At 34.6% G+C, this 44,865-nt stretch carries 59 protein-coding genes and 1 pseudogene; 7 read left to right on the top strand and 53 right to left on the bottom strand.

Annotated features, from left to right (window positions below; genetic code table 11):
- Positions 1–102: 102 nt before the first annotated feature.
- The 25 genes and pseudogenes from RT269_RS18555 to RT269_RS18435 all read right to left on the bottom strand — a co-directional run bounded on the left by RT269_RS18555 (position 103) and on the right by RT269_RS18435 (position 17,288).
- Entirely contained in the window at positions 103–525 is a 423-nt protein-coding gene (locus tag RT269_RS18555) for a protein-export chaperone SecB (protein ID WP_313184804.1), read from the bottom strand.
- A gap of 10 nt (positions 526–535) precedes the next feature.
- Positions 536–754: a hypothetical protein gene (locus RT269_RS18550; protein ID WP_313184802.1), complete on the bottom strand. Its 219-nt coding sequence runs from the start codon at positions 752–754 to the stop codon at positions 536–538.
- Complete coding sequence (locus RT269_RS18545; RefSeq protein WP_313184801.1) at positions 751–1,371, bottom strand: hypothetical protein; 621 nt, start codon at positions 1,369–1,371, stop codon at positions 751–753. Before RT269_RS18545 ends, RT269_RS18550 begins: the two co-directional genes overlap by 4 nt.
- Positions 1,372–1,589: 218 nt before the next feature.
- Positions 1,590–1,736, bottom strand: coding sequence for a hypothetical protein (locus tag RT269_RS18540; RefSeq protein WP_313184799.1), 147 nt, complete (start codon positions 1,734–1,736; stop codon positions 1,590–1,592).
- Positions 1,737–2,107: 371 nt separating this feature from the next.
- A complete protein-coding gene (locus RT269_RS18535) occupies positions 2,108–4,978 on the bottom strand; it encodes a hypothetical protein (RefSeq protein WP_313184797.1) in 2,871 nt (956 codons plus the stop codon).
- Positions 4,979–4,999: 21 nt separating this feature from the next.
- On the bottom strand, positions 5,000–5,290 hold the full coding sequence (locus RT269_RS18530) for a hypothetical protein (RefSeq protein WP_313184795.1): 291 nt from the start codon (positions 5,288–5,290) through the stop codon (positions 5,000–5,002).
- Positions 5,291–5,472: 182 nt separating this feature from the next.
- Positions 5,473–5,661, bottom strand: a complete 189-nt coding sequence (locus tag RT269_RS18525) for a hypothetical protein (RefSeq protein WP_313184794.1) — start codon at positions 5,659–5,661, stop codon at positions 5,473–5,475.
- A 64-nt stretch (positions 5,662–5,725) separates the two neighbouring features.
- On the bottom strand, positions 5,726–6,049 hold the full coding sequence (locus tag RT269_RS18520; RefSeq protein WP_313184792.1) for a hypothetical protein: 324 nt from the start codon (positions 6,047–6,049) through the stop codon (positions 5,726–5,728).
- Positions 6,050–6,162: 113 nt separating this feature from the next.
- Positions 6,163–6,336, bottom strand: a complete 174-nt coding sequence (locus RT269_RS18515; protein WP_313184790.1) for a hypothetical protein — start codon at positions 6,334–6,336, stop codon at positions 6,163–6,165.
- A 122-nt stretch (positions 6,337–6,458) separates the two neighbouring features.
- Complete coding sequence (locus RT269_RS18510) at positions 6,459–6,806, bottom strand: hypothetical protein (protein ID WP_313184788.1); 348 nt, start codon at positions 6,804–6,806, stop codon at positions 6,459–6,461.
- Positions 6,807–7,009: 203 nt separating this feature from the next.
- The gene (locus tag RT269_RS18505) at positions 7,010–8,974 is read right to left on the bottom strand and encodes a hypothetical protein (RefSeq protein WP_313184786.1); all 1,965 of its coding nucleotides are present in this window, start codon (positions 8,972–8,974) and stop codon (positions 7,010–7,012) included.
- A gap of 14 nt (positions 8,975–8,988) precedes the next feature.
- Positions 8,989–9,162 (bottom strand): DUF5659 domain-containing protein, encoded by a 174-nt coding sequence (locus RT269_RS30250; protein ID WP_313184784.1) that lies wholly within the window; start codon positions 9,160–9,162, stop codon positions 8,989–8,991.
- A 32-nt stretch (positions 9,163–9,194) separates the two neighbouring features.
- Positions 9,195–9,521: a hypothetical protein gene (locus RT269_RS18495; protein ID WP_313184783.1), complete on the bottom strand. Its 327-nt coding sequence runs from the start codon at positions 9,519–9,521 to the stop codon at positions 9,195–9,197.
- A 63-nt stretch (positions 9,522–9,584) separates the two neighbouring features.
- Positions 9,585–10,052, bottom strand: a complete 468-nt coding sequence (locus RT269_RS18490) for a hypothetical protein (RefSeq protein ID WP_313184781.1) — start codon at positions 10,050–10,052, stop codon at positions 9,585–9,587.
- Positions 10,053–10,067: 15 nt separating this feature from the next.
- Positions 10,068–10,301 carry a hypothetical protein gene (locus tag RT269_RS18485; RefSeq protein WP_158416396.1) on the bottom strand — a complete coding sequence of 78 codons (234 nt, stop codon included), beginning with the start codon at positions 10,299–10,301 and terminating at the stop codon, positions 10,068–10,070.
- A gap of 50 nt (positions 10,302–10,351) precedes the next feature.
- Positions 10,352–11,029: a hypothetical protein gene (locus RT269_RS18480; RefSeq protein ID WP_313184777.1), complete on the bottom strand. Its 678-nt coding sequence runs from the start codon at positions 11,027–11,029 to the stop codon at positions 10,352–10,354.
- A gap of 102 nt (positions 11,030–11,131) precedes the next feature.
- Complete coding sequence (locus RT269_RS18475) at positions 11,132–11,815, bottom strand: hypothetical protein (RefSeq protein WP_313184776.1); 684 nt, start codon at positions 11,813–11,815, stop codon at positions 11,132–11,134.
- 137 nt (positions 11,816–11,952) lie between these two features.
- Positions 11,953–12,618 (bottom strand): hypothetical protein, encoded by a 666-nt coding sequence (locus tag RT269_RS18470; protein ID WP_313184774.1) that lies wholly within the window; start codon positions 12,616–12,618, stop codon positions 11,953–11,955.
- Between the two features lie 266 nt (positions 12,619–12,884).
- Positions 12,885–13,076: pseudogene (locus RT269_RS18465) on the bottom strand (cold shock domain-containing protein); the annotation flags it as partial.
- Positions 13,077–13,088: 12 nt separating this feature from the next.
- Positions 13,089–13,721, bottom strand: coding sequence for a hypothetical protein (locus tag RT269_RS18460; RefSeq protein WP_313184772.1), 633 nt, complete (start codon positions 13,719–13,721; stop codon positions 13,089–13,091).
- A gap of 90 nt (positions 13,722–13,811) precedes the next feature.
- Positions 13,812–14,480, bottom strand: coding sequence for a hypothetical protein (locus tag RT269_RS18455; protein ID WP_313184770.1), 669 nt, complete (start codon positions 14,478–14,480; stop codon positions 13,812–13,814).
- A 104-nt stretch (positions 14,481–14,584) separates the two neighbouring features.
- Positions 14,585–15,634, bottom strand: a complete 1,050-nt coding sequence (locus RT269_RS18450) for a hypothetical protein (RefSeq protein ID WP_313184768.1) — start codon at positions 15,632–15,634, stop codon at positions 14,585–14,587.
- Positions 15,627–15,893 carry a hypothetical protein gene (locus RT269_RS18445; protein WP_313184767.1) on the bottom strand — a complete coding sequence of 89 codons (267 nt, stop codon included), beginning with the start codon at positions 15,891–15,893 and terminating at the stop codon, positions 15,627–15,629. Before RT269_RS18445 ends, RT269_RS18450 begins: the two co-directional genes overlap by 8 nt.
- Positions 15,894–16,576: 683 nt before the next feature.
- Positions 16,577–16,888, bottom strand: a complete 312-nt coding sequence (locus tag RT269_RS18440; protein WP_313184765.1) for a hypothetical protein — start codon at positions 16,886–16,888, stop codon at positions 16,577–16,579.
- A 13-nt stretch (positions 16,889–16,901) separates the two neighbouring features.
- Positions 16,902–17,288 (bottom strand): type II toxin-antitoxin system PemK/MazF family toxin, encoded by a 387-nt coding sequence (locus tag RT269_RS18435; protein WP_313184763.1) that lies wholly within the window; start codon positions 17,286–17,288, stop codon positions 16,902–16,904.
- Positions 17,289–17,463: 175 nt separating this feature from the next.
- Here RT269_RS18435 and RT269_RS18430 point away from each other — a divergent pair, with 175 nt between their 5' ends.
- Positions 17,464–17,688: a helix-turn-helix domain-containing protein gene (locus tag RT269_RS18430; RefSeq protein WP_313184761.1), complete on the top strand. Its 225-nt coding sequence runs from the start codon at positions 17,464–17,466 to the stop codon at positions 17,686–17,688.
- Positions 17,689–17,727: 39 nt separating this feature from the next.
- Here the strand turns inward: RT269_RS18430 and RT269_RS18425 are convergent, their stop codons facing one another.
- Entirely contained in the window at positions 17,728–19,806 is a 2,079-nt protein-coding gene (locus RT269_RS18425; RefSeq protein ID WP_313184759.1) for an ATP-dependent DNA helicase, read from the bottom strand.
- Positions 19,807–20,209: 403 nt separating this feature from the next.
- Here RT269_RS18425 and RT269_RS18420 point away from each other — a divergent pair, with 403 nt between their 5' ends.
- Positions 20,210–20,683, top strand: coding sequence for a prolyl-tRNA synthetase associated domain-containing protein (locus RT269_RS18420; protein WP_313184757.1), 474 nt, complete (start codon positions 20,210–20,212; stop codon positions 20,681–20,683).
- A 984-nt stretch (positions 20,684–21,667) separates the two neighbouring features.
- Here RT269_RS18420 and RT269_RS18415 read toward each other — a convergent pair.
- From RT269_RS18415 to RT269_RS18355, 13 genes are all read right to left on the bottom strand, one after another.
- Positions 21,668–23,083 (bottom strand): hypothetical protein, encoded by a 1,416-nt coding sequence (locus RT269_RS18415; RefSeq protein WP_313184755.1) that lies wholly within the window; start codon positions 23,081–23,083, stop codon positions 21,668–21,670.
- 454 nt (positions 23,084–23,537) lie between these two features.
- Positions 23,538–24,680 carry a GGDEF domain-containing protein gene (locus RT269_RS18410; RefSeq protein WP_313184753.1) on the bottom strand — a complete coding sequence of 381 codons (1,143 nt, stop codon included), beginning with the start codon at positions 24,678–24,680 and terminating at the stop codon, positions 23,538–23,540.
- Between the two features lie 111 nt (positions 24,681–24,791).
- Positions 24,792–24,968: a hypothetical protein gene (locus RT269_RS18405; protein ID WP_313184751.1), complete on the bottom strand. Its 177-nt coding sequence runs from the start codon at positions 24,966–24,968 to the stop codon at positions 24,792–24,794.
- A gap of 13 nt (positions 24,969–24,981) precedes the next feature.
- Positions 24,982–25,188, bottom strand: coding sequence for a hypothetical protein (locus RT269_RS18400; RefSeq protein WP_313184749.1), 207 nt, complete (start codon positions 25,186–25,188; stop codon positions 24,982–24,984).
- Positions 25,189–25,264: 76 nt separating this feature from the next.
- Positions 25,265–25,906 carry a recombinase family protein gene (locus tag RT269_RS18395; RefSeq protein WP_313184747.1) on the bottom strand — a complete coding sequence of 214 codons (642 nt, stop codon included), beginning with the start codon at positions 25,904–25,906 and terminating at the stop codon, positions 25,265–25,267.
- Positions 25,907–26,458: 552 nt separating this feature from the next.
- Complete coding sequence (locus RT269_RS18390) at positions 26,459–26,779, bottom strand: helix-turn-helix domain-containing protein (RefSeq protein ID WP_313184745.1); 321 nt, start codon at positions 26,777–26,779, stop codon at positions 26,459–26,461.
- A 109-nt stretch (positions 26,780–26,888) separates the two neighbouring features.
- The gene (locus tag RT269_RS18385; protein WP_313184743.1) at positions 26,889–27,386 is read right to left on the bottom strand and encodes an HNH endonuclease; all 498 of its coding nucleotides are present in this window, start codon (positions 27,384–27,386) and stop codon (positions 26,889–26,891) included.
- A 31-nt stretch (positions 27,387–27,417) separates the two neighbouring features.
- Positions 27,418–27,966, bottom strand: a complete 549-nt coding sequence (locus tag RT269_RS18380) for a hypothetical protein (RefSeq protein WP_313184741.1) — start codon at positions 27,964–27,966, stop codon at positions 27,418–27,420.
- Between the two features lie 76 nt (positions 27,967–28,042).
- Positions 28,043–28,480 (bottom strand): hypothetical protein, encoded by a 438-nt coding sequence (locus tag RT269_RS18375; protein WP_313184740.1) that lies wholly within the window; start codon positions 28,478–28,480, stop codon positions 28,043–28,045.
- An 82-nt stretch (positions 28,481–28,562) separates the two neighbouring features.
- Entirely contained in the window at positions 28,563–28,976 is a 414-nt protein-coding gene (locus RT269_RS18370; RefSeq protein WP_313184738.1) for a hypothetical protein, read from the bottom strand.
- Between the two features lie 114 nt (positions 28,977–29,090).
- Positions 29,091–29,219, bottom strand: a complete 129-nt coding sequence (locus RT269_RS18365; RefSeq protein ID WP_313184736.1) for a hypothetical protein — start codon at positions 29,217–29,219, stop codon at positions 29,091–29,093.
- Positions 29,220–29,223: 4 nt separating this feature from the next.
- Positions 29,224–29,379 carry a hypothetical protein gene (locus tag RT269_RS18360; protein ID WP_313184734.1) on the bottom strand — a complete coding sequence of 52 codons (156 nt, stop codon included), beginning with the start codon at positions 29,377–29,379 and terminating at the stop codon, positions 29,224–29,226.
- A gap of 132 nt (positions 29,380–29,511) precedes the next feature.
- Positions 29,512–29,787, bottom strand: coding sequence for a hypothetical protein (locus RT269_RS18355; protein ID WP_313184732.1), 276 nt, complete (start codon positions 29,785–29,787; stop codon positions 29,512–29,514).
- A 345-nt stretch (positions 29,788–30,132) separates the two neighbouring features.
- On the opposite strand from RT269_RS18355, the gene RT269_RS18350 reads away from it, so the two are divergent.
- The 4 genes from RT269_RS18350 (at position 30,133) to RT269_RS18335 (ending at position 32,809) form a co-directional block, all read left to right on the top strand.
- The gene (locus RT269_RS18350; protein ID WP_313184730.1) at positions 30,133–30,636 is read left to right on the top strand and encodes a J domain-containing protein; all 504 of its coding nucleotides are present in this window, start codon (positions 30,133–30,135) and stop codon (positions 30,634–30,636) included.
- Positions 30,637–30,700: 64 nt separating this feature from the next.
- The gene (locus RT269_RS18345) at positions 30,701–30,868 is read left to right on the top strand and encodes a hypothetical protein (protein ID WP_313184729.1); all 168 of its coding nucleotides are present in this window, start codon (positions 30,701–30,703) and stop codon (positions 30,866–30,868) included.
- Between the two features lie 62 nt (positions 30,869–30,930).
- Complete coding sequence (locus tag RT269_RS18340) at positions 30,931–31,104, top strand: hypothetical protein (RefSeq protein ID WP_313184728.1); 174 nt, start codon at positions 30,931–30,933, stop codon at positions 31,102–31,104.
- 448 nt (positions 31,105–31,552) lie between these two features.
- Positions 31,553–32,809 carry an AbiH family protein gene (locus RT269_RS18335; RefSeq protein WP_313184726.1) on the top strand — a complete coding sequence of 419 codons (1,257 nt, stop codon included), beginning with the start codon at positions 31,553–31,555 and terminating at the stop codon, positions 32,807–32,809.
- Between the two features lie 369 nt (positions 32,810–33,178).
- Here RT269_RS18335 and RT269_RS18330 read toward each other — a convergent pair whose 3' ends face one another.
- From RT269_RS18330 to RT269_RS18265, 14 genes are all read right to left on the bottom strand, one after another.
- The gene (locus RT269_RS18330; RefSeq protein ID WP_313184725.1) at positions 33,179–33,577 is read right to left on the bottom strand and encodes a cupin; all 399 of its coding nucleotides are present in this window, start codon (positions 33,575–33,577) and stop codon (positions 33,179–33,181) included.
- 37 nt (positions 33,578–33,614) lie between these two features.
- On the bottom strand, positions 33,615–34,499 hold the full coding sequence (locus tag RT269_RS18325) for a class II fructose-bisphosphate aldolase (RefSeq protein WP_313184724.1): 885 nt from the start codon (positions 34,497–34,499) through the stop codon (positions 33,615–33,617).
- Positions 34,500–34,605: 106 nt separating this feature from the next.
- The gene (locus RT269_RS18320) at positions 34,606–35,472 is read right to left on the bottom strand and encodes a class II fructose-bisphosphate aldolase (protein ID WP_313184722.1); all 867 of its coding nucleotides are present in this window, start codon (positions 35,470–35,472) and stop codon (positions 34,606–34,608) included.
- A 26-nt stretch (positions 35,473–35,498) separates the two neighbouring features.
- The gene (locus RT269_RS18315; protein ID WP_313184720.1) at positions 35,499–36,587 is read right to left on the bottom strand and encodes a PTS fructose transporter subunit IIC; all 1,089 of its coding nucleotides are present in this window, start codon (positions 36,585–36,587) and stop codon (positions 35,499–35,501) included.
- Between the two features lie 3 nt (positions 36,588–36,590).
- Positions 36,591–36,917 (bottom strand): PTS fructose transporter subunit IIB, encoded by a 327-nt coding sequence (locus RT269_RS18310; protein WP_313184719.1) that lies wholly within the window; start codon positions 36,915–36,917, stop codon positions 36,591–36,593.
- Positions 36,918–36,941: 24 nt separating this feature from the next.
- Positions 36,942–37,388 (bottom strand): PTS sugar transporter subunit IIA, encoded by a 447-nt coding sequence (locus RT269_RS18305; RefSeq protein ID WP_313184717.1) that lies wholly within the window; start codon positions 37,386–37,388, stop codon positions 36,942–36,944.
- Positions 37,388–39,373: a BglG family transcription antiterminator gene (locus tag RT269_RS18300; protein WP_313184716.1), complete on the bottom strand. Its 1,986-nt coding sequence runs from the start codon at positions 39,371–39,373 to the stop codon at positions 37,388–37,390. The genes RT269_RS18305 and RT269_RS18300 overlap by 1 nt, the downstream gene beginning before the upstream one ends.
- Positions 39,374–39,608: 235 nt before the next feature.
- Positions 39,609–40,454: a hypothetical protein gene (locus RT269_RS18295; protein ID WP_313184714.1), complete on the bottom strand. Its 846-nt coding sequence runs from the start codon at positions 40,452–40,454 to the stop codon at positions 39,609–39,611.
- A gap of 617 nt (positions 40,455–41,071) precedes the next feature.
- The gene (locus RT269_RS18290; RefSeq protein WP_313184713.1) at positions 41,072–41,251 is read right to left on the bottom strand and encodes a hypothetical protein; all 180 of its coding nucleotides are present in this window, start codon (positions 41,249–41,251) and stop codon (positions 41,072–41,074) included.
- Entirely contained in the window at positions 41,226–41,399 is a 174-nt protein-coding gene (locus RT269_RS18285; protein ID WP_313184712.1) for a hypothetical protein, read from the bottom strand. Before RT269_RS18285 ends, RT269_RS18290 begins: the two co-directional genes overlap by 26 nt.
- Before the next feature lie 15 nt (positions 41,400–41,414).
- Positions 41,415–41,636 (bottom strand): hypothetical protein, encoded by a 222-nt coding sequence (locus RT269_RS18280; RefSeq protein ID WP_313184710.1) that lies wholly within the window; start codon positions 41,634–41,636, stop codon positions 41,415–41,417.
- Entirely contained in the window at positions 41,633–42,010 is a 378-nt protein-coding gene (locus RT269_RS18275) for a hypothetical protein (protein ID WP_313184709.1), read from the bottom strand. Before RT269_RS18275 ends, RT269_RS18280 begins: the two co-directional genes overlap by 4 nt.
- Before the next feature lie 128 nt (positions 42,011–42,138).
- Positions 42,139–42,579, bottom strand: a complete 441-nt coding sequence (locus RT269_RS18270) for a hypothetical protein (RefSeq protein ID WP_313184708.1) — start codon at positions 42,577–42,579, stop codon at positions 42,139–42,141.
- An 831-nt stretch (positions 42,580–43,410) separates the two neighbouring features.
- Positions 43,411–43,659: a hypothetical protein gene (locus tag RT269_RS18265; RefSeq protein ID WP_313184706.1), complete on the bottom strand. Its 249-nt coding sequence runs from the start codon at positions 43,657–43,659 to the stop codon at positions 43,411–43,413.
- A gap of 159 nt (positions 43,660–43,818) precedes the next feature.
- On the opposite strand from RT269_RS18265, the gene RT269_RS18260 reads away from it, so the two are divergent.
- Positions 43,819–44,784 carry a DUF5688 family protein gene (locus tag RT269_RS18260; RefSeq protein ID WP_313184704.1) on the top strand — a complete coding sequence of 322 codons (966 nt, stop codon included), beginning with the start codon at positions 43,819–43,821 and terminating at the stop codon, positions 44,782–44,784.
- Positions 44,785–44,865 lie beyond the last annotated feature (81 nt).

Genomic DNA, 44,865 nt, shown 5'->3' with positions numbered 1-44,865 from the left:
ATATGGATTTGCTTGAGTTATTAACTCGTTTCTTCTCCTATCTTATTTTTATACACAAAAAGAGCCAGTCTATTGACTGACTCTAAATTTTGTTAGATACCGTTATTCATCTTCTAAATTTTCCAATAAAGCATTAATGTTAATTGGTGGTAAAATAACTGCCTCCACATCTGGTTGTGCGGTTAATAATGTGACTTGACTACGTAAATATGGAAATAGTATAGCCATGGTATTCTTTGCTATTATTACATTCCTAGTTTCTTCATCAAAATCGCCTCTTAATTCAAAAATGCCTGAAACTTTTATTTCTAAAGTTGCGTCCTCATCATTATCCGACATATTTAAATTAATTGAGCACTTGTATTCATTTTCATTGACTGCTATTATTTCTTTTCCTATACCAGTGTCACTAAACTTAATTATATTACCATTATGTTTACTTCTTTGAAAAAATATCTTTTCAAAATATATTTTTTTCGCCGATAATATACTTTCTGATTTTTCAATAATTGACTTATTTCTCATTATTTTTCACCTAAGCCGCCAATAAAGAGATTTTATTCGAAATTGAATATTCATCTTTATTTTTCAACTCACAACTCTCGATTTTAAATGACATCAAAAGATCTTTTTTCATACTAGAATATACTTTATTAGTGGAATCTACTATAAAACCACCATTTCCAGGGGTAGTATACGATATACCTACACCATATCGTTTTGCCAACATTTCAACTTGCTCTCTAGTCGTCATACTATTATCACCTCTCTAACAGAATTTTCATCTATAGAACTTCTTTCAACAATAAACTCAACCTTAGATACACATATTTGTTTCTCATTATAATTAAACCCCAACTCTTTTATTGCACTTACATGGTATTTACTTATTGCATAGGATGGATCATTTTTTGTAAAAGTATAAATAAAAACATCTATATTTTTATCTTGTTTTATTTTATCCAGCCAAAAACATCTTTTTCGTTGTTTTGCTAAAATCAATCCTTTTTTAGAATTATCACCCATAACAAAATTCAAGATAATACCTTGTGCAACAATTTCTTCTTCTAATTCTTGACAATATTGCTCCAACCTATTCATTACAAAAGGGTTATCTAAATCCATAATGTTCTCAACTTTAATTTTAGCTCTCACTACACTCGCAATGGATTTTCTTGCATATTTTTTAATGTGCGATGTTACTTTTGTGTCTGCCCACCACTTCGCCAATTCATAATCATTAAAAAAATATATTCCATGTCCTAACCAATGATTGTCTGTTTTTTTTATTTCGGCAATCTTAAAATTGTCTAAAATAATTGAATTAACATTCTCCAACTTCGTGCCATGAAAGCCTATTATCTCTTTCACATATGTAACCTCCACAATATATGCTTAAAGTGCATACAGATATAACTATAATACCTCTTTCTTCAAACATAATCAACTCTTTTCTTCAAATACATAATATGTATTATATGCAAGGCTTCTTTAAATTGTGAGTATATAATTTTCCAAATTTCTACAAGAACATATATTCTTATTGGAGGAGGAGGTGTGATGGGAGTTCTTTTATAACTCCATAAATATTATTGCTTATCCAAGAGATATGCTTCCAACTTTTCAAATAAATGAGGGTATAAGTCAATTTTCTTATTACGAAACTTCGATAAAACTCCTGCATCAATTCCTATCGTTTTCGCAATATAGCTTTGCTTTTCCCTTTCTAATCTCATAATATAAATATTCCTTAAATCTTCTTGCGACATAATAATCCTTTCTTTTTCATTGTTATGTTCATTTTTCTTGATAATATTTAGATTAAGTAAGGCATATCCTCCGAGTAGATATGCCCCACTGTATTGCCATATTTGAAAGATATGGCATCTATATAAACCATCACTCTTGCAACGCAATGGAATATAAGCATGTGATTGCAGCAAAATTAATGTTTGTGCATTATTACCATATACAACAACTAAACAATATAGTATTATAATAATGGATATTTTTGCACATTTTTATAAAAATAAAATAATAAAGAAAGAACACTACTCGACTTACGGTTCTTTCATGCCCTCTCTTCACAGGCAAATATTGGAAAGCCTTATAATACAAGGGTTTCCCAATTTTTTTGTGGACTTTTTTCTAATTTTTTGAAACATTCCAGGAAAGTTTCTTTGTCCTTATCGTATAAAACAGTCAACATACTATCTCTAATATCTTCATTCCCTGACTCAAATGCATATGCAATCAATGAATACATTGCATCTTCTTTTATCTTTAGTATACTTAACTTCCCCATACAGATTTCAAATTCATTGAGGCGATCTTTAGAATAAGAGTCGTTTTCCTTATCAAAATCAAGTATCCTCACATTTTTATCATACTCCTGCACAATACTGATGATTTTTTTATACTGCTTTCGATCAGCTTTCACCCTATTAGCTTTATATTCAAATATCGAATTTACACCTACCTTTTTTTCCAAAAAAGTTATGGTATTCAAATCTTTATGCTTTCTAAGGTCTATTACGCCCTCATCAATAATTCTGTACAGAATATCCATTGGACAATTAAAGAATGCAACGTCACTTTCCTTAATTTCCAACTTCTTACCTTTCTTTCTTTTATTATTGTTCTTTTGAATATCTGCATAGAACACAGGATATCTCGGCTCACGTTTCATGCATGGCATTTTTGATATTCTTCCCAATTCTGATTTAACATTTATTCCAAAACTTCTTTTTGCAGAATCAATAGCCACTTGTGCAAGTACAGAGCATATAATAAATATATCTTCTAATTCCTCATTTTTGCAACCTTCACCGAAATAATAACTCAAACCCAATTGGGCAATGTTGCTCGCAAAACCAATATCATATTGAGCAGACGAAATAGTTGAATCCATTTCAGAATAGGATTTCATACTTTTATCATACTTGCTTACCCCAGTTGGTTTAATCCCATTAATAATAGTAGGATAATTCATATAAGCCAACCTAGCCAGGTCAACAACATGCTTCTGATTTGTGGCATATATTGCATCGGTGTCTAAGTCCTGGCCGTTTAATCTGCTTTGAACATCTGTTTCAATCCCATTAATGATAATAACATTCCTACCTAAATCAGGAAAGTACGTTCTAATAGGTTCAGGATACACATTTTCAAGGTGGACAATATTATTTGGTGAATTATGAGGACTTCTAAATCCAGCAATCCTTTCTCCATCTGCAAATCTGGTTGTATGACACTGTATTCCATCCGGAATTTGTTTAAAACACTGCTCATTTTGAAAGTCTTTTCCCATAACCTTCATTAACATTGCAATAGGATTTCCGCAAATTGTTAAGTTGTCACCGTTCTGTAGCAGCTTTCCAAGTCTTAACCTTTGATTCTTAAATTCATTAATAATACTTGTTCTTTTACGCTTAAAATACTCCATATATCTAAAATTATCATTTAGCCTATATAGGTCAATCAGAACATTGTTGATACTGTATTTGGCGCTTCCTGTTGCCTTTAAATGCTGAAGAAATGCTTCGTCATTCAATTTTAGATTATTAAAGTATTCAACGCTATCTTTTGCTATCTCACGTAAGATATTCCAGTCTGTAGTTGGTAATGTATTGTTTGCTTGAAATGAGCTTCGCTGTAAGTCCCCCCACTTGCTACGATGGGCAGTCTTCACGATTGCAAATCTTTCACCATATTTCTTCATAAACTTATCGTAATATTTAAAAGCTGAAGCCATCGTTCCGTCTTTACTCATTAATTTTAAAAACTTCATCCACTTTAATGAATTCTCTGTAACAATCACCTTTATGTCCGTTACTTTAATTTTGCGACCAATCATATCAATTTCATAAGCGGTATCGTATTTATCACCATAATGATCTTTAAAATAGTCCTGTATTTTCCCTCTAAATAAACAGGATTTAAAGAAATGACTTCGACAGTAGATAAACCCTTCCATGCCCTCCGGGAATATAGAATTATCAATTAACCCCATACCGTCCCACAAAACATTAGTAATTTGAGATTCCTTGCTCTCTCTGTCGACGTAACACTCTCTATTAACATATGCAACTTCTTTCATTGGACATAAATCCACGTTTATACCATGCGCTTCAAGCGCCTTCTTCTTTTGGTCTACCCATGTAAGTTCAGGGTTTCTTTTTACCTTTTTCTTATAAAACGTAAGATTAAATTGGTTGATATATTCTTCAAAAGCAGGATAATCTCTTTGTTCTCTATACCTATCAACATCATGTTCTTTTACGGTAAATGCTTTTTTAAATACAGATACCTCTTTGTCCTCTAGCACAAATATGTTTTCCATAGGAATATTTATGTAATCAATGGCTGTAGCTGTGATTAATGGTGCATAAGCGGACATTTCTACTATTTGTGCACCCTTTTCATTTAGCATTTTATTCCAAAGTCCCATTGTTAGAAAATCCCTAGTCTTATTGAGCAAATCATCTTTTATAAAAAGGCAATGGCCTTCTTTTGCTTTCCCAGGGCTTCGCATAAGCATTTTATATAACACGGTCTTTTCAGAACCAATGATTTCTTTCCCTGTTTTGGAATTATAATTTTTCCAAGTAATACTTGCTCCTGTTTCATAATAATAGTCTCTTAAATCTTTTGACGTTTTAGCTGGCTTGATATTATCTTTATCGGAATCATCTTCGTCAACTCCCCAATCAAATTTCATCATTATAAAATCTAAACTGGTATTTCTCTTATTTACAGTCACACCATGTTTACGAACATATTCTGCAAACAGTCCATTGTTTATAACAGCATTTCCAAAATCCAAATATGATTCCTTATATGAAAACACTCCATTTCCCTTAGATAATCGAAAACGATATCCGTTGTTATACCTGTAAAGGCTTGCTGCCTGTATGCTTTTAATTTTAATAGCACTGCTCTTTTCTGTCTGTTCTATACTTATGACTTTTTCCTCCAATTACACTTAATATTTTTCATCTTAGAAATTAGGAGGTTGCAAGTTGCAACTTCCTAAAAAATATTCCCATCTTGAAACTAGGATTTCATTGCAACTGACTTTATGGCTACCATCATTACTTGTTCTCTTTTTATCCAATAATTCTTTCATTGAATCTGTAAGATTACGTTCAATGGAGAGTGCCCGCTTTAAATTAGTTTTGGACATATTTAACTCTTTTGCAATTTCATCCAAATTCATGAGTCCAGTTTGGACTTTTGATTTCCTATCTCCTCCTTGCTTATACCCTCTCAGTTCTACATATATTGCCAATGCCTTCCTGTCTTTCTCAGGATTGTTCTTTCTACGCCCAAATGAGGACTTCTTAATTTTAAGCAGTCATTCAAGGAGTGTCTGAAACGGACATGCCTCGATTTCTCAAAAATACGAACTCGCCACATCTTGACTTCTACATCAGCGATCTTCAAAAACCACTGTGTAAAACATCAATTCCATCAAATTTGATTACGCTTCCACTCATCAAGACAAATAATTTCAGCCTGTCCTTTTTTGTTTTCAAAACTAATGCTAAATTCGTCCAACTCCAAAAGGTCAAATAACTCACTGGCCGGAATATCTAATGTATCTAAATCCGTCTCTACCGCTTGTATATGCATATCTGAGAATGAAATAGCCGACACCATATAAATCTTATCTACGACTTTTATATATTTAATTTTTGTTGTGTTTATTGTAATATCCCTCCCGTTACATCATGAATCTATTAACAGGTACTTCCTTGAAATATTCATCTGGATTTTCACCGGAAGCAATCAATTCTTCTCTTCCCTCTTCAATCATTTCATAAATCATTTTCACCGGAACATTATAGACTCTTGCCATATCTTCAGGCATACAGACAAATTCTTCTCCTGTTATCTCACTAATTTGCTTCATCAGATCCAGATAAATAAGATCATAGTTGGCACCACTCTCCAATCCACTATCTATAATCTCATTTACCATTTCTTCTGTAATTCCATATTTATCATAGTTAATCATAATATTCTGTATAATCATTTCTCTATTCATATGTAGTAATTCTCCTTTTCTCTTAAAAAATTTATATCTGCGAGCAATCTTCAGATTGCGAACAAGGTATGAGATTGCCGCTTTTAGCAAGCTCGTACATATACTGTCAGAGACTAATATTCCATAAATTCGTCATAATGTATTTCTCTAATTTTTTCATCAATCATAAACTTTAATTCTTCAAGTATTGGCTCCTTTTCATTACCAGTAATATCTGAATCCATAAACTTATCTAATATTGTGGAAAACTGGTTATATAATTTCTCAGTATATTGTTCCTTTGTCATACTTTTCTCCAATCTTATATTTTTCATTCTTTATATGTATTATCTAATTCTCCTTCTATAATCCCACATACAGGATTTCTGTAGGCGTAGCCGGAAGAAATACTATTGTGCAAAGCACTCACCTACTCAATTAAGTAAGTACCAGATACAATTATGTCTCTTATCTGGTCACATACATTTTTAGTGGGAATATTTTTCTCCTTTACCTTAGATATAGAATCTTTTATATCATCAAGTGTCATATGATAATCCTTCATAAGAAAATCAATAAAAGGTTGTCGATATGATATCATTTTATCTAAATCCAATTTATAATTATTACAATAAGAACAATTTCTATATTGCTTTTCCTTATAAGCCAGTTCATTGATTTTGCTCTCATATTTAGCAATGCAGCTTATTACATATTCAACGGTCAACGTATTGCTGTTTAACCTATTCTCCATCTTTATTCTGTAGCTTTTATCCATTCTACCCTTTCTCATCATAGTGGATCGCTCTGCGATATAGGTTTATGTTCCGCCCACAAGGGGCTACACATAAATCCAATCGAGGTTTTAACTTGTTACCCCATTATTATTTTATATAGAAATCAGATAACATATTAGCACTGTCCTTATAATGGGGGTGATTCTCTAATATAATATATTAGGTAAACCCCCCTAAAATTTAATTAGCTAATCCTGTAATATCCTTTTTTATCGGTCTGCATTTGTTCAAATAATAATCTTACAGTTTGATTACTCTTCTTTGTGTCCTTAAATGAATCATTGTTCAATCCAGTATCAGATAGTAATTCATTCAATTTAAAGAGTTTTCCAGTAGTTTGTGAATCACACCAATTAACAATTTTTTGAGCATTTGTCATCTTTTTACCGTCAGGTGGTTTTCTGTCTTTTACCTTGTCTATCTTCAAACTCAAAGGCGTATCTTCATACTCAAAATTTGTTCCAACAGCCTTATATCTGTCTTCTATCATTGATGATAATTCACCATACAAATCATCATCTACATTATAGAAAGTCCATATTTGCACTTTTTCTGTATTCTTATAATTTCTTATTGCTAACCTAAATATATTCTGCTCAAAATCTGCAAGAATGCACCTAAGCATAGTTTGTGTAATTATGTACTGGTATTCTTTGTTATGATTTTTGCTTATTCCATCAAAAAAATCCATAGACTCTTGTTCGGTCATTTCAGATAATCGCTGATAAATTTCCATATGGGAACCGCAATACATATAAAAATATGCCATATTGGGAAAACGATTCATGCCTATGTATGCCATATTATATAAGTCTTTAAAATCATTAAATCCCCTTAAATTACCAAAATACCCTATATATTTAAAGTCTTTAAATCTTTTAATTAAATCACTATACAGCACTATCAGAATATCCTTTGGTCTGCCTATATAATGTTTTAATTTATTTCTTATGTATTCAATAATGGCGTTTGTGGTATTAAAAGAGGACTTTTTTCCATTACAAAGAGCATTTTTACTTGTGGACATTTTTACATTTGTAATTGTCATATTAAGAGGTATGTTATACTTTTTACCATCAACTATCTCCACATAATCTAAATCATAGCGTGGATCAATATCGGCAGTTGCATCAAACACAAAAAATTTTTTATCCTGATTTAAGTAAAAATAATCTCTATTATCAATTACCATTACAAGAGAACGCTCATAATTTCCGTGTTTCTTTTTAATAGAATGGAATATGGCGCCGTCTTTTGCAATTTTCTGTAAACACATTAGGTCTTTCAAAATAGCATTATATTGTTTGGAAAGAGGTTCCATATTCTCCGTAATAACCTTAAAGAATAATGTATCATTTGGTGTAATTGTTGAATACCTTTCATCTTTCCAATATAATATGACATTCAAATCTTCTGATAAGTTTTCTTTATTATCCATCTGATCAAGGAGTCTATCCTTAAAGGTCTTAAACTCTTTAATTACATAATCCTTATTTTCTACTTCATTAGATAGTCCTTCGTACAAAGCAGATTCTATCCGTGTCAGATTTACGCTATTAATATTTATTGTTTCAGAGAAATACGGACATTCATCAAAAATAACTATATCCCTTTTAAGCGGTTGTTTTTTGTAGCTGAAAGAAAATAGCTGTTCTCGAATACTCTCACTTAACATAAAGTAACGTTGGGTTGACAATAGAACAATGGGTTTGTAGTGCTGCTTAATCAATTGTTCCATAAAAGGAGTATCAGAACGCAAAACAATCACACTGTTTTCAAAATTTTTATAATGATTACTAAAACCAAAACTTTCAAAAACTTCGCCCCAATATTTTTCTGCGTTTTTTCTATCTTTTTCTCCGTTAGACAACTCCTCTAATCGTTTTATGGAATCAGTGACAACTACTAATCCTTGAGGTTCGTGTCGCCCACAGTAAAAAAAGTCTCCGATACAACAGTGCATAAATGACTTGATAAATGTAGATTTTCCTATCCCTGGTCTGTCTGCAATACAAGTAACTTTTGATGTATCTTTGTTATGAATAATTGTTTCAAATGTCTCTTCGAAAAACATAAGCTGTTTATCTTCAAAATTATAATCTGGTAAATAAGTCTTAAAATCTTCATATGTTAGTTTTGATTTATTCATTGGCACACCTCCATTTATCGGCTCATATATTCGTCTATTGCCGATTTCAATTGAGGTGAGTCTTTAAAAAAGAACACATTTCTACCAGACTTCTTTAAATCTGGTTGCATATCCACAAGTACAAATCCCTTTTGCATCAAATAACCAGACATTTTCTGACTATAAACAATAAAACTTTTCTTTTCCACTGTAACTATAATAGTTTTATTCCTCCCTCTTCTTATACCCTATCTCCACAACATTCAATTTCAATTGTTACACCACATTTCATAATCACATGAACTGTCTGGCTTCCATACTCATCCTTTACCTGATAGCAAGCAATTACATCACCATATGGAATTATCAAGCCGTTTTGAGGTCTTCCCCATGTAATCCTAAATCGGTCTCCGCCATTTGTGTTTTGATTGTAACTTCTTTCACATGGAATGGTAAATCTTCCGATAATGGCTCCTTTTGATTCAGTCTTTAAATATGATTCAATAGCATATTCTCTATTCCTGTCCATAAAATCACTTAATATTTTGCTTGTAGTATCTTTATCCATACCTTCTATTCTCCATTTCTATCTAATATTTGACGGGAGAAAATATCCCCCGTCCCGGCTAATCTACTTATTCAAAAGTTCACCAAGTTTTATTTTCATGGCTTCTTGCAACTGATAAATCTGTTCGTGAGAAATGGTTTCTTCTGCTAAGATATTCGTAAGCAGCTTTTTATTTACATAGCCCGTTTCGATAATTTCTTTGAATACTCTCCAATCCCTACGGCACATATTTTCCCAGTGGTAGGAAACCATATCAAGATTATTCAGAAATTCGCCGGACGTTACCTTGATGTTATCCGAACCTTCCATACAGTAGAACTTAATAGTCCCATCTGTAGTCTCACAAAATGTACCAAGTGATTCCTGTTCTTCCTTCCAATCCTCAACGAACCGCTCGGCGGCATACTCATTGTCTGACTGCCCGCTATCTTTCAGGTAGTCCTTATAAGCCAGCTCTATTACCTGAAAATCCGATTCCGTAATGAATACACCTGTTATTTCTCTTAATCTATCCAACCTTAACTCTGTCATTGCTTGTCCTCCAATTTATTTTTTATGGTGCTGTTTATATCCTTTTACTGCTTTATTTGCCGTATCATGCAAAGCAGATATGTAGATTACAAACGGTGTTGGCTCCTTATTTTTCTTATGCGTTTTAGGCATAACCATAACAGATTCTTCGTTTAATATTTTCTCTACAACAACTTTGAAGCAACTCTTGCAATCACTTTTACACGTGACATAATAAGTGCCACCAACTTTAACATCTTCTATTTTCATATTGTTCCTTTCCCTATAAGATAAGTATGAATTACACTTGCCTTACTGATTCACTGATATATCTGCCTTGTTGCAATATCCATTAATCTAGCGTTGATATCCTGCAATTCTTTAATTATTTTCTGGTATTTCTCAACAGTTTCATCTTTAGACCGCCATTGGTGATCATATTCCACTGCAAGATTGTTCACAACTTCCCAAATATTAGGCTCATATAAAGGATCGGAATTATATACACATAGGCAGCTAACCGCATCATCAGTTGTTTCATATTTGAGTGTGCCTTTTAACTCTAATTCCTCAACACACGTTGAATATTTTGCTTCATAGTTTCCTACGAATTCATCAACCGAAACTCCTGAATCCTTGAAATCGTCATAGATGGTTTCAAAATAGCCTGGTGAGACGAAAATACCCGTCTGGTTGATAAAGTCTACCCTTGATATGAAATCCTCGTATACGGGTTCTCTGGTCGTTTCTACGGGGTGGATAAGAATTCTCTTCTTATCTGGATAAAACCTTCGTAAATCTGGTTTATCATGCAATGTCCTCATAATTGTAATTACTTTATCAATGTCACCGCCAAACACGCCAACTTCTGTACATGATTTAAGTTTGTCATATCTCACGGTCATATCTTCGTTGTAATACTCAAGATTATGCTTTTGGTAAATCTTAAAAAGTTCTTCCTCTAACTGTTCCTTTGTTATTGTTCCGTAGCCTTCCATTATAATTTCCTCCGATTTATTTAATATCAGCATGTGCCGAAACTGACACATGCCGTTTACATTACTTTCCTACTTAGAATTCACCGTTTCTAAGTAAAGCCATTACTCAAACTTATTATCATTCTCAATGTTGTAAATGTAATATCCCTCATATCCAAGAAGAATCTGCTTGTCCTTACAGATAATAACTAAACTCAATGTATCTATATCATCAGAATCTTTATTCACTTCTGCCAATCCAGTTACTTCCACTGCAACGTTGGAAATGATTGATTCGCAATTATCTTCTTTGATTCTGAATAACTGATTGTCTTCACAATAATAGCCAGAATCGTAAAAGTCTGCATCATCTAACCATTTAGCAATAAACTGTTCCCACCGTGAAATTGTTCCAGTCTTTACGCTTTTACCCCCTTTGAGGAAAGTACCGATATAATCGTCATAAACTCGCATAGCGCAATCTCGTTCGTCCATCAGCAAACCATTAACCGCAACTTCATTGTAAAAGCTAGGCTCGTCATTTTTAACTGTTCTGACAACAATAGGCCGTCTATCATAGCCTAAGTCATCACTTAAAACTTTCTCACCACCGCTAACCTTAACTGTAATTCCATGCACATGGGTTTCGATATAATCCTTAATCTCCATGAGCTTTCCATACTGTTCATAGTAATTATTGTCTGGACTTAATTTCAAGTCTTCGTTGCTTTCGACAATTACATTTACCTTTTGCTCAATCAGTCCACAATCCACATTTTTCACATATTTTCTTAATTTCTTAAACATATAAATACCTCCGATTTTTATTATGTAGAGTCAGCATTTCGCCAACTCTCAAATAATAGTTTGTTGATGGGATAGGAGCCGTACCCTATCATGAGTACCATCTAATATGTTATTCTCTGTTTGGAAACAGAAAATTATTAATTTTTAGAAACATCTTTACAAAATATTCTTACATGCATAAAAGGTTGTCCAAATGGTATTATTAGAATGGTATCAAGGAAACCATTTTTGAAGAAAATTTGATTGAGTTCTTCGGATAAATCAAATTTAAATGATGTTTCTGAATTTCCAACATGAAGAATGTTTCTGTCATTTTCTTCGTCTTCGTCAATTTTTACTGATATTTTTTCACCAGATATTTCAACAGAAAACATATCGGCAATATACATTGAATGTGGTCTGTGAAACTCATTGTTCAAATAGGATTTTAATTCTTCTACTTCAATTTCGTTGAAGTGTTCTTTGACAGTTATTTTTGTGTCATCGGTGTGAAAAATTGTTATGTCTAAATTTAGTTTATTTTTCATTTTAATCGTAATGTGGAAGGCGTCCATATTGTCTAACATTTTTCCATCTATTGAAGTAATATCAGATTCTAAAATAGTGTATTTTGTTTCTGTACAACTCTGTGAAAATTTCAAAGTGTTGTTGATTTTTTCAAAAGTGTTTATGTACATTGAAAGTATGTTTTGATTTTCTGATTGGACGTGCAACGTCGAAATGTCAAACTTGTTAATAAATTCAAAATAGTCAACTGCACTTGCTTCTTTCTTGTCTAATACTGTTTTAATAATTTTGTTCATATCGGTTTCCTCCATAGTTTTGATTTTATAGTTAGATGATAGGACAGGAGCTTATAAGCCTATCTGCTTCCATCTAATATGTTATTCTCCGTCTGGTAACGGGAAATATCTTAAATAAATTATGCTACTTCCTGCTTAACCTTAATTCCTGCTCTTGCAGCCAATTGTTCAAGGCTCATATCCTTATACAAAATTCTATTTCCATATGCGTCTATGATAGCCTCATTTAAGGCTTCTTCCACCATAGACAGTGTCAATATAGGCTCCACATTTACAGCCTGAATACGGTCATTCCCTGGCCTTTCACCTAGTTCAAAGGAGACAATGTCCCCATCATGAAACAATCTGAAACCGTCCATATTAATTTGCTTGTGGTGCACGAAAACATCGTTCCCCTCTGAATCTGTAATAAAGCCATATCCCTTCTTTGCGTCAAACCATTTTACTGTACCTTTTATTTTAAATCCTCCTTACATGTTATCTATTTTGCTATTTCTTTGCGCAATTTTTTCACTAGTTTCTTTTCTATACTCAGAATCTTCGTATTTCAACCTCTCAGGGTGTTTTAAGTAATATTTATCGATCCTTTTATTACTTATAAAATGCAAGTTAGCACATAAAAATTGTTGTAACTTTTTATTATTGTTACGATGTATGTTTCCAGAATTAAAGTAGCCGTCCATAACATCATATAATTTAGGATTAATTTCTTTAAATTTGACACTAAGTTTTTTACCCTCCTCACCTGTAAAAGTTCTGTTTCGGTGAAACATGGGTATATCGGTTTCCATTGCAATTAGAAAGATTACTTCTTTTATAGACTCCTGGCTCATTTTTGTAGCAATATTTAAATCTGGCATTTTCTTGAGTTTTATAGGTTGTCCATCTTTTGTAATTTTAAGCTGATTACACGTTACAATTGCCTCTGCTCTTACCATTTTTGCTTTATCTTTCAATGCAGCATCTAACAATATCTTTTGGCATAAAGCATTTTCACCTAGATTGTATTTAATAAAATAATCACTTCTTACAACAAAATACCTTTCCCTCCACGTTCCTTTTTTCATAATCTTTTTAAAGTTTTCTACCTTTTCTTCTAACACTCATATCCTCCTTATTCTCCTATGAAATATGCATTTCAATTTTGACAGTTTGGCAGGTGGTTTTCACCACCCACCATATAATTCTCTGTTCTAAATCTGGATATTAAATTTTGTGGAATTCACCTGTGCTTCTGGTAATAACTGTTTCGTCTTTTCGATAAGCATAAGCAACACTTTAAAAACATACATTTCATCACCGGCAATATAAGAAGGTTTTGAGTGTGAAAGAAATGGTAGTAACTCATGAGCATGTTTTAACACAAATCCAGCATACAAATCATCAACTGAAGATTCCTCTGGTAATTCATCACTCTCATAAATAACCGCTCCATCAATAAGAGGTATAGATATGTATTCAGTGTTTACATCTAATTTTTCCAATACAGAAACTTTTTCACCATTCGCACATATTCCAATAAAATAGTTGCTTGCGTTGGAAATGCAGCCCATAGTATTTCTTATAAGCACTTTGTCTTCAATTGGCGTAATGTCAAATCTTAGAGAGCATAATGAATCCATATATGACATAGCTGCTGTGATGATGTGATTTGCAATAATGTTTTTAACCTTGTTCTCTTCCTGCCATTTGTACACTTCCATATATAAATTTGTAAGCTCCTCATCGCACTCTTTCAGGTTGGCATCGTGCTTTAATTCTTTCATAGAAATATCCGCTGTTCCCATTGGAACAAAATTCTTCTTGCTATTAACGTTGGTTCCGTTTTCTTTTGCCATTTTTCTTCTCTGCTCTCTGTTCATGTCTAAATCCTCCATAATTTTAATTTTTATAAGTTATACCAGTGAGTAATTTTGAACTACCCACTGTGTAATTCTCTGTTCTTTGATTTTCTTTACCTTTTCTTTTATAAAAACTCACTCAAAATATCCAGACTTGATACCTTTTCTTCTTTTTTAGGCTTCGTCTCTGTATCAAATGCCCCCAAAAAGTCAATGGAATCATCAAAAAGCCCGTCACTTGCTGCCTTAATACCCTTCTGAATGATTTCCGCATTGGTTTGTGCCATAGCCTTGATCTCATTTAATCTTGCTTTGGGCAATGTAAGTCCTGCCAGCATACATACATTAGATGGCGCCGAGGTCCCTATGTAGCAGTCAATTGGTGTCCCTACTACCGAATACAGTTGATCCAATTCCACATGAGTATTGCAACTCATAATTCCTACATAGCGGATAACCTTATTTGGCTCTATAGGTGCATAGATATTAGCACTAGTAAGGGTAGATACAAACTTGTCCACATTGTCCTTGCCGAGCTTAGATATAACGGCCATTCCTGGTGTGCTTAATAATTTATTAATCTCACTACGATCCAGGCAACCATAATCACCGCCGTTTTCATTAGTCAGCAATGCATCTAAATGAGTGAAGAAGATTTCATTAATCTTCAGTTTGTCCTTGTTCTTTGAGTTATCCAATATAAAAGTGGCTCCTATAACATCTAATTTCTCTATTTCTTGAAAAAGTTCCACCGTATTCGCATATGACTGGAAATTCTCTGATTTATCTGGAAGTACAGTTACAATGCAAATGTTAATTCCAAGCTGATTACTTAGTATTTTGGCGACGGCTGCCAACATTCCAGAACCAGTACCACCGGCAGATGAAGCACATATGAATATTGTAGTGATTGCTGGCATCTTTGCTCTTACTTCATCAATCAGTAATTCTAAGTTTTCCTTTAATAATGCTTTAGACTTTTTCCTATCCTTATGGCACCCCTGACCATTTCTGAAATGGAATTTGTTCTTTGCACCTCTTGTCGCCAAATCTTCAACAGAACTATTGGCAACCACGCAAGGATAACCAGCTTCTTCAAATTTCTTTGTGGCATTTCCTCCGAACTGCCCGATTCCTAAAAATCCATAAAACTGAATGTGATCCTTCTTATACATTTTTCTTTTCCTCCCTTTTTTCTGGTAAAATATTAAGCCCCTTTTCTGTCAGATAATAGGTTTTTGCTTTCCCAGCCTTTACACCATCATCTACAAATCCATTTTCTTTCATTTCCTTTATTCTCTTATGAATTGTATTTGGCTTACTAACCCTTTCCAATGCGGATATTTCAGCAATAGTAAGGCCATGCACTTTATCAGTAGCATTTTTAGTCCTTAAAATTCCTAGAATGACATATGCACATCTATTTAGTTCCACATACTCACCCCTTTCTATATATGTGCGTTGATTTTTCTGACCTTGTAATGATAAACTTTGATTTGAAATGTAAAAATATTGGGGCATTTCTGCCCTTTACCTAAGATGAATCAAGTTCTTTTGCCGTTGGAGTGGGTATTTTCCTTATTTTATATGGAAATAAGTCACAAGCTCCTTGCCGACACTCTGGATTGTAATATTTACAACCGTCACAAGCTGGTCTTTGCCACTTAACATGATTTTTAATCAATCATAACCTCCCTTTCTATCAATAGAACGAGTTATATTCTGTTTACAAAAGTTCATTTATAAGCCCTATCATATACGCAATAAGGTTCATAAAGTAATTCTCTAAATTTTCATTAAAATATGGAGTTATAGCAGAAATGCCGATTTGCTTGAAAAAACTTGACTATTATGAAATAGTTATGTAAAATAGAGTCAAGCATAGTATTCCGCTATGTTGCGTAAACCCATTTCTTCCAAAAATGAGTTTATGACTTTTATTAATTATGTAAATTGCAGTCTGTTTAGAGGAGGTGCTTCCAACACCTATGATTCTAGGCAGGCTGCAATTTTTATTTCTGGAAATCTGAATCTCTTGGACTAACTCGATTATAAAGCAAACATATGTTCTTGTCAACTGCTTTTCGAACATACATTCGAACATTTTTAACATGTTTTTATTCCAATAATTTATACGGAATTAACATCATATCATGCTTTATTCCCCTGGGTTCAATATTAAAAACATCTCTCTGTAACGCACTGTATAAGGAAAGTATTGAAAATGAATCCTCGCCATCATTATCCTTATTCAATACAAAGGTCTTTGAATCGCTTACCAGTATGATACCATTATTTCTATCAACTCTCTTTTTTCCAAGAGGTTTGTCTTTTTCTAAATCATGTGATACTACAAGGAAAATATCACATTTATCCTCTAACAGCAGCTTAGCAGCCTCTTCTCTATTTAATCTTATTAATTGTGCCATCACTATACTCCTTTCAACAAAACTGCAACTCTTTTAAATCTTGGTCAAAGTCACCATAGGCAGCCGAATAAATAAAACATCTAAATATATTCTTTTGCATTTCTCTATCAGTGATTCTGCCGATCCTCCTGGTCTTACACTTACTTATAGTAGTTGTCTGCTCCGCAAGAAGCATAGAATCTTCACTAAGTCCATTAGCATCATCACATTTTATAATTGTGTGGGTTGGCTGATCTGTATTTTTGAGTTTACTGGTCAAGGGAATTGCAAGAAGTGTCGGCGAGTATTTGTTTCCGATATTATTAGAAATTATAAGGTAGGGACGGTATCCAGATTGAATTGATTCTTCATTTTGAGGTGATTTACCGTACACTATGTCATATTTGTTATATGCTGTCACTGAATTTTTACCCTCCCTTCTCATGGTTTACATTTACTTTCTTCATTATATCACCTTTATATGCATTATACAAGTTTAAAGTGTAATAATAGTTCACAAAAATACACTTTTATATTGTATAATATTTATGTAGATTGATTATTACACTTAAACTATACTTTCAGGAGAGATTATAATGACGTATACACCGAAAGAGCTGATGGCTGAAATCAGACGTATTATGATTTTAAAAGATGTTCAGATGAAGGAGCTGGCTGCCCTCATGGATACGACACAACAGAATATTAGTAACATTTTTAGAAATGCAAATCCTAAGTATTCAACCTTGCTTCAGATATGTGAAGTGCTTAATTTGGATATGGATATTAAATTTGTAGACAAAAAAGACGATAGCGAATAACTCCTATCGTCTTTGAGTTCACTCCAATATCGTGATTATCTAAACTGCACGTTTTTTATCTACCATTTTTCGTGCAACTTTTGCATAGAATGTCTCCACTTTTTTGATATCACTAGACTTATTCTTTATAGGAAGTGCATCCCAAACCAATTGTTTATATGGTGCTTTACTGCCGTTCCCTAATCTGGGATCTATTATTGAAACAATTCCAAAATCATTTTCATTCCTAATTAATCTACCTATACCCTGCTTCAATTTTATAATCATTTCAGGAACATCCACTTCCATTAGACCGTTTTTACTAATACTTCTTTTGTAGTCGATAATTGGTTCTGGTACTGGAAATGGTAATCTGAATATAATAAGATTTGATAAGGCCCTTCCTTCAATACTAATTCCTTCCCAAAATGAACCAGTTCCCAATAACACCGAATTCGTATCTGTTTTAAATTCTTTGATCACATCATTCTGCGACGCTTTACTATTTTGCATTAAGATCTTGTATGGAACTCTTTCGTGCAATATTTTATATACTTCAAGCATGTCCCGTTTAGCAGTAAATAATATCAGTGCTTTACCATTTGTGAGATTCAAAAGATTAATAATTTCTTTGATACCTGCTTCAATAAAAGCTTCTCTCTCATTACTTGGATGTGGTATACCTTCAGTGTAATATATCATGGCATGGCTATCATAGGCGAAGGGAGACTTTTTTGAATCGCATATTAGTGTCTCTTCGTCTGGTAAATTAACATTTGATTTAAAGTAGTCATAATTGCCTTTTCCATCATTTGACAAGGTTGCCGAAGTCATAATGACCCTAAAATTATTACTGTTAAACAACAAGCTCTCTGTCAACTCATTAACGTTTTTAGGACATTTAGATATTATTATATTCTCTTTATCTTTGGGTTTGCTATTATCTTTGGATTTACTATTCATCCAAAAAATATCCTTTTGATCGGTCTCAAGTAAAGATGAGAAAAAATTACATTGTACCTCTAATTTTTCAAGTGACTCATCTTCACTACGTGTTTTATATGTATCTTCCATACCAAAATCCATAGAGGCAGAATCATGTAATTCACATAGTATTGTTACCAATTCAGCTAATGCTTCTATATTATTTTTAACATAATACCGTTCTAAGTCTCGATCATCTTTAGTCGCAATTTCATCCTGCCTAGCTATTTGCTTAGACAGACTTATAAACACTTCATCAATGAGAGTCAAACAGCGTGCAATTTTTTTATCTAATACAGAGCCTAATCTTCTGTTTATACCTTTTATATCTTCTATTATGCTTTTGCAATCATAATAAGTTAAATGTGTTGTATATGATGTTCTTACCCGGCTTTCCAAGTTATGTGCTTCATCTATAACTATATATTTAAAATTAGGTGAAAATATTTCATTATTAAAATTATTACGTTTTCTCATATTCATCGCTAATAAGTCTTGATTGCATAATATAAACCCGTCTGTCTTCTTTAAGTTTATCCGCAACCGGTAGTAGAAACAGTAATCTTTATGAGGACAGTTCTGCCTACAATTGTTGGGATTAAATGTAGAAACATTTATCTTATCCCATATTCTATCTGGAACATCTATATTCCAATCTTTTTTCTCGTGACCACCCCTATTTATTTCTTTATAGTATTCATAATCTTGGGTGTTCCTTTTCCCCAAAAAAAATGTCTCTAATCGATCTTTACATAAAAAATGAGTCTGGCCTTTGGCAATTAGAATTTCAGGGTGATAATCAAAAATGTCTTCAATAGTTTTTAAATCAGCTGCTAATTGCTCTTGTAATGCTATCGTAGATGTTGCGATAATGATCGGACTCTTATACCTTTTATGATAATATAACAGCGGAACAATATAAGCAAAGGTTTTCCCGATTCCTACACCAGCCTCTACTAATAGATGCTTCTTGTCCAACATTGCTTGAACAATATCATAAGCCATTTCCTGTTGGCCTTGTCTTTCTTCAAAACCTAATAGCGGAGCCTTATCCAAAAAAAATGAATCTACCTGCGTACTAATTTGGTAAAGTTCTTTCTTTTGTATTTTTTCCAATTTTCTTTTCTCCTCTTTAAAATCCCAAAAATCAGTCATTGAAAATCCTCTCTTTTACATTTGGCAGCACTCGAATGTTTGTTCTTCAATGATTATATCATAAATCCGCTTATAGTTCAACTATATATAGTATATTTTAAACACGTACACCTAAATATTGTGTTTCATAATGGATTGATAACAGTGAAAGTTCTTCCAATTCAGGAATCATATCTGCCATCATTTTATAGTTTTGAAGAGTGGCAACCGATATGCCAATTTGAGATGCGATATCCGATTGATTAACTACCGAATAACTCGGTAGTTTCAGAGTGTAGACAAAGTCATTTATATTTTAAAGCACTTTATATTGTGATAATAAATATGCGGTGCTTTATTTTTAGTTCGCTCTCTGCTATAATTAAATAAATTTGATTTTATGGTCGTTAGAGAGGGAAGCACTATGAATAAGCACGAGATTTACGATTATCTAAATAAGTGGGAAATTTGGTATGAGGTCACGGAACATAAAGCCGTATTCAACATGGCTGAAATTTCCGATGTTGTCCTTCCATATCCAGAAGCAGATGCCAAAAATCTTTTTGTGCGTGACGATAAAAAGAGAAATTATTATCTTATCACGGTTAAAGGAGATAAGAGAGTTGACCTAAAGGAATTCAGGCAAAAAAACAGCACACGCCCATTATCTTTTGCGTCAGAGAATGACTTAATGAAAGTTATGGGGTTAATTCCGGGGGCCGTGACGCCTTTTGGTATCTTAAATGATATAGAATGCAAAGTGCAATTTTTTATTGATGAAGACTTTTTTATTGGCATTCATCCAAATGATAATACAGCAACAGTGTGGGTAAAAACAGATGATTTAATTAATATTATAAAAGGACATGGGAATCAAGTTAATATTGTACAAGTCTGATACAAATAGTTTAGTTGCGCTTCCCGTATCGACTAAATCCGATAATTCGGGGATCATATCTGAGAGGAGTTTATAATTTTGAAGAGTGCGAAGTTCTATGTCCATATTTTTTGCCAAAGCTTCTTGTGTGAACGAATTTTTTTCGCCCACAATGGTTCCCTTGGTATTAGCAGAACCTTCTCTGACCCCGTACAACCTTTCCAACTCCCTAATGCGTAATCCCATTTTCCTAGCAGAGCCACCCACGTCACCGCGTCTTCTGATATTGGTTTCCGAGCTGAATACGAAACTAATACATTCACATACATATCATTCATTTTAAAACAACTTCGAACTGGGAATAGTAATATTTACTATTATTAATGTCAGATAACTAACCATTGACCTTTTCGCAAAAATGCGTAAAACCCTTACAAATAAAGTACTTTTGACACATCATATGCTTTCCTTATTGTCTGACAATTCAAATATTTAACTGTTTTCTGTTCGAAACCATGTTCGGTAATACATCGTATTTACAAGCAAAGCTAAATATTCTGACAACTATATTTTAATGAATTAAATATCTAAAATCTTGATAACCCTTGTAAATAAAGGGATTTTCGAGATACGCTAAAATTTATGTGTTTTCCGGCAAAGTTGCAGCAGGATCACATTAATCCAGACGACAAAAAAGCTATAAATCCATTGTAAAATAAGGATTTATAGCCTGCTCATTTTATACTAATCGTGTCAGTTACCGAACTATATTCCTCAAAGCTGTCACCAGGTGACAACTTCTTCCTGTGGTGGCGGATTCACCACATCTGCAAACCCATTTTTCACCAGTGGTCATAAAACTTTTAAGTCCCATAATAATGTATAATTTGCAGTGACCTTTAAAAACAATGCGATAGTATCTTCTATATTTTATTCCTCTCCAATGCATTTTAGTAGTATTTGTAAATGCCATGTGCCAAAAACATTATCAACCTCTTAATAGTTTTATAATCCAATTCGTTCAAGTTTCTTAGTCACCTCGTTGAAATAAGCTTGCCACAATTCAGGACTAAACTCCATGACCTTTATCGCATATTTTGCTATTTGCTTTTCTATGATATTTTGAAATATATCTGTTTTAAAGAAATGGATTTTTTCATTCTTATAATCTTGATCAATCATATAAATCACATTCAGTCCTTGTAAACAGACAACTGCCGCTTTCGGCTGTTCGCCGTTCAATGCTCTAACCTTTTCATAACTTCTATCGCTAATTAAGGTGTTAAATCTTTGTAGATATTGGATTCTCTCTTTTGGCGAAAAATCGATAGCGCCAAAGAGTGGAACAATAGCCTTTCCTATAGTGGCAAATTCAAACATCGCATTGACTGCCATAAAAAAAGTGGTTTCCTCGTTCATAACTCTGTGAAAAAATTTTAAAATAACTCTTTTTGAAACTTCCAAGCCCCCTACAGCTTCCAAATCCTTCTCACCTATTAAATAGCCTATGGGTATAAAATTATATACGGCATCCACATGCTTGTCCGTAAGCCTAGAAAGAATGGAAGGATCCATTTCTAAGGCAGCTGCCGCTTCTCCCCCACTATAACTTATTTTCTTTGTCTCCTTTTTTACGAGTGCATCCGAAAATATGTTTAAATAACTTTTATCAGAAATTAAAGTCATAAGCGGAACTCTTTCTAACGGAAGACTAAATAGCAAAAGAAATTTCCCTTTTAATAATAAAAAGGAACAATTTATATCCTTTGTTATTTCCCAAAAATTCAAATCAACATACTCCTGCGCCTTAACGATAGAGGAAAAAGGTACTATACCATAATCACTGGTGGACTCTTCGATATTGGAAACATTAAGAAAGTAGTTAAAAATAGCTCTTTCCAGTTTCAGTGAGTTTATAATTTTTACTCTTGGAAAAATATCCGAATATGCCTGTTCAAAAAAAGGAATGTTACTGTAAAATTCCAATGGCATATCATGATCGCTTATGATGTAATTGGAAACAATCACGCAGAACATGGTCAATATGGTCTTATTCCCAATAAAGCTTGACTTTCTATTATATAAGCTTAGATTTCCATTGTTTTCCTCGTCAAAGTCTTCATCAAAAGCATATTCTAAGGCATAGAACAGGAAGTTTTCTAGTTCATATCTGGAATTGAAATCATATATGACCGGAAATAAATGAATGAGTTTCAAATAACAGCTATGACCATATAAAGCGTCGGCGAAATAAGTAGCCGCCTTTCCACAGAATTCTATTTTTTCCTTTAGTAAAGGTAGCCTTCCACCTTTCAGGATTTTACTTAATCCGCTTGGAGTCATATTCATGTAGATTGCAAAATCCGTTTTCGGCGTCTGCGCAATATTAATTAATTCCTCTAGTAATTTACCAGTTTTCATTTCATTCTCTCCCACTACTTAATTAATGTAATTTGGCAAAGCTATTCTATTTTTATGTTCTTCAATATGCTTTCCTCCATTCTACCACATTACCTATTGTATATAAACGACATTCTCTGTTTTCTAGCGTCAATATTTTTAGTTTACCGTAGAAAATCTTCATTGAAATAATAAAATAAAGGAATTGCACTATATAGCACAATTCCCACTGCAGTCTATCCAATAATCATCATCTTTCTAATATTTAATGCAGAAAAACCATGACTTCTCAGCCATGACCTTTCCAGAAATCAATCAATATATATCAAGGGGTAATCAATCCCTAGACAACAAATCTCACAAAAATATTATATCATGTTATGGATTATAATTCCATCATCAAAAAATCTCACCTTTACAAATGGAAGAAGAATACATTATAAAATTATAGCAAATTTTAAGTATATGGTAATATCTAGTTTCTTACTTGATTGACGCATTCCCCAGCACCTTCACTAATCACTACTTTATTACGATCATTATTTTTAGCCTTATATAAAGCGGAATCGGCGGCCTTTATTAATTCTATTGAACTAGTATATTTAAGATTCATGCATGCCAAACCACAACTAATAGTCACATGTATTTTATCTGCGTCGTGATGCATGGAAGATCCCATCATTGAACGCATTCCATCACAGACCTTATAGGCTTCCTTTACACAATAATCTTTAAATATAATGGCAAATTCATCTCCGCCAATTCTGAATACGTAAATATTTTCATTTTTATTGCTTTCAAGAATATGTGCCAAACGAAGAAGTGCTTTATCTCCTGCCATATGACCATAAACATCATTTATCCGTTTAAACTTATCAACATCTAGCATAGCTAATGACAGGCATTTATTTGAATTTTTGCATTCTTCCATTAATTGAGGCAGCCATTCATCAAAGGTCTTTTTATTATAAAGGCCAGTGAATGAATCCAGCTTTAGCTGTTCTTCCATGCTATTTTGCCGATTCTGATATTCAATTAACATCATTAAGCTATCATTTCCACTTCGAATTAAAGCTCTAGCCAGAAAATAGGAGCTAAGTAAAATATAATATGCAACGAATATCTGCATAATCATATCTTTATCCAAATCACCCTCAAAATAGAGCTTTACGCCGGTGAGGAGCAATGCTATACTGCTCATACCAAAAGACCATCTGGTTATGCGAACATTTGCGAAAATACAGGAGGCAAAAATTGTCAGCGTATATGAGGCAAGTAAAACCGATGCAATCCTATGAGTTAAGCAAAGATAAAGTGAAAATATCAAGAACAGCGATAAGGATATATATTCTTTTACAATTAGCTGTACACGGTTTGAACGAGTGAGTAAATCTGCCGTTACCGTTAATAAAACAAATCCAATGGTAGGATATATAATATAGTGCCACAAATAGATTTCCGCTGGCCATGCCAGAATTCTTCTAGCTGCAAAGTACCAGACAACATGGGCTAATGTCATGGCCCCAACGGTTAAATAACCGGCAATAACAATATATTGACACCACCTAATAGGCCCTATGGTAACCCGGATTTTGCTCAACTTATTTTCTTTGATCATAAAATGTCAGCCCCACTACTCCTATTATTCTAACTTCTAAACTCATTCTATCTTATGTTTATCAATTTAGCAACATTGGACTTTGTATATCATCTTATTCTTAATATTTATTTAGTTCTTCCTGATCTTATCTAACTCCTGTTTCTTCCTGTTCAAATGCCTTACTCTGGCTCTCGGTTCATACTTACTACACTTCTGGCAGTAATGGGCATGATCCGCTTTTCTGCCCTTTGTGCATAGACCAGCACACACATAATGCAAACATGGTGTTTCTCTATCTTTTGCCATTATTTGAGTCTCCCTAATTTATTTCCAAATCAGCGAATATATTGCGCAAGTTCTCTATATCTGATTTAATAAAATATACCCTTCCTTCTATGCTGATCGGATTCCCATTCTTATATGCATGGAGAATCTTTTGTTTCATTAACTCAATGCCGTGATTAATTCCTTTCTGATATTGGGAGTCCAATAACCTTTTTAATTCTCTTTCCTTGATATTCAGCATTTTCTTATCCTCCTGGACTAAGTTTAATTGTGCGTGTTTCTTCTATATATAATAGATGATAAGAATCACAGTAATTTTATGTGATTTCCTTTAGAATAGTAACATACTTATAAAATGTGCTTACTGCGATTCCTTGTAGCCTTGCAAACTGTACGACTGATATGTTTCCGTACTCTCCCGATTGAAATTTATTGTATTCCTTAACAAACTCCTTCGGCACTCCCGTTGTCGGCCTACCTAGCTTCTTCCCCTTTGCCCTGGCAACATTCAGGCCTTGCATAACTCTATCGTGTATCTTCTCTTTTTCCTGCTGGGCAATGTGAGCCTTTAACGTGACAAATATATCTATTATCATCTTAGACAGACTATCATCATTCATTTTCTGCCAGTCATTCAGAAACGGAACATCTAAAGCCACAACACGAATACCCTTAGATTGTAACTCCTTTATTTCCACAATAACATCATCTGCATTTCGTCCCAACCTATCTATATCTGAAACAATAATTGTATCTCCACTACGTAGCTGTTTCTTCATATTATTATAGCCTGGTCTATTATCTGCTTTAGTTCCACCTGTAATTACATCTGAAAAGAATTCGTCAACTCTGAATTCATTCTTGATTGAATATTCAATTATTGTTTGCTGTTGTCGGTCTATCTTCTGAGTTTTATGATTTGTGGATATTCTCATATAGGCAAATTTCTTATTTTCCAACTATACTGCTTCCTTTCTTACACAAAATCCATAACTCTTTTCGTGTATGATTTTATTTCATTTTCTAAGCTGTTATAGCCGTAAAAACCATCTCTATGAAATCAAATGTTTTCATGTAAGGGCAATTCACCATATCTGATTGCCTTTTTCACTTAATCAGCCTATACTTTATATATGGGATAAACGTGTGCAATCTCTCCACGATCTTTATAACTTTTTAAAATTTTCTTTGAAAGGAGTTGATACAGATTAAAATTGAAATAAAGAAGCGTAATAGATTTAAAGAACTGTTCTATAATATATGTAACAAAACAGAAGATATCCTATTCTTTATGATTCAGAAATTACCTGTAAGTTTGACACCTAATTTTCTTATTGAATGGTTGCAGCAGTATATGAACAAACGGATCGCAAACCTTAATCAGCAGATTGTTCATGACAAATGGAAAACTATGGAATTGCATAAGGCAGTAGATTCGATCCGGCAGCAAGACATAAATAAAGCACCTTCAGAAGATTAATTTTCTCCTGTTGGCGCTTTTCTAATTGTGATTACTGTTCTTCCTTGAATCTGCTTTCATAGGATAACTCAGGTTTTAAGTCAACCTTCCATTCAATTAAATCTTGTGGCTGACACTGTAGAAGCTGACAAATATCTTCAATGGTCTTTGTGCTAACATCACACATAAAATCTTTTCCATCATGTTCCTCTTTGTATTTTTCCAACTTCTTTTCTATTTCTTCCATCGAATCTGCTGAACACATTTTCAGCTTTGTTAAGGTGCTTTGAGGTATCAATGCTTTCTGCCGAATAGTATAGGTTGTGATTCCATTTTCCTTTAATTTTTCCATCAATTTATTGTAATTTACCATAAACATAAGCTCCTATTCATAATATACATTCATTTACGTGTACATTATAACACTCCTCCCCCTTTTAATCAATCGACACCAGCAGAATTTTCCACCAGTGCCGACACACCTATACCATCTTTTCCAAAAGTTTATGTACAATTTTCCATTTCATTCTATCAGCATATTTCCTTTCCATTTGGTACATGAAAATTTCAATTATGCGCTCCATAAAATCATCAGGCAATATATGCCCTTTAAATTGATTGCACGTTTTACAAGTACAACTCAAATTTCCAACATCATCAGGCCCATTCATGGCAAGCGGTATTATATGGTCAAGCGTCATATCTTCAAACAGTATCTTATGACCACATAATACACAACGGCCACCAGCTTTATTGTAAATCATCTTTCGCACATCGGTAGAATATTTCCGTCTTTTCTTACCATTACTTATTTTAAGGATATAGTACCCTCGACACTTGCCGGGCGCTCTTTGCAGCTTGCGATTCGCACTATACATACTAGAGAATCGTTGTGCCTCTTCAATCCGTGGTGTTTTAATAATACCACCGCTTTTCTTTATGGCAATGTAGCACTGTCCATTTGTTAATACAAAAGTCATATTCTACCCTCTTTCAATCTGGCCGACTATATTAGTCAAACATTAATTCTTTAACCGCTACCCTGATTCTCTGCATTTCAATAGTATAAGTTGATGAAGGAATACCCATTGCGGTATATATCTCTTTATTGTTATAGCCGTTCATTTTAAGATGAGTAATTTTCCGATATTTTTCTGGTAGATTTTCTAATACCGTATCAATCATAATCTTTTCCAGTACATCAGCTTCAGTAGATTTCCCGCCGATAATATTATAAAATCCATCTCCTTCTGCATATTCGGCATCTAAACTTACAACGGTTTCAACCGGCTTCCTCTTCTGGGCATTTTGAGCTACAAAATTATCCTTAATCTCCGTTTTCATACTTAGCCAACAAATTGTAGAAAATTTGAATTTGTTTCTTAAATCCTCTCTTCTAAGATATAATTGTACTGCCTTAAGATAACCGAAAATAGCAATATCGTAATATTCTTCAATGCTATATCCATATATGCGAAGAAGTTTATATACAAGATCATGACTTTCTTCAGCAAATTTCTTTTCCTGCTCTGTTAACGGGGATAATGTATGATTTTTCATGTGGTTCACCCTCCTATTTTTGATTGATGGGAAGATTGTCACTTGGTGACAACCCTCCCTTTGATTGCTGATACTTTTAGAAGAAGCGGTCAATCAGAACATGAATGATAGCTTTCTTTAACTCCTCTGTGTATGCGGTCAAATCAACCTCCGTATAACATGCCGTATCTAATCTGTCGTTATCTGCATCATGAAAGCCTGTTACAATCACATATTTAACTGGCTTTTCTGCCCTCAACTCCACCGCCAAATAATTAAAGTCAATTACAACAGGCTTTTTGCCCCACACCGTGCTAAAACGCTTACATTCTTCATGTTCTGAAAGAAGTCTATTCCAATCTTCTGTGAATTTACACTTTTCAAGTTCAATCGTTTTGTTTATTTCAAGCTTGAGTTCTTCAGACATTTCACTAATGTCAATTGATATCTGTATCTCATCTTCATCAAATGTAACATTTCCAAAATTCAAAACTCCGATATTAGTTGTTGCTTTTCTTGTTTTCCATCTCATCATAATTCAATTCCTCTGCTTTCATATATCTTGAAATATTAGGGAAGCTGTCACACTCCCCTTGTCTACGTACCTGATTAACCAATTACAGATTGAAAAGTGCTTCTCCCAAACCGTCCCATATGATTTTCTTAATCTTCTTTGAATCTTCATCATTAAATGATACTGGGATTTCCTCATAGAATTCTGTTGTATCATTTCCAGTTTCATCATCTGACTTCTGCCATATGATAATAAGTAAATTAAACTCTGCTTCATCTTTATTTGCGTTTCTAAAGCCACCGCAGGAGAAAACCACACGCACATCAAAATTAAGTTCTTCTTCTGCTTTCACATCTTTATAGTTCCTCATGTAGTTATTCACACATTCATCTGTCACCTTATCTAGTTGTTCCGCTGCTATTTCAATGGGTACATGAACTTCAATCTGCCCACTTCCAATACTGACACCTTCAAGATTTACGGTTCCTAAGTTTTCGATTTCTGCTGTTCTACTCATTTTGATTACCTCTGCTTTCTGATTATATTTGATTGATTTTTAGATTTTTAAGGTTAATACCGATGGGACAATGTGGAATCGAACCACATAGAAAACCGTTTGTCCCTACCTTGCTTATGACATTCTCGCCCACTCTCTTCTACGAATGCGGTTGTAAAATGTAGTTGCCATTGCGTAGTCAGTGAAAGCTTTAACTGCATAGGTGATACCATTTTCCAGATATTCAACTATGTACTTTTTCATAAAGCTAACCCTCCTGTTTCAGCAATTGGCTATCGTCAAACCATCTTATAGAACCGTCTCTATTAATGGGAATCTCAACCCTTCCTCCGGTGCTACACTCTATGACCTTTGACAATCTTCCGTCCTCTGCTTTCGTAAATACCTTGAATTCATTTGGCATGATCTGATTACCTCCGTTAATATAATTTTGTCAATCTGCTATCCTCTGCCTTTTTCATAGCGACTTGGAACGCTCATAGGTGGCATTATAGCGGTTAGGCTTTGGGGATTGCCCCCCTCTGCCTATGGTTTGCTATTTGATTCTTAAAACACCGAATGAAGTTGTTTTCTCAAACGGTTTTAAGTCATCGCCTAAAATCTCGGTTAGCTTCTCTTTATCTAATGTTGTACGGCTCTGCTGTTTATAGGTGATTTTTGCGGTATCCGTAATTTCTGAATCAATTCCCTTCTCATTCATATAGGAAATAATTTCAACTTCTGCCGCCTTTACCTCGTTTTCAAGTTCTTCTTTCATTGCTTTAAGGCTTCTTAACTCATTTACTTTCTTTTCAAGCTCTGATTTTGTCATACACATTTGCTTACTCTCCTTCTTTATATTGGAAGCCCTTGAATCATCTTCCTGTCTATTGGTTTTGCTTGTGCTCACTCACAGGTATATGGTTTCTAGTTCATAGCTTTTCGGGCTATTGGTTTCCGTTTTATGTAGGTCTGTCTTGCTTGACCTTGCAAGTACATTCTACACCTATATTCGTGAATATTCTATTGGCATTATACACGAATATAGGTGAATATTTTTGTTTATTTTATACACCTATTTTCGTGAATTCTGCATTGACACATTCACCTTTATTCGTGTATAATAGTCTTATCTTAATAAAGAAATCAATCAAATATTCAAAGGAGACCTTCCAATATGAAATACTTTAATAATGTAGGTACACTGGAAGAATTAAGAAAGCAATACAAAGAACTATTAAAGAAGTTTCACCCTGATAACCCAAACGGATCAACAGAAGCTACACAGGAAATCAATGCAGAGTATGACAAGCTGTTTCAGATATTAAAGGATAAACATGATAATAGGGAATATGGCAGCAGAACCGCATATGATGATCTGAAATATGACTTTGCAGAAGATGAAAGATTAAGGGAAGTATTGCAGCAGGTTATCTCATTCGTTGGGATTAATATAGAGATTGTAGGCGCATGGATCTGGATAGATGGCAACACATACAGTTATAAAGCAGAATTGAAAACCCTGGGATTCAAATGGGCATCGGATAAAAAGAAATGGTATTTTCATACTGAAGCATTCAGGAAAAGAAGCCATAAGAAGTTAAGTATTGATGATATTCGTGACTACTACGGAAGTACAGAAGTAAAGCCAGAAGAAACAAAGAAGTTAAAGCAAGCGTAAAAAATAAGGGTGTAACCAATTATAAACGGCTACACCCTACCACCTTAAAGTAGAATATAAGACTATGAAAAGAACATTGAAAACAATCGGAGTTATTGCAATCATGGGAACCATGCTAACAGGTGCTTATCTCATAGGCACAACAAAGGCCGGCGTCATGGACGGTACAAACGAGGAATTCAAGAATAATTATGTGGATATGCGGAATGTTGTTGAATTTAAAACCGATTGAAACGGCTTACAACTGTATTATAACGATGGTAGTGGCTACTATTGGGAAAGGTAGAACAGACAATGAAAATTAAAGTAGATGATATGGGAAACGGCTTTTTCGTGGATTCGTCTGGAAACACATACATTTTAGATTATGACCTTGTGATTGACCACAACAAAGAAGATTGGAAAGTTTATAGAATATCCGCTTATGATGAATCAGGCGAGGTGATAGAGATAGAAACTATTGATTAAAATAATATAGAATTTTGAGTAAAAAATAAGGCTAGGAGCGATTAAACTTCCGGCCTTTTGTTGTGTGTTGTATGGTGTAATTCTATTGTCATTTAAAGCGTTTATTAGCCCATTTTCGGCTTATAAGTGGTCAGGTGTAGACTTGTTAGGGTAGCATGATTTAAACGGAAATAAAGCTTATTTAAAGCGTAATTATAACGTACCAGGGCAGCAGGTGTAAGGGTATGGGGGGTATTATACATTATTAAGTTAACACTTTAATTCGCTAAAGGTGGTATCATATCCATCCACAGACTAAGTTAATTTTTAGACCTTTCCGAACTACAGCTCGCCGTTCGCATCTGTTTATTTCTTTAACATATAGAAAAAGGATAAAAAACATGGTACAATAACAATAAACTTGAAATAAATTCTATCAGAAAGTTTGGTAAGCGATAAGAGGTGCTATATGGAATTGTTGTTAATAGGAAACGGTTTTGACCTTGCTCATGGTCTACCTACAAGATATACTGATTTCTTAAAATATTGTCGTGACTATGATGATAAAAATTCTGTCTCTTCATTGAATGAACTTAATGAAGAATTTATTTCTTTTACTACTGATAACGTATGGCTAAAATATTTTCTTGGCTCATTATCAGAGCTTGATAACTCTAATACATGGATAGATTTTGAGAAAGAGATTTCTGAAGTTATTAATGGTATCAACTCTATAGATTTTGGGTCGATAAAATATAAGGATATAATTTCAAATACTTCTCTTGCTCTTCCATCCAATATTAAGTCTAAGAATTTTATTTTGACATTTAGCAGTTTGTCCAAAACACAAGAATTAAAAATAACAGTAAAAAATATACATAGTATACCCTCCCTTAGTGAATTTATTTATGTTCAATTAAGGAACTTTACAAGAGCATTTGAAATATACTGCTTATATGTTAATGAAATACCAATTATTGAACCCGTCATATCTTCTGAACGCAGAACACAAATGGATAATGCAAATAAAGAGGCTAAACATTACTCAAATCAATTACAACTTGCACGTGGATACCTTGGTCGGGAAAGAAAAGTTGCAGAATTCCAAGAGCTGTACAATGAGGCAATTAAAAAGTACTCATCCTTTTCATCTGGTATCAAACCAATTGATTATTTAAGTATATCGAAATTTGATTGTGTACTGAGTTTTAATTACACCAATACTTACGAGCGATTATACGGAAATGATAAAACAAAATACTGCTACATTCACGGAAAAGCACAAAATGATAAGAATGAAACAAATATGATTTTTGGAATAGACGATAATTTACAACGTGGAGAAGAAAGTAGTAACTTTAAGTGGGTAAGATTTAAGAAGTATTATCAAAGAATTATATATAAAACTGGCTCAGAATATAAAGATTGGCTTAGTTCTATTAGTAATCAGACGACAAGTCAAAACTATGTACATATAGTTGGTCACTCACTTGACAGAACTGATTACGATGTGTTATACGAGATTTTCGATAATATAAATTTCAAAATAATTGTTTATTATTATAGCTCTAAGGATTTTGAGGATAAAGTTCAAAAGGTTATTAAATTACTTGCTTATAAAGGAATGAATGGAAGGGACGAATTAATCCGTCGTGTCCATGGAAGTCAATGGTCTATTAAATTCGTAAATCAATACGATAAAACAGAAGGACTATTTATCATATAAATTCATAACCCAATGCAAGCATGGGCAAGGCCATTTTCCATTGGTTCTTGCCCATGTTTGTATTATAAATCTGTTTTTAGGGTTTTCAAATAAAACTACCCTTTGGCAGTCTTAATACCTTGTTTTGGGACTTGTAGGATAACCTTTCTTCGAAGAAGATCTCCCGTTGGGAATGGATAATTCCCCGGCCCTGCCGGTGACCACGTGACCTTTCGGAGCTACCGGTTAAAGCCCTCTATGGTATTTGTAAATATCCTGAGGCGGTTCGCAAACTAATCTACATTTCCTAATAATTCTCTCAAGGTAATTCCTCTCTCCCCATTCTTATGGCAAGGAAACATTATAAATAAATACTCCCCAGTATTATGATTATTTCACCTGGTGCTTCAGAAGGGATACTTCTTCTTCCGACAAATCCCTTAAATCTGAATTTTCCATAGATGTATCGCTGTTTTCAATCAGCAGAAGTTTGGCCTCTCTGGTCATAACCGTATTGTGCCAAAGAGTGGGCGGAATCTGATACACCGTATAAGGCTTCATTTCAATGATTTCCAAGTTAAGACCGCTTCCCTCTTCTTCCGCATAAACCAGAGTACAGCTTCCGTTTAACAGAACAAACAGTTCGTCCGTATGGTTGTGTCTTTCAAGATTCCCAATCTGCTCAATGTCATTGGCCGACTTCCAGTTCTTGATTCCAACTGTCCACTGTGCATTCTCATAAACTCTTTTCAGAGCTTCTCCATCATACCGGTATTCTAATATCTTCATCTGCTATCTTTCCTTTATAATTCATTCTCCATATTAATTATTCATTTCCCGTTGCTACGGCATCTAAGAATTTATACCTGCCGGCTGATCCAAGAACTTCCATATAATGCTTTACAAATTCCCTGATTCTTTTTTCAGCTTCCATGCACATGTGCATATAGTCCATATTGGGCTCCCGTTCAAGAGCCTCCATCATTGCCTTCTTGCCTATGGAAAATGCATCTGTAGCTACATTTACCTTATTAATACCGTATTTAACAGCCTTTTTTAAGTTTTCTTCACCGGAGCCTGAGCCTCCGTGCAGAACCAGCGGTATATCCACGGTCTCCTTTAATAATTTTAACCGGTCAAAGTCAAGCTTTGGAATTTTGCCCTTCGGATAATCTCCGTGGGCCGTACCGATTGCTACGGCCAAGGCATCCACGCCGGTCTTATTTACAAAATCCAACGCCTGATCGGGATTGGTATAAAGATCCAGATTAGTATCATCAGAATCCACTGCCATTCCAACGTGTCCCAGTTCTCCTTCAACGGAACAGTTTACTGCATGGGCCATGGCTACCACCACCGCGGTTCTTTCCACATTATCTTCATAGCTCAATGAAGAGCCATCAAACATGATATTTGTAAAGCCTCTGTTGATGCAATCCGCAATAATATGATAATCCGTTGCGTGATCTAAGTTCAGTGCGATGGGCACTGATACCCGCTCCGCAAGCTCCATGATCATGGGAAGCATTTCCTCTGCGTGAGCATGGTTCTTCATCTGGCCGCAGCCAAACTGAATAATCATGGGAGAATAAGACTCCTGGGCCGCCGTAATCGCACCCCTTACCATTTCCATGTTAATACTGTTCATCGCCATGACTGCATAGTTATGCTTATGGGCATGATCCAGAATTGTTTTCATTGAAGTTAACATAACACTTATTCCTCCATTTTACCTTTCCGTTTACTGAATAATATAGGAGGGGTTACAAGACCACTATTGTAGTTTCCTCCCGTAACCCCAAAAGTACTAATAATTTTTAATTATAATATTTTGATGTTCCCAAAGAATTTAATACCTGTATCTTTATTTTGACTACGTCTTTCACTTTTTCCACCGCATCCTTGGCCACTAATGTCGGACTTACTTTCGTAGGATTTTCAATAACAAAGTCTTTTACGCTCTGATAGTAGGCATATTTGATTTCACTGGAGATATTCACCTTATGAATGCCCGTTTTACATGCGGTTGCCACCTCATCATGAGGAGTCCCTGATCCTCCGTGAAGTACCAATGGAACCGTTACTGCCTCTGCAAGCTCCTTGAGCAAAGGAAGTTGAAGCTTAGGGACATAACCGTTAGGCAACATTCCATGCACGGTACCAATAGAAACTGCCAGAGCATCAACCCCTGTCTCTTCCACAAATCTTAGTGCTAAATCAGGCGATGTATAAATCATATCTTTAACGGTTCCCTTGTCATAATCATCTGTTTCCCCAATAGTGCCTATTTCTCCTTCAACAGACACCCCTGCACCGTGCGCTGCCTCTACAACTTTTTTGGTAAGCATAACATTTTCCTTGTATGACAAATGAGATCCATCAAACATGACAGAAGTAAATCCTGCTTGAATTGCACGAATACATCCTTCATAGGATTTACTGTGGTCGTAGTGGAGTACAAAGGGGTTTCTACTCCTTTGCAGCCGATTTAAAAAATATAAATATAATTCCCGTTCCGAAAAATTAAATTCATTGGGCGAAACCTGAATTATAACCGGAGAATGAAGACTTTCCGCTTCCTCTACCACAGCTTTAAACATAGTACTCTCCGTCACATTGAAACCACCTACAGCAAAATTATAACTAACAGCCTTCTCTAGAATTTCTTTTAAATTTAGCAACATTTCTTTTCCTCCATTCCAAATTACAATTAAATATTTTCAAAATTTATTCCATCTGAAGAAACTTCCCCATTGCCAAGCTCCAGACCAAAATCCATGGATTCATCTTCCGTCACCGTTTTCTTCCATACAGAAAGAATAACTCCCATTATAATGCCTCCTAAAAGCACCATGCCTGCCATCAACAAAGGTTTGTTAGATAGAGGTATAATAAACCAGCCTCCTGCAGTAACATAGTTTTCAATTCCAAGCATCATAGTAAGTCCCCCTGCTATGGATGTTGCGATAACAGAAGATCCAATTACCCTGAGAGGATCGTTCATGGCCAGTGGAATCACCCCCTCAGTTATCATGCAAATTCCCATTGGAAAAGCTGCCTTAATCGCTTCTTTTTCGGCCTTTGTATATTTATTTTTAGTTAACACCCAAGATAAAGTCACTCCAATTGGTGGAATCATACAAGTCACCAATTTTACTGCTTCTGGGCCATAGATTCCATCAACTAAAAGACCATTGGCAAACAAAGAGGCAGTTTTTCCTATGGGACCTCCAAAATCCACACCGCACATTCCACCTACTATAGCTCCCATAATAAACTTCGAACCGCCTTGCAATCCCAAAAGCCAATTTTGAAGAAGGCTCATTACAGATGCCACGGGTTTTCCAATAACCGCATACATAAGAGAACCAGAAATCAAGGCTGTCAAGAAAGGTAGAATTAACACTGGCATTAGTCCCTGCATCGTTTTGGGCACCTTTAAGTGTCTTTTTAGAAACAACACCGTATAACCAACTAAAAATGCCGCTATAATACCACCAATAAAACCAGTATAAATTTCGGTTGCAATAGCTCCTAAAATTAATCCCGGCGCAATAGCTGGCTTGTCTGCAATGGAATAAGCTATAGCAGCAGTTATAACAGGCACCACAAAACTCATTCCTATCTTTCCTGTTTTCCAGATAAACCATATTAATGTTCCCTCTGCTTCTGATACCTTTGTTCCACCAATAGCAGTACCTAGAGCCATACATAAGCCTGCCCCCACAACAATTGGTATCATAAAGGAAATACCCGTCATTATATGTTTTTTTATTTCTGATAATTTAAACCCCATCATAACCTATTGCCCTCCTTTTTTTTTCTTTAATGCTTGCTCAATGCTCTGTAGAAGAGCCGCTGTATTATTCATGGCTTTCTCTGTGCTCATACGTACCACTGGCTTGTCTTTAAATCTACTTTCTCCTGATATCTTAACATCAATAGCTAATATTACGACATCAGCATCACGTATCTCTTCTGGTGTCAAGGGAGTCTCAATTCCTATACTCCCTTGAGTTTCAATTCTGCAAGAATATCCTAGCTTTCTAGCCGATAGTTCTAGTTTTTCCTTAACAATATATGTATGCGCTATTCCGGCGGTACAAGCAGTTACCCCAATAATATTCATCTTCTCTTCCTCCTTTCTTCACTATTAACAAAATGCCTCAAGAATTTCTTCTTTTGAGCAGCTGTTCCTAAGTTTTCCACAAACTCCCTCCTGCGCCAGTTTTTTAGCTACACTAGCCATCAGGCGCAAGAAATATTCATTTTTATCCTTTTGATTGACAGCAAATATGATAAACACCTGAACAGGCTCATTGTCCAATGTCTCCCACTGAATTGGCTTTTCCACCTTTAAAATCGAAACACAGTTACGTCTTACCGCAGAAGATTTACCATGAGGTATGGCGATGCCCTCACCGATTCCTGTCTTTCCTTGAGATTCTCTCAAATATAAATCCTGTTTAAACTCCTCTGTCGAAGTAATGCTACCATCCTTAAAAAGAAGGTCACATACATAATCAAAAACTTCTTCTTTATTTTTAGCTCTTACATTTACAGCCACCGCATTCTGATTGATTACATCCTTTAAATCCATTATCTTCCATCTCCTTTAGTGATATTATTTAAATATTGCGTAATTTCTTTTTTATTGTTTAAGTTATGAAAATTATCATAAGCACTATTTTCTTCTAACAAGGTGACTATCGAAGAATAAAAGCTAATTATCTTGCTCTTTGATTGAAAGCTCTTGTCTAGGTTAAGAGCCAACAAAAATATTCTATCAACCATTTTACCATTACCCCAATCAACTGGTTCTTTTAGCACCGCTACTGCAATGACTGGTATTATAACAAGGCTTGCTGCTCCATGAGGTATGGCGACTCCATGATCAATAATTGTTGAAGTGGTTTGCTCTCTATCTAAAACAGTAGGCTCATATCCTCTAGCTACATATCCTGCTTCTTCTAGTTTTTTACATAAAAAAGAAATCAGATTTTCTTTATTACTCCCAGCACCAAAGCTATACACAAGTTCTTCCCTGAAAAGATTATATTCTTCCTCTACTGGTTTGGAGGATATCCCCTGTAACCTTTTTTTTCGTATCTGCTTCATTTCTTTTTGAATAAACTGTATATCAGAGTGTTGCAGTACATTTCCAATCTGAACCACCTGTTTTCCCGCAAAATTATCTCCCACCGGTACTGAGGAAATAAGAAAATCGCAATAGCTTTTTTGTATTTCAAACAAATCTCTTGTTGTAAATACATCTATAACTTTTATATTCTGAATGGATCTTTCTATCTGTTCTTTAAGTATTCTAGATATTCCAATTCCATAATTACAGAGTATACAAACTCTTATTTCTACGTTTAACCGCTCAATGGCACCACCAATGTAGAGCGCCAAAAACGACACCTCATGATCTCCAATTCTCACTTCAAGATCTGATTCTATTACAAGACTGGCCGACCAAGCCGCCGCATAGATATTGGGATACCTTATTTTTACCAAATCCGTTAATGGGTTTATTTCTTTCAGACCATACTGAAGCTTAAGCACACTAACTTTTATATATAAAAAAAGGCAATCATAGAGAGTTTCATCTTTTTCTATATCTTGCCCAAGTATATTTCCTATAATAGAAATAACTCGCTCAACTGTCCGACATATTTTTTTATTCACATTAAAATAATTCTTCTTGAAATTTTCGTTGCAGAAATCTCGAATCTCCGTAATACTTATTACTAATAGTATAAATTGTTTCTCATTTTTAGGAAAAGTAATCTGGTAATAGCTTTTCAGATCAGTTTCACAAGCATCTGCAATTGTCTCATCAATCACTTTACCCTCATATGCAAGATCTATGGGCAAATCTACAACTTCCTTTTTTCTTAATCTTATAACGCAAATAGAAAGCAAAAATAAAAGCTGTTGGTATCCATCAAAATTATAGTTAAATCCAAATTTTTTCTCCAGAGCTCCAATAGCACGTACAACACCTTCTATATCAAACCCCCATAAATACTTCTCAATATGAAATTTTATTGCCTGACTTGTAAAAACTTGTTTCTCACGAGTTATTTCCCGGAAAAGATCCCACATTGCTATACGCCAATCGTACTCATTGAAATCAATCTTTATTCCAATCCCCCTTCTACAATTGACGGAAATGTCACGATCTTCCAGCCAATTACTTGCCAGATTTATCTGCCTTTGAGCATCCAATCTACTAATAAGAAGCTTTTCTTCCAGTTTTTTTTTCTGTATACTACTTTGCTTTAATAATATTTCTAGAATCTTGAGTTGATTATCTGAGCTATTTAATTCCGATCCATTTTCACTGTTCCACTCTGCCTCAGCCTCCTCCCACTCCGTATATTTTATTAAATATACTCCTTTATTAGATTTTGACACAATTAATCCGAGCTTATGCTCCTGTAAAAAATCTCCAAGTTGTTTTAAATCATTTCGGACAGTTTTGAGAGAACACGACATATTTTCCGCTAAAAATCTGGTAGTGACAAACTCATTTGAACTATACAGTTTTTTTAGAATATCAAATCGTCGCTCTTGCATCATATTTTCTCACTTTCCACCTGTACTTCGGTTCATTATCGTCTTGTATATATTATATTAGCATATCTTCCTCAATCTCATTACCATAATATTAACAGAATAGGTGTTTTTTCCTCTTAACTTTTTCCATAATATATACAATTATTCCTTTCAAAATAATTTCTCTTTTGTTTGCTTTATCTTTTTCTGTTCAAACAGTTGTATATACCAGATATATCTATCCAATATGCCTATAAATTTAATCGTCAAATTCAATCTTCCATTCCAACATAGCCAGATATACCTTATCTGGTATCATACCCTTATACTTTTCAGCCATATCATTAATGACATTTTCCTTATATTCCTTGTATACAACAAATGCAGCAGCAGGATTTTTAAAGGTTCCAAGTTTAGTATTTTCATCGCAATTCATACGTGCACGAAATTTACCCTTACCTTTTTCATAGTACACGCCTAACGGTAAATTACCGCGCCATTTCTTACCATTAATAAACAATGTGTTAATGCTATGAGGAACAATACAGCAAGTCTCCGGACTATATACCAGATTCCCCTTAAACAGAATATCCTTGTCCAAATCCATTCGCTCATTACCAATAGTATAATAATTTTCTTCGTACCACTTTTTGAAATTACTGTAGTTCTTCCATTCCTCACAGATTTCACAATTAGAATACTGCGGTTGTAATTCATGGAATTTTTCATTGTAACACCTATTAATCATATCATGCCATCTTAAATATGTTTGTGATCTACAATCAACATCGTCACTACCCCAATATCCAACACCACAAACTGACGGCTCCATTGTTGGCCTGTTCCAATTATCAGGCTTATATCTTATATCATTCATAACCTTTAGTATGAATTCTTCTGAATCATCACCTGTTTTTATGTAATTCTGCTTCACTGTATTATACTGAACCATACTCAGAGGATATAAATTCTGATAGTAATTATCTTCTTTGTTGTAACCACTGTGCCAAATATAAACGTTATTTTGCTTATCTGGATTTACAATAAATTCATCTACAACCAACCTGTGAGCATATACTGTACTCTCTGGTATGTATATTCGCATTCTTTACATTGTCCCAGGTAATAAGGCATAGATACTTTGTTATCCATAAGCCTGAAACTGCTTATCGGCAATTCTCTTCCACATTTTTTACATATCCTAGTTTCTAGGTTATAAGAAACCTCATTGTTCTTGTTATAAATAATTTTAATGTCATACATCGAACCTCCTTTTATTAACCGGAGATTCAAGAAAATTGCTATGGGGGATATAATAAACATAATTCAATAAAGTTCGGTCCCATCAAAGAAACCCCTATTTTATAAGGATTCCTTCAATATCTACCACCCTAGAAACCACCATTTTTCGTTAATTCAGTCCGGTCAGTGCATAGCAAATAGGACGTTCCCCGTGGGAAACAGCCTTATAAATCGTTCATATTCTATTTTTACTTATTTTCATTCTTTATCAATGGGAATAGGTGTGCTGAATAGACTTAGGGAAACGTAGTAATGAGATTACCACATTAGAATTTAACGTCACCCAATCGTGGGACACATAGAATCTGACAATCCAAAATTGGACAGTCAAAATAGATTTACTCTTGAATCCTGATACTTGTTTTCTTTTACTTCCCACCAGTTAGGAATTACAAATACAAAGCTTGTAAAAAATTCATACTATTCACTTACTTCTCTCTTAGGACACCACTTAGGACTTGTCTTTGGCGGACTGTCTACGCCTAATAATTTAAACACTTTAAATGGTTCGTTTTCTTCACAGCAGTAATAGCTTTTATAAAACAGATCTGTAAATTGACACCTCTCGCACTCCTTACAATGTGGTACTCTGTTTGCCATTCAAATCCTCCAGAATTTCCTCTATAGCGATTGCGATATGTTTATTAACGATTCGCTCAAGATCATTGACCGTCATATTACCATATAGACGATAAAGTCCATTCATATTCTCGATGCTGATAATTGCTATCCTGTCTTTTAACTCCAATATGTATACCTCCTATTAATTCTTACTTTTTGTGCTTTCAGTTGAGTCAATCACAATAACATCTCTTGCGTTGTAGTCGCTTCTATCATTAGAAAATGGCTTGAAGAACACCAGATACCAAGGCCTTATACATTCACCGTTTAATTTTGATGCATGGATAAAATATGTCTTGTTATCCTCTCCACGAATGAATCCATATCTCTTTTCTTCATAATATCTGGTCACTCTTCCAATCATTCCTCTTCTCCTTTCAATCCATCAATTCCTTTTTCTAGGTTTTCACTTAATCTTTCTTTTAATTGTTCCTTTAATATATCGCTAGTGCAAATGTTCAGTCTTACAACTGTATAAGAACTATCTTCTCCACTCTCTTCTCTACTCTTCATTACCGGAAGTCCACAATGCACAGAATGTATGATATTGGGACGAATCGTTCCTACACCCTTAATATTAATCTTCCCACCATTTATTAATGTTTGCATACATTCCTCTGCATACATCTTCAATACTTTTTCAATTGTCTTCTTGTTATATGTATTGTCCTCTCTTTTGTGGATTTGCTCTGTAGCTCTCTTAACAGTAAAGCCACGATCATATGTTTTCTTATTCATTTTTAACTACCTCCTGTGATTTATTTTCCCTTATGAAACTGTTATTTCAATTTGTTCCTCATATTCCCCTGTGACATATCAAAGCACACCATATTCGATCCATAAATCCGTTTATGAGTTATACTATCCTAAAGTTTTACTGAGAATCCTTTACTTTTCAAATATGCTACTGCCAATTTCAGAAGTTCTCCATTACTAACAGTATTTTCAATTGTGTCGTCCCAAACGTGAGGCGTATTGTCTCCCACATCTAATCCACCATGTAAACCTTGATTTGCCCATGTAGCTACCTGATAGCCAGTTGCATTATAATAACTGTCCATAGAATCTGTATCAATGTACACAGAAGCTATAACTTTATTACCTTTTACTTTTGGTTCAACCTTTACTGCTGAACGCAAAAAATCATATTGCCTTCGGTAGTATTTTGGATTATAATCATTGTAATACTCTTGTAAAAAATAATTCAATGTCTGGTAAACTCTTTCAGTCATCTCATCAACCATACCTAACATAGTAGGCTTTAACGCAGCAACCAATTCATTCATATTACTTACTCTCTTTGCCATAATTCTTTGTTCCTTCCTTTTCTGTTTAATTGACGACGCTTTTAAACTCTTCGTTACATCATAGTTTCTTGTCCTTATATCAAACGAAACACAAGTCTATTAGGTGAGTATTTCTTCACCAAAGGTATTGAAATTTTCTGTACAATGGTGGTTGTTTAAATTCTCGGCTTAAAACTCATTCTACGTGGTTTGGCTTGCCTGATATTTTCTCATACGGTTGTATGTCGTTCTTCTTCAATGACGAGCGGAATATAATCCTTGCTTCAAAGTGCACCTTTACAATGCCCCTATGAAGCACCAGAATCGCCATATAGCCATTTGGAGCAATGGTAGGGGGATATGTTTGCATATACAGTTTAAGGCACTAAAATAAGCCCACATACTCATTTTAATCATACAAGTATATGGACTTATTTAGATGTCCAACTATATAAGTGGTCAATAAGTGGTCAAATTGTTATTAACAACGCTTAGAACGTTGGTTTTTACTACATTTTATGATAATTAACCGTAGGTTCGATTCCTATCAGATGCACTTTTTATTGTCTGGATTATTTATCTAAAACCCTTGATTTTACGGGCTTTCTCACACCTATCCGTTTATTAATCCCATGTTAAAACCATAGCTTTTCCAATTTTCATTCCTGTGTTAAGAATTAGACATAGTATTATGAATTCCACTTTTACAGTGTATTTCGTGTTGTCCTCAATATATTCCTGAATTATACATTTCGCATCCTTTAACTCTTAACAGAGAATCATTTATCGGCTGCTTTGCCTCTGTCCCATTGTCTGATAAGCCCTTCTTGCTATTGCCCGTGAATTCAACATTCACCACTTGACTAAATCCTGAAGTCTCTTCATATCTCTGTGTACAAATCCCAGTTCATTTAACGCCTTAAGAATACCTTCTGCATAACCCCAATGCCTGTCTGATTTTCGCTGATTCCTTTCACAGCCATACATATCATCATTTTTAAAACACTGCTTTACAATTTCAAACTCTTCTCTTGACTGTTCTGCTATTCTGATTGCTTCATATAGCAAATCCTCACATCTTAAAGTTTCACGCTGCGTCATAGTGCAATCCTCCTGTGCTAAACTATAATATACTTTCAATCATTAAGTTACTGGAAATTATTTCCAGGATCAGCACATGACTTGTGTTTCATCTAATTCTATTCTTGTTGTAACTCTGCATCAAGCAGTTTACATAAATAAACCTAAGGAGGTATCCACATGGTATACGAAACATTTCTGGAAACGATCAAACATTCCCTGAAAGAAAGGCTGGGGCCGGAATTCACCCTGACGCTCCATCCCATCACCAAGAACAACGGGCTTATCCTGCATGGGCTATGCATTGGAAAAGCCGACGAACGGGCAGCCCCCACCATCTATTTAAACCATTTTTATGAATCCTACCAAAAGGGCAGGCCGTTTCATGCCATCCTTGATGACATCATGGCTCTTTACCAAAACAGTCCCCTGCCGGGTGAACTTCCCATTGAAGAATTCCTGTCACAGGAACAGATCATGGAAAAGATCATCTTCCGGCTTATCAACGAACCGGCCAACCGGGAACTGTTAAAAGAAGTCCCCCATATTTCCTATCCGGAACTGGATCTTTCTATTGCATTCTACCTTTCCCTTCAAAAAGGCGAAGACAGCCATCTTACCGCTCTCATCCACAACCGCCATCAAAAAGCCTGGAACCGGTCCACGGAGGAATTATACTTGGCAGCCAAGTCAAATACGCCCCGCCTTTTTCCCTCCCGTATCCGTTCTCTTCCCGAAGCTATTAAGGACATTGTAAAAAAATCATCCGAACCTGGAATGAACGAGGAATCCCTGGAAGAATTCTTTGATACCACGCCTCTGTCTCCTCCTATGTACGTACTGTCCAATTCCTCTGGATTAAACGGAGCCGGCTGCCTGCTTTATGAAGGCATATTAAAAGACTTCGCATCATGCATCGGCAGCGATTTAATCATACTGCCTTCAAGCATTCACGAAGTCCTCATCATTCCATATAGTAAAGAAATTTCTTTTAATGAATTAGCAGAAACCGTTTTCTCCATTAACCAGGAAGAAGTACCAGAAGAAGACCGTCTTTCCAATCACATCTATTTCTATTCCGGAAGCAGCGATAAGCTGTCCATTTCATTCACCTCTTCTGCCCCAATCGGAACAAAGAATCCATAATAAAAATAGCCATTGCTATGGCGCCCAAAACCTGCAGCGTTTCCACCAGATAATGACTGGAAAGCTCCGGGTTGTTTGCGA

It is taken from the genome of Lacrimispora sp. (assembly GCF_032078915.1).
Classification (GTDB): Bacteria; Bacillota; Clostridia; order Lachnospirales; family Lachnospiraceae; genus Lacrimispora.
Note: the sequence above shows the minus strand (reverse complement) of the source record. Positions and strands in the feature narration are given on the sequence as shown.

What these genes read in the sequence shown, in the direction of transcription:
- RT269_RS18380 (WP_313184741.1), bottom strand. Translation starts at nt 27,966, where the DNA reads ATGAAAAATCATACATTATCCCCGTTAACAGAGCAGGAAAAGAAATTT.
- RT269_RS18405 (WP_313184751.1), bottom strand. Translation starts at nt 24,968, where the DNA reads ATGGCAAAAGATAGAGAAACACCATGTTTGCATTATGTGTGTGCTGGT.
- RT269_RS18300 (WP_313184716.1), bottom strand. Translation starts at nt 39,373, where the DNA reads ATGATGCAAGAGCGACGATTTGATATTCTAAAAAAACTGTATAGTTCA.
- RT269_RS18290 (WP_313184713.1), bottom strand. Translation starts at nt 41,251, where the DNA reads ATGGCAAACAGAGTACCACATTGTAAGGAGTGCGAGAGGTGTCAATTT.
- RT269_RS18420 (WP_313184757.1), top strand. Translation starts at nt 20,210, where the DNA reads ATGAATAAGCACGAGATTTACGATTATCTAAATAAGTGGGAAATTTGG.
- RT269_RS18505 (WP_313184786.1), bottom strand. Translation starts at nt 8,974, where the DNA reads ATGAATAAATCAAAACTAACATATGAAGATTTTAAGACTTATTTACCA.
- RT269_RS18355 (WP_313184732.1), bottom strand. Translation starts at nt 29,787, where the DNA reads ATGACAAAATCAGAGCTTGAAAAGAAAGTAAATGAGTTAAGAAGCCTT.
- RT269_RS18340 (WP_313184728.1), top strand. Translation starts at nt 30,931, where the DNA reads ATGAAAATTAAAGTAGATGATATGGGAAACGGCTTTTTCGTGGATTCG.
- RT269_RS18510 (WP_313184788.1), bottom strand. Translation starts at nt 6,806, where the DNA reads ATGGATAAAAGCTACAGAATAAAGATGGAGAATAGGTTAAACAGCAAT.
- RT269_RS18430 (WP_313184761.1), top strand. Translation starts at nt 17,464, where the DNA reads ATGACGTATACACCGAAAGAGCTGATGGCTGAAATCAGACGTATTATG.
- RT269_RS18315 (WP_313184720.1), bottom strand. Translation starts at nt 36,587, where the DNA reads ATGATGGGGTTTAAATTATCAGAAATAAAAAAACATATAATGACGGGT.
- RT269_RS18360 (WP_313184734.1), bottom strand. Translation starts at nt 29,379, where the DNA reads ATGCCAAATGAATTCAAGGTATTTACGAAAGCAGAGGACGGAAGATTG.
- RT269_RS18350 (WP_313184730.1), top strand. Translation starts at nt 30,133, where the DNA reads ATGAAATACTTTAATAATGTAGGTACACTGGAAGAATTAAGAAAGCAA.
- RT269_RS18270 (WP_313184708.1), bottom strand. Translation starts at nt 42,579, where the DNA reads ATGGCAAAGAGAGTAAGTAATATGAATGAATTGGTTGCTGCGTTAAAG.
- RT269_RS18330 (WP_313184725.1), bottom strand. Translation starts at nt 33,577, where the DNA reads ATGAAGATATTAGAATACCGGTATGATGGAGAAGCTCTGAAAAGAGTT.
- RT269_RS18400 (WP_313184749.1), bottom strand. Translation starts at nt 25,188, where the DNA reads ATGCTGAATATCAAGGAAAGAGAATTAAAAAGGTTATTGGACTCCCAA.
- RT269_RS18515 (WP_313184790.1), bottom strand. Translation starts at nt 6,336, where the DNA reads ATGACAAAGGAACAATATACTGAGAAATTATATAACCAGTTTTCCACA.
- RT269_RS18490 (WP_313184781.1), bottom strand. Translation starts at nt 10,052, where the DNA reads ATGACAGAGTTAAGGTTGGATAGATTAAGAGAAATAACAGGTGTATTC.
- RT269_RS18520 (WP_313184792.1), bottom strand. Translation starts at nt 6,049, where the DNA reads ATGAATAGAGAAATGATTATACAGAATATTATGATTAACTATGATAAA.
- RT269_RS18540 (WP_313184799.1), bottom strand. Translation starts at nt 1,736, where the DNA reads ATGAGATTAGAAAGGGAAAAGCAAAGCTATATTGCGAAAACGATAGGA.
- RT269_RS18455 (WP_313184770.1), bottom strand. Translation starts at nt 14,480, where the DNA reads ATGAACAGAGAGCAGAGAAGAAAAATGGCAAAAGAAAACGGAACCAAC.
- RT269_RS18550 (WP_313184802.1), bottom strand. Translation starts at nt 754, where the DNA reads ATGACGACTAGAGAGCAAGTTGAAATGTTGGCAAAACGATATGGTGTA.
- RT269_RS18415 (WP_313184755.1), bottom strand. Translation starts at nt 23,083, where the DNA reads ATGAAAACTGGTAAATTACTAGAGGAATTAATTAATATTGCGCAGACG.
- RT269_RS18385 (WP_313184743.1), bottom strand. Translation starts at nt 27,386, where the DNA reads ATGACTTTTGTATTAACAAATGGACAGTGCTACATTGCCATAAAGAAA.
- RT269_RS18410 (WP_313184753.1), bottom strand. Translation starts at nt 24,680, where the DNA reads ATGATCAAAGAAAATAAGTTGAGCAAAATCCGGGTTACCATAGGGCCT.
- RT269_RS18375 (WP_313184740.1), bottom strand. Translation starts at nt 28,480, where the DNA reads ATGATGAGATGGAAAACAAGAAAAGCAACAACTAATATCGGAGTTTTG.
- RT269_RS18440 (WP_313184765.1), bottom strand. Translation starts at nt 16,888, where the DNA reads ATGGCACAATTAATAAGATTAAATAGAGAAGAGGCTGCTAAGCTGCTG.
- RT269_RS18275 (WP_313184709.1), bottom strand. Translation starts at nt 42,010, where the DNA reads ATGAATAAGAAAACATATGATCGTGGCTTTACTGTTAAGAGAGCTACA.
- RT269_RS18370 (WP_313184738.1), bottom strand. Translation starts at nt 28,976, where the DNA reads ATGAGTAGAACAGCAGAAATCGAAAACTTAGGAACCGTAAATCTTGAA.
- RT269_RS18335 (WP_313184726.1), top strand. Translation starts at nt 31,553, where the DNA reads ATGGAATTGTTGTTAATAGGAAACGGTTTTGACCTTGCTCATGGTCTA.
- RT269_RS18295 (WP_313184714.1), bottom strand. Translation starts at nt 40,454, where the DNA reads ATGCGAATATACATACCAGAGAGTACAGTATATGCTCACAGGTTGGTT.
- RT269_RS18325 (WP_313184724.1), bottom strand. Translation starts at nt 34,499, where the DNA reads ATGTTAACTTCAATGAAAACAATTCTGGATCATGCCCATAAGCATAAC.
- RT269_RS18525 (WP_313184794.1), bottom strand. Translation starts at nt 5,661, where the DNA reads ATGGTGTCGGCTATTTCATTCTCAGATATGCATATACAAGCGGTAGAG.
- RT269_RS18365 (WP_313184736.1), bottom strand. Translation starts at nt 29,219, where the DNA reads ATGAAAAAGTACATAGTTGAATATCTGGAAAATGGTATCACCTATGCA.
- RT269_RS18280 (WP_313184710.1), bottom strand. Translation starts at nt 41,636, where the DNA reads ATGATTGGAAGAGTGACCAGATATTATGAAGAAAAGAGATATGGATTC.
- RT269_RS18475 (WP_313184776.1), bottom strand. Translation starts at nt 11,815, where the DNA reads ATGTTTAAGAAATTAAGAAAATATGTGAAAAATGTGGATTGTGGACTG.
- RT269_RS18555 (WP_313184804.1), bottom strand. Translation starts at nt 525, where the DNA reads ATGAGAAATAAGTCAATTATTGAAAAATCAGAAAGTATATTATCGGCG.
- RT269_RS18345 (WP_313184729.1), top strand. Translation starts at nt 30,701, where the DNA reads ATGAAAAGAACATTGAAAACAATCGGAGTTATTGCAATCATGGGAACC.
- RT269_RS18265 (WP_313184706.1), bottom strand. Translation starts at nt 43,659, where the DNA reads ATGACGCAGCGTGAAACTTTAAGATGTGAGGATTTGCTATATGAAGCA.
- RT269_RS18390 (WP_313184745.1), bottom strand. Translation starts at nt 26,779, where the DNA reads ATGGTAAATTACAATAAATTGATGGAAAAATTAAAGGAAAATGGAATC.
- RT269_RS18480 (WP_313184777.1), bottom strand. Translation starts at nt 11,029, where the DNA reads ATGGAAGGCTACGGAACAATAACAAAGGAACAGTTAGAGGAAGAACTT.
- RT269_RS18305 (WP_313184717.1), bottom strand. Translation starts at nt 37,388, where the DNA reads ATGGATTTAAAGGATGTAATCAATCAGAATGCGGTGGCTGTAAATGTA.
- RT269_RS18495 (WP_313184783.1), bottom strand. Translation starts at nt 9,521, where the DNA reads ATGGATAAAGATACTACAAGCAAAATATTAAGTGATTTTATGGACAGG.
- RT269_RS18470 (WP_313184774.1), bottom strand. Translation starts at nt 12,618, where the DNA reads ATGAACAAAATTATTAAAACAGTATTAGACAAGAAAGAAGCAAGTGCA.
- RT269_RS18425 (WP_313184759.1), bottom strand. Translation starts at nt 19,806, where the DNA reads ATGACTGATTTTTGGGATTTTAAAGAGGAGAAAAGAAAATTGGAAAAA.
- RT269_RS18310 (WP_313184719.1), bottom strand. Translation starts at nt 36,917, where the DNA reads ATGAATATTATTGGGGTAACTGCTTGTACCGCCGGAATAGCGCATACA.
- RT269_RS18260 (WP_313184704.1), top strand. Translation starts at nt 43,819, where the DNA reads ATGGTATACGAAACATTTCTGGAAACGATCAAACATTCCCTGAAAGAA.
- RT269_RS18320 (WP_313184722.1), bottom strand. Translation starts at nt 35,472, where the DNA reads ATGTTGCTAAATTTAAAAGAAATTCTAGAGAAGGCTGTTAGTTATAAT.
- RT269_RS18485 (WP_158416396.1), bottom strand. Translation starts at nt 10,301, where the DNA reads ATGAAAATAGAAGATGTTAAAGTTGGTGGCACTTATTATGTCACGTGT.
- RT269_RS18450 (WP_313184768.1), bottom strand. Translation starts at nt 15,634, where the DNA reads ATGTATAAGAAGGATCACATTCAGTTTTATGGATTTTTAGGAATCGGG.